The following is a 43,759-nucleotide window of genomic DNA, read 5'->3' on the forward strand; positions in this document are numbered from 1 at the left end:
CCGGAGGCGAAGATCCCGGATCCGCGCACGACGCCGTCGGGGTTGATGCCGTTCACGCGCACGCCGTGTTCGCCGAGTTCGACGGCGAGCAGGCGCACCTGGTGGGCCTGGTCGGCCTTGGTGGCGGAGTAGGCGATGTTGTTGGGGCCGGCGAAGACGCTGTTCTTGGAGGAGATGTAGATGATGTCTCCGCCGAGCTTCTGGTCGATGAGGATGCGTGCTGCGGCCTTGGATACGAGGAAGGATCCCTTCGCCATCACGTCGTGCTGCAGGTCCCAGTCCTTCTCCGTGGTCTCCAGGAGCGGTTTGGACAGTGACAGGCCGGCGTTGTTGACGATCAGGTCGACGCCGCCGAACGCGAGCATGGCGTCGTTCAGCGCGGCCTGCACCTGGGCGGCGTCGGCGACGTTCGCGGCCACGCCGATCGCGACGTCGGTGCCGCCGAGTTCCGCCGCCGCGGCGCGGGCCTTGTCCAGGTCCAGGTCGGCGACCACGACGCACGCCCCTTCGGCGGCGAGCCGGGTGGCGATGGCTTTGCCGATGCCGCTCGCGGCGCCCGTGACGAACGCGATCCGTCCCTGGTGGCTCGCAGGCCGCGGCATCCGCTGCAGCTTGGCTTCCTCGAGTGCCCAGTACTCGATGCGGAACTTTTCGGCGTCGGAGATCGGCGCGTAGGTCGACAGGGCCTCGGCGCCGCGCATCACGTTGATCGCGTTGACGTAGAACTCGCCCGCGACACGCGCGGTCTGCTTGTTCGCACCGTAGGAGAACATGCCGACACCGGGGACGAGCACGATGAGCGGGTCGGCGCCGCGGATTGCGGGGCTGTCGGCGGTCGCGTGCGCGTCGTAGTAGGCCTGGTAGTCGGTCCGATACGAGGAGTGCAGCTCGTGCAGGCGCGCGATCTGCTCCTCGGCGGTGGCGGTCGCGGGCAGGTCGAGGATCAGCGGCTTGACTTTGGTGCGCAGGAAATGGTCGGGGCAGGACGTGCCCAGGGCGGCGAGCGCCGGCGCCTTCGTCGACGCGAGGAAGTCGAGCACGACGTCCGCGTCGGTGAAATGGCCGACCATGGGCCTCTCGGTCGAAGCGATCCCGCGGATCGTGGCCGCGAGGGCGGCTGCGCGCTCCCGCCGCTCGGCCCCGGGGAGCGCCTCGAACCCTGCGCGGACGCCACCGAACGGGTCCGTCTTGCCGTGCTCGGCGATGTGGGCGGCGGCGGTCTCGATGATCCACAGCGAGTTCGCCTCCGCCTCCTCGGACGTGTCGCCCCACGCGGTGATCCCGTGCCCGCCCAGGATGCAGCCCACCGCGTCGGGGTTCTCCGCCTTGATCGCGGCGATGTCGAGACCCAGCTGGAACCCCGGGCGCCGCCACGGCACCCACACGACCTTGCCACCGAAGATCCGGGCCGTGAGCGCCTCGCCGTCGGCGGCGGTCGCGATCGCGATGCCACTGTCGGGGTGCAGGTGATCGACGTGTGCGGCGTCGACGAGGCCGTGCATCGCCGTGTCGATCGACGGGGCGGCCCCGCCCTTGCCGTGCAGGCAGTAGTCGAACGCGGCGACCATCTCGTCCTCGCGGTCGAGACCCGGGTAGACGTCGACGAGCGCGCGCATCCGGTCCAGCCGAAGGACCGCCAGGCCCTGTTCGGTCAGGGTGCCGAGGTCGCCACCGGAGCCCTTGACCCAGAGCAGCTCGACGGGCCCACCCGTGACGGGATCGGTCTCGGTGCCCTTGGCGGATGTGTTGCCGCCCGCATAGTTCGTGTTCTTCGGATCCGCGCCCAGCCGGTTGCTGCGGGCCAGAAGAGAAGCGGCAGTCGGGTTCGTCATCGATGCTCCCAGTGCGTGGACGCGCGGCGTAGCCGGCGCGTGGGTGTGAAATTATGTGAAAGATAACATGATCTGACACGCGTGGGAAGTGAGATCCGTCGCACTACCATGGGCCTCGTGAAGTCCCTAGCCGCCGAGGAGCGCTGGACGTGGCTGCTGGAGCAGCTCAAGGAGTCCAAGGCCATCTCCCTCACCGACGCCGCCGAAGCGCTCGGCGTGAGCGAGATGACCGTGCGCCGCGACCTCAGCGGCATGGAGGAGCGCGGGATCGCCCGACGCGTCCGCGGTGGCGCCGTCTACAGCGGGCCGGTGAGCTTCCAGGGCCGCGAGCGCTCGCACGCCGAGGAGAAGGCCGCGATCGCACAGAAGCTGCTCCCCTTCGTTCCCACCTCCGGCGTGATCGCGATGGACTCCTCCACGACGATCAACCGGCTCGCCCTCGCCCTGCCGCCGGTAAGCGATCTCACCGTCGTCACCAACGGGCTCTCGACCTTCCAGACCTTGCAGGACCGCCCCGGCGTGACAGCGATCCTCACGGGCGGCGCGGGCGACAAGCGCTCCGACTCGCTGATCGGCCCGGTCGCGACCGCGTTCCTCGACAGCATCCGGTTCAGCGCGTTCTTCGCCTCGGCGGCAGCGCTCGACGAGCGCATGCTCTACGAGGACACCCTCGAGGAGGCCGAGGTCAAGAGGGCCTTCGCACGCTCCTCGGTCCGGATCCTGATCGGTGCGCACGCCGAGAAGCTCGACGACGTCGCGACCGCGACCGCGATCCCGCTCGACCGCGTCAGCGTGCTCGCCACGGAGCTCGCGCCGGATCAGCCCGAGCTCGCCCCGTACGCACGGGTCGTCGGCACGATCCTCTGACCCCGGCCGCTCCCCCGCCCCGCTGAGCCGCGGGGGCGTCACCCGTGCCCTGCAGCACCGTCGGCGCCTCCGCTCCTGCGCCACGCCTCAAATTTCGAACATGACTTGACAAGATTGAACATGATCTAACACACTGTGATCCACAGCCGACACGAAGGAGTGCATCCGGATGTCATGTCGACGAGCAGAGCAGCCGCGCACGGAAGGAGTCCCACGGTGAACGCAGCAGCACAGGAGCAGCGCGAGCAGGATCCTCCGATCGCTCCCACCATCGGTTCCGCAGTCACCGGACTCTCCGTCCAGCTGGACGGGATCACCAAGCACTACCCGGGTGTCGCCGCTCTGAAAGATGTCTCCCTCGACCTGCGGCCCGGCGAGGTCCATGCGATCGTCGGGGAGAACGGCGCGGGAAAGTCCACGCTCATCAAGGTCCTCGCCGGGGCCGTCGAGCCCACCGCGGGCGGCATCGTCGTCGACGGCGTCGCGCACGCCCAGCTCACCCCTGCGACCGCCCAGGAGCTCGGCATCGCCGTCATCTACCAGGAGTTCACTCTCGTGCCCACGCTGAACGCGGCCGAGAACGTGTTCCTCGGGCACTACATCCGCCGGGGACCGGTCCTCGACCGCAAGCGCATGTACGCCGAGGCCCGCCGCCTCTTCGCCCGCCTCGGCGTCGACCTCGACCCGCGCGTACTCGTGGGCGAGCTCACCACCGGGTTCCAGCAGATCGTCGAGATCGCCAAGGCTCTGTCCCGCGACGCGCGCCTGCTCATCATGGACGAGCCCTCCGCACCGCTCACGGCCGCCGAGGTCGAGGCCATGTTCCGCGTCGTCGACGCCCTCAAAGCCGAGGGGATGACGATCGTCTACATCTCCCACCGGATGGACGAGATCTTCCGCTTGTCCGACCGGGTCACCACCCTCCGTGACGGGCAGCACATCGCCACCCAGGAGACGTCGTCGACGTCGCGCGGTGAGCTCATCCGCCTCATGGTCGGCCGCGAGCTCACCGAGGGCTATCCGCAGCGCGAGACCGTCCCCGGCGAGGTGTCGCTGCGCGTGGACGGGTTGACCGGCAACGGCGTCTCCGACATCTCCTTCGAGGCCCGCCGCGGCGAGATCGTCGGCTTCGCCGGACTCATCGGAGCCGGTCGCACGGAGCTGATGGAGCTGCTCTTCGGGGCGAAGCGGGTCGAGGCCGGCGAGGTGTCGCTGCACGGCCGCTCGGTCGTGTCCCGCTCCCCGATCCAGGCGATCGGCCACCGGGTCGCACTCGTCCCGGAGGATCGCAAACGGCACGGGCTCGTGCTGGAGTTCTCCATCCTGCAGAACATCACGCTCCCTCTGCTGCGCTCGATGTCTCCTGGCACGGTGGTGAACCGCCGTCAGGAACGCGATCTCGCCGCCGAGTACATGGCGGATCTGCGGATCAAGGCGCCTTCCTCCGCCGAGATCGTCGGGAACCTCTCGGGCGGCAATCAGCAGAAAGTCGTGCTCGCGAAGTGGCTGGCCACGCGGCCCGAGGTGATCATCTTCGACGAGCCGACCCGTGGCATCGACGTCGGCGCCCGCGCCGAGATCTACCAGATCATGAACCGCCTCGCCGCGGAGGGCAGGACCATCCTCATGATCTCCTCCGACATGGAGGAGCTCATCGGCATGGCCGACCGGATCGTCGTGCTGCGTGAGGGGTTGCAGCAGGGGGTCCTGACAAAGAACGAAATCACCCAGGAGGCCGTGATGGCCCTGGCCGCTCAAGGAGAGCTCGAATGAAGTCCACCGTCCTGTCCCGAGTCAGGAACCTCGGGATCCTTCTCGTCTTCATCGTCCTGGTGATCGCCTTCAGCCTGCTCACCCCTCAGTTCCTGGAGCCGGGCAACATCTTCAACATCGCTCGTCAGATCGCCACCCTCGGCATCTGCGCGGTCGGGTTCTCGTTCGTCCTGATCACGGGCGGCATCGACCTTTCCGTCGGGTACCAGATCTCTCTCAACGTCGTCGTGACCGGCATGCTCATGGCCACGTTCGGCGTGCCGTGGTACCTCGCCTGCCTCATCGCGCTCGCACTCGGCACGCTGATCGGCGTCGTCAACGGCCTCATCATCACCTACACCGGGGTGGCGCCGTTGATCGTGACCCTGTCGATTATGATGGTCCTCAACGGCCTCAGCTACCTGATCTCCAAGGGCCTGCCGATCTTCGGCTTCCCCAAGGAGTTCTCGATGCTCGGACAGGGCGCGATCTTCGGGATCATCCCGGTCTCGCTGATCTTCCTCCTCGCGATCTGGGCGATCGGCCTGTTCATCCTGAACAAGACCTACATCGGCCGCTACTTCTACGCGATCGGCAACAACGCCGAGGCAGCCCGCCTCTCCGGCGTGAACACCAAGCGCACGCTGATCCTCGTATACGCGCTCTGCGGCTTCTTCACCTCGATCGGCGCGGTCCTGCTGCTCTCGCGCCTGAACTCGGCGCAGTCCGCGACCGGCGCCGGCTTCGAGTTCAGCGTGCTGACCGCTTGCGTGCTCGGCGGCATCAGCGTCATGGGCGGCCGCGGCAGCCTGTTCGGGGCGTTCATCGGCGTACTCATCGTCGGCGTCCTCGACAACGGCCTCGTCCTGATGAACGTGAGCGCCTACGTGCAGCTCGTCATCAAGGGCTGCATCCTGCTCGCCGCCGTGATCTACGACGCCATGTCGAAGGGATCCCGCGGTAGGGCCAAGCAGATCGGCGGGGTCGCGCTCAAGACCCCGGCCACGGCGTCCGCCTGATCCGTTCCTCGTACCCGCACCACCCCGCATCACCCCCTCCCCGAAAGGAACCATCGTGAAGAAGAGATTCGGCCTCGCCGCTGCGGCCGCCGCGGTCGTCGCGCTGCTGTTGTCCGGCTGCACCACCGTCCCCGATGCCGGAGCAGCCGCGTCCGGCGGCGGAGCGAAGGGCGACGGAAAGACCGTCGGCATCACATTCTCCGATCTGAGCAACCCCGTGTGGTCAGAGCTCGTGCAGGAGGCGCAGACGTACGGCAAGGACAAGGGCCTGTCCGTCAACTACGTGGACGCGCACAACGACGCCGCCACGCAGGTCACCCAGATCGAGAACTTCATCCAGCAAGGCGTCTCCGCGATCATCATCTGCGCGGTCGACGCCAACGCCCTCAAGGACGTCACCGCCAAGGCGCAGAAGGCCGGGATCAAGGTGGTCGGCTACACCCAGGTGCTGACGAACTACGACTCCCAGTACCTCGTCGACGCGTACAAGACCGGATACGCCAACGGCGAGGCCGCCGGCAAGTGGATCCAGAAGAACTACGGCGACAAGGCCGTCGAGTGGGGCCTGATGGACCTGCCGCGCTTCCCGGAGATCATCGAGCGGGCGAAGGGCATCAAGGACGCGGTCGCGAAGGTCGCCCCCAACGCCAAGCTCGTCGCCACCGCCCCTGCCCTCACCAGCGAGGACGGGGTCGCGAACGCGGAGAACTTCCTCCAGGCGCACCCAAACATCAAGATGATCGCCACGATCGGCGGCGGCGGCGCGGTCGGCGGCAACGAGGGCGTCAAGTCCGCGGGCGTCACCGACTTCAAGACGTTCGGTCTGTTCGGGATCGACGCGACCCAGCAGGAGATCCAGAACATCATGAAGGGCGACCCGGAGAAGTCGACCATCAGCCTCGGCGGCGGGAAGGCGCACGGCCGCACGCTGATCGACATCACCAAGGAGCTGCTGGACGGCAAGAAGGTCGAGAAGGACCAGTACATGCCGATCAAGGCCATCGACTCGTCGAACGCGAAGGCGTACTACGACGAGGTGTTCGGCGGCAAGTAAGCAGGTCCCGTCCGGCCGCCGACCACGGCGGCCGGACGACCTCCTCCACGAAGGGAATCCACGCTCATGATCCGAGTGCTCGCCGCAGGCGACCGCTTCATCCGCTCGTCGCTGCTGCGCGACTGCGTCCTCGAGGCCGTCGGAGACGACGTCGAGGTCGACGTCCGCGAGATCGAGTTCGGCTGGCCGGACGTGCCGTTCGGCCGCGTCGGCGACGTCGACGAGGCCTCCGGGACCGAGGACGAGCTCATCGAGGCCCTCGAAGGCGTCGACGCGATCGTCACCCAGCTCGCCCCGCTGACCGCGCGGGTCATGGACGCCCGCCCCGAGCTGCGGCTCATCGCCGTCTCCCGAGGCGGCCCCACGAACGTCGACGTCGAGGCGGCGCGCGAACGAGGCATCCGGGTCGCCAACGTCCCCGGCCGCAACGGCATCGCGACCGCCGAGATGACGATCGGCCTCGCGCTGGCGATGCTGCGCCGGATCCCGCTCGCGCACGGCAGCATGCTCGCCGACGAGTGGCGCGGCGACCTGTACCGCTCCGACGCGGTCGGCCGCGAGGTGTCCGGATCCGTCATCGGCCTGCTCGGCGCAGGAGCCGTCGGCGCGCACGTCGCCCGCGTCTTCGCCGCGATGGGCGCGCAGGTGCTCGTGTTCGACCCGTACCTGCCCGCGGGTGCGCTGGACGGCGTCGTCGAGCTCGTCTCCGACGTCGACGAGCTGTTCCGCCGCAGCGACCTCGTCTCGGTGCACGCGCGGCTGACCGCCGAGACCCGGCACCTCGTCGACGCGGCTAGGATCGCGCTCATGCCCCGCGGATCCCTGCTCGTCAACGCGGCCCGCGGCGGCCTGGTGGACTACGACGCCGTCGCCGCCTCGATCGCCGACGGCCACCTCGGCGGTGCGGCGTTCGACGTGTACCCCGAGGAGCCGGTCGACTTCGCACACCCCCTGTTCACCCTGGCCCGCGAGGGCGAGGACGTCGTGGTCACCCCGCACATCGCCGGGGCCAGCCGCGAGACCGCGTTGCGCGCCGCGCGCGGTGTCGCCGAGGAGCTGCGCCGCTTCATCACCGGCGAGCCCGCGTTGAACCCCCTCGTCGAGGGCACGGCGGTGGCTCCCGCGTGAGCGGCGAGACGCGCGTGCACGATGCCGAGCGGCGCGGAGACGCGCTGCTCGGCATCGACGTGGGGACGAGCTCGGCGAAGGTCGTGGCGACGGATCTGCGCGGCAACCGCCTCGCGGACAAGTCGGTCCCCTACCCGACCCGGACCGACGGATCCGGCGCCGAGCAGGACGCCCGGGACTGGTGGCGCGCCGTCGCCGAAGCCACGACCGCCGTCACCCTGGGCCTCACCGTGCGCGCCGTCGCCGTCACATCCCAGGCCCCGACGTTCGTGCCGGTCGACGCTCTGGGCGAACCGACCGGACCGGCGCTGACCTGGCTCGATCGTCGCGCCGCCGTCGAGGCGCAGGAGATCCTCGCTCTCGCGCCCGGTTCCCGCAACGGCGCCGACCCCTTCTTCGGCACCGCCAAGTTCGCGTGGCTCTCGCGCCACCGCCCTGCCGAGCTCGAGGCCGCAGAGAGCGTCCTCGCGACGAACGGCTACATCGTCCGCCGGCTCACCGGCGTCTCGGTGCTCGACGACACCACCGCCTCGCTCATGCAGGGCTTCGACGAGGCCGTCGGCGACTTCTCCGCCCCCATCCGCGCCGCCGTGCCCGCGCTCGCACTGCTCCCCACGATCGTGCCCGCCGGCGCGATCGTGGGCGCCGTCAGCGCTGAAGCCTCCGCCGCGACAGGGATCCCCGCCGGTACGCCCGTCGCCGCCGGCGGCATCGACGCCATCGGATCCGCCCTCGAGGCCGGCGCACTCGCGCCCGGAGATCCGCTCGTCGACATGACCGGCTTCTCCAGCGTGACCATGCTCGCCGTCCCGCGCGGCACGGCGATCCCCGGCTTCATCCACTCCCGGCACTGTCTGCCCGACGTCGACCTGCTGATCACCGCGCAGGTCACCGCGGGCGCGACGATCGATTGGGTGAACTCCCTCGACCACGGACGCGACCTGCGCCAGGCGGATCAGATCCTCGCCCGCCCGCGTCCCGGACGGCTCACCATGGTGCCGAGCCTTGCCGGCGAGCGCACCCCCACCTGGAATGCAGCCGCACGCGGCATCGTCTCCGGAATCGATCTCACCGTCGACGGTATCGACCTCATGCTCGCCGCGATGGAGGGCAACGCCCTCGCACTCGCCCGCGACGTCGACGCGATGCGTGCGGCGGGGTTCGGGATCGACCGGCTGATCTCGACCGGTGGCGGGGCGTCTTCCGACGCTTGGCTGCAGATCAAGGCGGACGTGCTCGGCATCCCCGTGCTGCGTCCCGCGAGCGGACACGGCGCGGCCCAGGGTGCTGCGGGGCTCGCCGGCCTTGCGACGGGGCTCGTCGCGTCGATCGAAGGGCTCACCGGACTCGCCACCGAGATCGAAGCGGAGTTCGTCCCTGATCAGACCCGGCACACCGCCTACGCCGGGGCACGGAAGCGCTTCGAGGCCCTCGCCGCGTTCGAGGGCTGAGCCCGCCGATCCTCGCAGCAGGCTGATTCAAACCCAAGCCCGGGGTCTCCTCTGCGGCGAGTCGTCGCGCTCGCCTCTCCGAGCGGTCGCACAGAGCCAGGGTATACGCTTTCCCACATGCGGGAGAAGGGATCGCGGACCGATCTGCCGCCCGGATCCGCTGCGCTGTCAGCGCCGCGACGCCCACGGGGTCGCGGCGGGAGCGGCGGCCGACTCGCGCACGACGACCCGGGTGCCGATGATGATCTCGCCGTCCGCGTGCCGGCCGAACGCGTCGTCGTCCTGGCTGAGCGCGAGGCGCACGCTCTCCCGGCCCATCTCCTCGAGCGGCACGTGCACGGTGGTCAGCTTGGGCGTGAGCTCGCTGGACTGCGGGATGTCGTCGTAGCCGACGAGGGAGATGTCCTCCGGCACGCGCACGCCCGCCGCGGTCATCGCGTCCAGCGCACCGGCGGCGACCAGATCGTTCGCGGCGAACACCGCGGTGACATCGAGCTTCGAGGCGAGGATCTCGCTCATCTCGGCGTGACCGAACCGGCGGCCGAACGCGCCCTGCCGGACGAGCTCCGTCGGCACGTCGAGGCCGCGCGACTGCATGGCGCGGCGGTAGCCGGCCAGGCGCGCGACGCTCGTGGACAGACCGACCGGGCCGCCGAGGTACAGGATCCGCCGGTGCCCCAGCGAGATGAGGTGCTCGGTGACCGCGAACGCGCCGCCCTCGTTGTCGTATCCGACGATCTTGGTCGGCGCCTTGTCCCCCACCGAGGGCCGGCCGCAGAGCACGAGGGTGGATCCGATCCCGGCCAGGGCACGGGCGCGCTCGGCCATCCGGCGGCGGGCCCCGGCGTCGTCGTAGGCGCCACCGACCACGATCACCGCGTCGGTGCGCTGGCTGATCATCCGGTCGATGAGCTCGATCTCGCGATCGACGTCGCCCTGCGAGGCGGCCACGATGCAGAGCCGGCCGGTCGTGGACGCCTCCTGCTCGACGCCGCGAACGATGTAGGAGAAGAACGGATCCACGAGGTCGTTGACGATGATCCCCACGCTGTGCGTGGCCGAGCTGGCCAGCGCCCTGGCGTGCGCGTTGGCCGTGTAGCCGAGGTCGTCGATGGCCCGCTTCACGGCGTCCTTGGTCGCCTGCGCGACGGGGTAGTTGCCGTTCAGCACGCGGGACACGGTGGCGGTGGACACCCCGGCGCGCTCGGCGACGTCGGTCATCGTCACGCTGTGACCGCCGCGCATCGTCGCACGCTCGCTCTGCGTCGTCATCGGGTCCTCCCCTTCCTCGGCTCGCAGCCCCGGCCGCGACTGCGCGTCATGCCCGGCTCGGGCGGTGTGATCAGGCGGTGTACGCCAGCTCGTCGGCGAGCAGTTCGTGCACCAGCATCCCTCGACCAACGTAGTGCTCCACCTCGCGCACGGCCGAGTCGCCCAGCCGGTGGATCTCGTTGCCGAGGGCGCCGGCGATGTGCGGGGTCAGCACCACGTTCGGCAGCGAGTACAGCGGCGAGTCGGCCGGCAGCGGCTCCGGATCCGTCACGTCGAGGTAGGCGTCCAGTCGCCCCGTCACGAGTTCCGCCGCAAGCGCGTCGGTGTCGATGAGGGCGCCGCGTGCCGTGTTGATCACCACCGCGCCGTCGTGCAGCAGGGCGAGCTCGCGGGCCGAGACGATGTGCCGGGTGTCGGGCGTGCTCGGGGCGTGCAGGCTGAGCACGTCGCTGCGCCGGCAGAGCTCCTCGAGCGACACGTGCTCGACGCCGAGGGCCGCGGCCTGGGCCGACGTGAGATACGGATCGGCGACGAGGATCCGCGCCTGCAGCAGGGAGATCATCCGGATCACCTCGCGGCCGACCTTGGACGCGCCGAGGATGCCGATCGTGATGCCGTTCGTGCCGAGCGGCGGGAGACCGGCGACCGTGCGGTGGCGGCGGGTGGTGCGCAGCTGGTCGGCGAAGCGGCTGGCCCGCTTGAGGCCGAACACGATCGCGGCGAACGTGAACTCGGCGACCGGGGTCGCGTTCGCGGCGGCGGCGGTGCTGACCCGGATGCCGCGGCGGAACGCCTCCGCGTCGAGGAAGGTCTTCACCGTGCCCGCGGTGTGCACGAGCGCCTTCAGCTGCGGGGCGAGATCGAGCACGTCGGCGTCGATGCGCGGCGCCCCCCAGCCGGTCACCATGACTGCGGCCTCGCGCAGGGCCTCGCGGGCCCCCGGCGCGTCGAAACCCGTGATCGGCACAGGACCGACGATGTCGACCACGCGGTGCAGACGGGCCAGCCCCTCCTCGGTGAACACCTCGGCGAACGACTCGTCCGACATCACGACCACTGCGCGCGGGCGGGGCGAAGGCAGCTCCATGTTCACGGCGATCCTTTCAGTTCTCACATCGCATAGTAAGCGCATACTACGACCGGTGTCCAGCGACAAACATCCGACCTCCAAGGAAATATGGCGTGAAATCAAGGGATGATGAGAATGGGATCGAGCGTTGACAGCCCTGGAGACGTGTTGTACGGTCGGACGAGTAGCAAGCGCTTACTAGCACTTGCCCCCCACGAACCGATGACGCTTCCCTCTCGCGTCGCATGCCGAGGTCAACGATGAGCAGCTACAGCGAAGCCACCGCGCACCGCGCGCCGACACGGGTCGACGACGCCCCGAGCGCCGAAGCGCCGTCGAAGCCGCTGGCGGACGTCACCGTGCCGAGCGCCGATCCCGTACCCGCGAAGAGGAAGCGCAGCCTCTGGGCGCGGATCAAGCGCGACCGCATGATGCTGCTGCTGATCGCTCCGGGCTTCCTCTACTTCGTGGTCTTCCACTGGCTGCCGCTGCCCGGCAACATCGTCGCCTTCGAGGACTACCAGCCCTATCTCGGCTTCATCGACAGCGCGTGGGTCGGCCTCGACAACTTCGTGAAGATCTTCGGGGATCCCACGTTCTGGCAGGCGCTGCGCAACACGCTCGTGATCACGGGCCTGCAGCTGGTGCTCTTCTTCCCGATCCCGATCGTCCTCGCGCTGCTGCTGAACAGCATCATGTCGGGCCGGATCCGCAAGTTCGTGCAGAGCGTCGTCTACCTGCCGCACTTCCTCGGCTGGGTCATCATCGTCTCGATCTTCGGGCAGGTGCTCGGCGCGACCGGCGTCGTGCCGCACCTCATGCAGGCGCTCGGGATGCAGCCGTTCCAGGCGATGACCACCCCGTGGTTCTTCCCGTTCCTGGTCTCGATCCAGTCCGCCTGGAAGGACGCGGGCTGGGGGACGATCATCTTCCTCGCGGCCCTGATGAACATCGACCAGGAGCTGTACGAGGCCGCCGCCGTCGACGGCGCAGGGCCGTGGCAGCGCATGCGGAAGATCACGATCCCCGGCATCATGCCCGTGATCATCCTGCTGCTGATCCTGAACCTCGGCAGCATCCTCTCCGTCGGGTTCGAGCAGATCGTCCTGCAGCGCGACAACGTCGGCGCCGGCGCGGGCGAGGTGCTCGACACCTGGGTCTACTTCAACGGCATCCAGAACGGACAGTGGGGCCCCGCCGCCGCGGTCGGCCTGGTCAAGGGCGTCGTCGGGCTCGCGCTCGTCCTCGGCGCCAACAAGGTCGCTCATCTGTTCGGCCAGGAAGGCGTGTACTCCAGTGACAACAACAAGTGACCTCGAGCTGACCACCCGCGCGGTGAGCATGCCCAGGAGCAGGCGTCAGGCGCGCCGGGTCGAGTCCCTCCGCCCCGCCTGGATGGAGAAGCCCACCCCGCTCAGCCGGGCCGGCAAGGCGATCGTGATCACGATCATCTGCATCCTGACGATCTATCCGTTCCTCACGGTGCTCTCCACGAGCCTGTCCGACAGCACCGACATCGCCAACGCGAACGGCCTGGTGCTGTTCCCCCTGCACCCGACCTTCGCCGCCTACGAGACGATCTTCGCGGGCGGGGTGGTCACCGCCGCCCTGGTCCGCAGCATCCTGATCACCGCGATCGGCACGCTGTGCTCCCTCGCCGCGACCGTGGGCATGGCGTACGGGCTCTCCCGCCGCGACCTCGCCTTCGGCAAGTTCATCCTGCTCACCGCGCTGTTCACGATGCTGTTCACCCCCGGCATCATCCCGAGCTTCCTCATGGTCAAGCAGCTCGGCCTGCTCGGCAGCTACGCGGCTCTGGTGCTGCCCACCCTCATCTCGGCGTTCAACCTGGTCGTGGTCCGCTCGTTCTTCATGGGCCTGCCGCAGGAGCTCTTCGAGGCGGCCAGGATCGACGGGGCCGGCGACTTCCGGATCCTCGTGAAGATCGTGCTCCCGCTCTCCAAGGGCGTGCTCGCCGTCGTCGGGCTCTTCTACGCCGTCGCGTACTGGAACGCGTTCTTCAACGCGATGCTCTACCTCAAGGCCGAGCAGTGGCCGCTGTCGATGATCCTGCGCCAGTACGTGCTGCTCGGGTCGCCCCTCGACACCGCCTCGGCCGGAGAGATCTCGGCACCGTCGCAGGCCATCCAGATGGCGGTCGTCGTGATCAGCGTCGTGCCGATCCTGCTCGTCTACCCGTTCCTGCAGAAGTACTTCACCAAGGGCGTCCTCACCGGCGCCGTCAAGGGCTGACCGCCCGCTCCCCCGCACCACCAATCCACCCACAGAAAGGAGCCCATCGTGGCTCTTGAGACGAACCGGCGGACCTTCCTGTCCTACGCCGCCCTCAGCGCACTGGCCGTCGTGGCCACCGGCACCCTGGCCGGCTGCGGCACGCAGACCAAGCTGACGGCGTCGGCGGCCTCCACCTCGGTGCTGCCGAAGTTCACCGCGATCAAGGGGGTCGCCGCCGACCTCCCCGGCACCGCCGACGGCGTGCCCGCGGCGTTCTTCAACTACCCGGCCAAGCCGTTCCGCTCGGTGCCGTCCCCGTTCATGAACGGGAAGAAGGTCACCGCGATCACCAACATCTTCGGCCCGCCGCCCACCGCGGCCGACTCCAACCCGGCCACCCAGGCGATCTTCAAGCGCCTCGGCGGCACGGTCGACATCACCGCCGTGTCCAGCGACGACTTCGACACCAAGCTGAACACCGTGATCGCGGGCGGCGACCTGCCCGACCTCATGCTCAACGACGGTGCGGCGATCGCCGACATCATCGGCTTCCTGCAGTCCTCCTGCCAGGACCTCACGCCCTTCCTCGCCGGCGACAAGGTCAAGGACTACCCGAACCTCGCGAACATCCCGCAGGCGTTCTGGAAGCCGGCCGTGCAGAACGGCAAGCTCTACGGCATCCCGATCCCGCGCGGCATGACCGGCGGATCCGGCTTCATCAACCAGACGTTCTTCGAGGCCGCGGGCGTCAAGGACACGTCGACGATCAAGAGCTCCGACGATTACCTCGCCCTCGCCAAGCAGCTCACCGGCGGCAACCGCTGGGCCCTCGGCAGCACCAAGTTCGGCCTCATCCCGTTCCACCACATCTTCCACGTGCCGTACAACTGGACCCAGAAGAACGGCAAGCTGGTCAAGGACATCGAGACCCCCGAGTACCTCGAGGCGATCAGCTTCGTGCAGAAGCTGTACGCCGCCGGCTGCTACGCGCCGGGCAGCGAGGGCTGGACCAAGTCCCAGATGTCGAACGCGTTCATCTCCGGCCAGGTCGCGCAGATCTACGACGGGCTGCCGGCCTTCGGCAAGCCGGGCGGCTACCAGCAGACGGTTCCCGCGGCGAACCCCGCCAACAAGGTGACGCCGTTCATCCCGTTCAGCGCCACGGGCGGCAAGGCGTCGGTGTGGCTCGACAACATCGACTTCGCGTGGACCATGGTGAAGAAGGGCAGCGCCGACCACATCAAGCTCGTGCTGCAGGTCGCCAACTTCATGGCCGCCCCGTTCGGCAGCGAGGAGTACCTGCTGATGAACTACGGTGCCGCCGACGCCGACTACAAGCTCGACGGCAAGGGCAACCCGATCCCGACGCCGCAGGCCGCGCTCGACACCGCGACGCCGTGGAAGTACCTGGCCGCCGGCCCCAACACGCTCTACTCGCCGCAGTTCCCGGACGCGATCAAGGTGCTGCACGACGCGTATCTGAAGCTCGTCCCGCTCGGCGTGGCCGATCCGACGCAGGGCATGTTCAGCCCGACGAACGCGAAGCAGGGCCTCACGATCATGAAGCCCGTGAGCGATGCGGTGACCAACTTCATCGCCGGACGCGGTTCGCTGAACGACGTGAGGAGCGCGATCACCAACTGGAAGAGCGCGGGCGGCGACGCCATCCGTGCCGAGTACCAGAAGGCGCTCAGCGGCGCGACGCCGAGCCCATCCCCGTCCGCCTGACGACACCGGAGAACAAGAACGTGGGAGAGCTCATGACGACTGCCGTCGCCCCGGATCCGGTCCTCTCCCCGTTCACCGGGTGGGGCAGGGCGCACTGGGAGGCCGTGGCGGACGACTGGCTCGGCCAGATCCGCCGCTACGACAGCCCCGGTGGCGGCCTGCCCCGCCTCCCCGGCCGGGTCACCGGCGACGGCGAGCGCCGCGAGAGCATGGAGACGGTCGGCCGGTCCTTCCTGCTCGGCTCCGCGCGCATCGCCGGAGCGGCGGACCCTGGCGCACCGGAGGTGCAGGCCCACCTGGACTGGTACTCGCGGGCGCTGCTCGCGGGCACCCGTCCGGGTGGCGCCGAGGAGTGGCCGCGCGGCGTCACCTGCCGGCTCCCCCTCACCGGCATCACGAACTCGATCGTGGAGTCGGCGAACATCGGGTTCAGCCTGTACGTCTGCCGCGACCGGCTGTGGGCCGGGCTCACCCGCCCCGAGCAGCAGCAGATCGCGGACTGGCTGCGCCACCACGCCCGCTGCGAGGTGTGGCAGAACAACTGGCAGCTCTTCCCGGCGATGGCCGAGGGCTTCCTCCGCTCCGTCGGCGAGGAGGTCACCGGCACCACCTCGCACCGCAACGTCGCCCGGGTCGAGTCCTGGTACCTCGGCGACGGCTGGTACACCGACGGCCCCGAGCACGCGATCGACTACTACAACGCGTGGGCGATCCACCCGTACCTCTGGGCCTGGTACCGGATGACCGACACCGTGCAGACGCCGGAGGGGCAGCGCCACCTCGAACGGCTGCGCGATTTCACCGCGTCGCAGGCGCACATGTTCGCGTCGGACGGATCCGTGCTGCACCAGGGCCGTTCGCTCACGTATCGCACCGCCCTGCTCGCCGCGCTGTGGTGCGCGGACGAGTCCGGCGTCAGCGCGCTCACGCCCGGCCAGACCCGCCGGATCGCCTCGGGCGTGCTCTCCCGCTTCACCGCGCAGGGCGTCGGCGTCGGCGGCCCGCTCTCGCTCGGCTGGTACCACGAGTTCGAGCCGGTGCTGCAGGACTACAGCGGCTTCGGCTCCCCCTATCTGGCCGGGATCGGGTTCCTCGGGCTCGCCCAGCCGGCCTCGGCGCCGGTGTGGACCGCGCCCGAGGAGGCGCAGCCGTCCGACGGCGGCCCGTTCGTGCGGCCGATCGAGCCGGCAGGGTGGGTGCTCCGGGCCGCATCCGACGGCATCGTCCGGATGGCGAACCACGGCTCGGACCACGCGACGCTCCCCGTCGGCGAGGACGTCGACCGGGACGACCCGCACTACGCCAAGTTCGGCTACACGACCCACACCGCGCCCGGCACCGGGCCGGCCTGGGCGGACGCGATCGACGCGCACTTCGCGCTGGTCGACGCCGAGGGCAACGGCAGCCGCCGCAGCGCGCTGAGGGCGACCCGCGTGGAGGGCGCGCTGTCCGGATCCGTGCACGTGCCGCAGTTCGACCGGCGTGCGCTGCCCGGCTGCGCGGTGACGACCGTGACCGCCTCCGACGACGTGTACGAGGTGCGCGCGCACCTCGTCGAGACGGACCGGCCGTGGACCATGCGCGAGGGCGGCTACGCCGTCGCCGACGACGTGGAGCCCACCGGCGGGACGTTCGACGGCGGCGCGTGGGTGCGCGGCCGGGACGGTTTGCTATCGGCGGTCGTCGGCCTGCACGGCTGGGACACGGTCCCGGTCCCCGAGTCCGCCCCGTCCCCGGTCCCTGAGCCCGTCGAAGGGTCGTCGGCCCGCATCTTCGCCTACCGCGACGCGAACGCGATGGGCCCTCACTCCGCCACCCCGGCCGTGTTCGGCACGACGGGCACCGGCCGGACCGTGGTGGTCACGCTGCACGTGCTCGAGCGCGGCGGCCCGGCGGATCCGCGGCATTGGCGTGACCAGGTCGCGCTGCGCGTCGACGGGACCCGGATCCACCTCACCTGGGCGTCGGGCGGAGTCGACGAGTTCGATCTCGCGACGTTCCTGCCCTGGGACGGGCACGCGGGGCTCACCGGCCCGCGCGGGGAAGCCCGATGATCGCGCTGCGGTACGGCGCAGGCCCGCAGGAGCTCCGCCAGGATCCGGCCATGCGCGCCTTCCGCGCCGACCGGTTCGGGCAGTTCGTGCACTGGGGCCTCTACGCCCTCCCCGCGGGCACCTGGCACGGGCGGACCATCGAGTTCGCCGCCGAGTTCCTCATGCATTCGGCGAAGGTCAGCCGGGAGGACTGGGCCGCCCTCGCCCGCGACTTCACGCTCGACGGGTTCGACCCCGCGGCCTGGGCGCGCACCGCGAAGGCGATGGGCGCCCGCTACGTGACCGTGACGACCAAGCACCACGACGGGTTCTGCCTGTGGCCGAGCGCGCACAGCGACTTCACCGTCGCGGCGACGCCCTCGGGCCGGGACGTGCTCGGCGAGATCCTCGCCGCCTATCAGGCCGAGGGGCTGGCGACGCACCTGTACTACTCGGTGCTGGACTGGCACCATCCCGATTGGCGGTACCGGCTCGACACCGACGAGGACCGCGCCGCGTTCGACCGCTACCTCGACTTCGCCGCGAACCAGCTCGTCGAGCTCGCCGAGCGCTACCCGCAGGTGCGCGGGTTCTGGTTCGACGGCACCTGGGACGAGTCGGTCAAGGCGAACGGCCGCTGGACGCACGAGATCGAGCGGATCCTCAAGGAGCGGATCCCCGGGGCGATCGTGAACAGCCGGCTCCGCGCCGACGACCTCGGCGCGCGGCATTTCGACTCCAACGGCGATCTCATGGGCGACTACGAGAGCGGCTACGAGCGGCGCCTGCCCGCGCCGTGGGACCGGTCGGTGACGGCCCACGACTGGGAGGCGTGCGCGACGATCACGCAGGCCACCTGGGGCTTCCACGACTCCGCGTGGGCGGACCGTGGCCGCAAGACCCCCGCGCAGATCATCGAGCAGCTCGCGCAGACGGTGAGCCTCGGCGGCAACCTGCTGCTGAACTTCGGGCCGCGCGGCGACGGATCCCTCGTCCCGGCCGAGGTCGACCTCGCCCGCGAGGTCGGCGCATGGATGCACGCGAACGGCGCCGCCGTGCACGGCTCCGGCCCGGCCGAAAGGTGGGAGTACCCGGGCTGGGGCTTCTACACGGCGCCGCTCGACGCGGCGGGCGCCGAGACCGGGCTCGTGCACGCGATCGTCACCCGGATCCCGGTGTCCGGGATCCTCACGGTCGAGGTCCCCGCGGGCCTCGAGGTACGGGCGATCCGCGCCCTCGCCGACGGCGCGAATGTGCCGTTCACCGTCCTGGACGGGCATTCCCTCCGCTTCCCGGCCCCCGCCTCCACGGGCATGCCGGTCGTGTTCGCCCTCGAGACGGGGCCGGCCGGAGAGGATCCGGCCCTGCGCGAACCGAACCCCGACGTCGCGCTCGTGTGACAGATGCATGAGCGGGCGCCTTCCCGTTCCGCGCTTGCGACGGAGGAACGGGAAGGACAGCACCCCATCCCACCGCTTCGAAGACGAACAGGAAAGGGCATCACCATGAAACAACACCGCACCGCGCACCGCAACGTGCGCGCAGTCCGATGGCGGCGGCTGACGCCGGCGCTCGCGATCGGGGCCGTCGCGGCCCTCACCGTGCCGGCCGCCGCGAACGCCGACACGACCATCGCGCCGCCGCAGTACACGGCCGCCGCGACCGGGAAGATCAGCGGCTCGCTGCTGAGCGACATCGCCGGCTCCGCCTTCGTCGACAAGGACGGCCAGTTCCACTGGACCAACGCTGACGCCCCGTACGACTCGAACCCCGCGCACCACTGGGCGCGCACGTTCACGAACTCCGACATGGGCGCGGTCACCGCCGGCGTCGGAACGTCGACGCAGCTGAACCAGGCGCCCGCGTACTACGCGGACCCGAACACCATCTGCTATCAGCTCGACAAGGATCCGACCTTCCCGATCCCGTCGCCGCAGCAGGACGACCACTGCGACGTCATCGGCGTGTGGGTGGACCCGCAGGGCGTCTGGCACGCTCTGCTCAACGACGAGTTCCAGTTCGACCCGTGGCAGACCAAGGGGCCCGACGCAACGGTCGCGCAGAAGATCGCCAGCGCGCACCACAACAACCGGATCCTGCTCGCGACGTCCCAGGACAAGGGCGCCTCGTGGCAGTACAGGGGACCGGCGCTCACCTCGGCCTGGGATGACGACCAGGTCATCGACAGCGCCGCCTCCCCCGGCAAGTCCTACCCGTTCGGCAACTCGGGCTGCCGGCTCTTCATCGATTACTCGACCGGCTACTTCTACATCACGTACAACGTGAAGATCTACAAGAAGCCCGCATCGTCCACCCTCGCCAGCTGGACCGAGATGGCCCGCTCGCCCATCAGCGAAGGCATGGCCAGCGGCACCTGGCAGAAGTGGTACAACGGCTCCTGGTCGCAGCCGGGCATCGGCGGCATCGACGGCAACGTCAACTCCGTCGGCGGCCTGAACGTGTCCTACGACCCGGCCACGGACCGGATCGCGTGGAACGGATCCGGGGCGAACGCCTCGGCCTCGTACCAGGGCAACACCGTCAAGGCCGACCACCTGATCAGCCTCGCCGACGGCACCGGCGCCACGTACACCGCCAACACGCTCGCGCACACGATCATCGACGACGCGACCGGCACGAGCGCGCCGAACCGCACGATCGGCTACACCGATCCCGTGACCGGCATGAACGTGACGATCAAGGCCGTCGACGACAAGTACGAGAACGGCGTCAAGGTCGTCACCGGCGGGATCTACGTCACCCAGACCGACCCGAAAACGGGCGTCTCCGCGACGGTCGACCTGATCACCAACAGCGCGTTCTACCAGGACCCGATGTCGAAGTTCATCTACCAGCCAGCCGTGAACAACGAGTCCGCGATCTCGTACAACGCATTCGCGGGCCAGTACCGGATCGTCGGCTACGACGGCAACGTGTACGAGACGGCCGACCTCGGCGACCCGAACTCGTGGAAGGTCGTCGGGCTCATGCCCGCGGGATCCAACGGCGGCTACCTGACGTCGCTCGACAACGGCAGCCTGACGAACCAGAACGTCACCGGCCGCTCGTTCCTGACGATCTCCGACCTGAACGGCAAGGTGGTCGACATCGCGCAGACGCCGGGCTCCGGCAATGCGATCGTCAGCTCCGAGTACGTGCCGCAGGACACCGCGGGCAACCCGGTGAGCCAGGACGCGTCGTACATCCTCCGCGTCGGCGGCAAGGCCGTCACCTCGAACCACGGCCCCGGCCTGGACGGCGGAGACGGCAAGGCCACGAGCGCCTCGACGTGGAAGCTCGTCCCGGTGAAGGACCCGCGTTCGACCACCGGCGAGAACAGCGGCTTCTACCGCCTCGTCGACCCGTCGACGAACAAGACCCTGCAGGTCTCCGGCAGCACTCCCGAGGGGAAGCGCGCGGTCGATGCGGTCGTCACCGTCGGCGCCCAGGAGGCCGACGCCACACCGATGACCTCGACGAGCCTGGGCACCCCGGGCGGGAGCGACCAGTGGTACCTGCAGCGCGTCGCCACGAGCGGCACCTCGCTGGACGGCTCCACGACGTACCGCCTCGTCAACCGCAACAGCGGGCTGGCTCTGCAGTACGTGAACGACCGGATGCGGCTCGAGCAGCAGGCACCGGGCGACGCCTCGCAGTACGTCACCGCGACGGTGCGCTGAGCGGCACGTGAGGACAGCGGAGCCGGGTCGATGGCCATCCCCTCGGCCCGGCTTCGTCGTGTCCGGCGCTTCTCCTGCATCGGGCCCTGGACGCGCGCCGCCGACCGGCGCAAGCTGGACGCATGACGGCATTCCAGACCACCCACGCGTTCAGCGGCTTCAGCGTCGACGACATCGACGCCGCCCGCACCTTCTACGGCGACACCCTCGGCTTGGAGGTCTCCACCAATCCGATGGGCTTCCTCGACATCCGCCTGCCGCAGGGCGGATCCGTCCTCGTCTACGCGAAGCCGAACCACGTCCCGGCGAGCTTCACGATCATGAACTTCCCGGTCGACGACGTCGAGGCGGCGGTGGACGACCTCAACGCCCGCGGCGTCGTCACCAAGATCTACACCGACCCGGACTTCGGCACCGACGCGAAGGGCATCGCGCACGGCGGACCCGGCCGCGGCCCGACGATCGCCTGGTTCACGGATCCCGCGGGCAACGTGCTGGCCGTGCTGTCGGCGGGCTGATCCGATGGAGCTCGCCACCCTCGGCGCCCTGTCCGTCGGGCGCCTCGGTCTCGGCTGCATGGGGATGTCGGCGTACTACTCCGGCGCGAACTCCGACGAGGCGGAGTCGATCCGCACCATCCACCGCGCGCTCGAGCTCGGCGTCACGATGCTCGACACGGCCGAGACGTACGGGCCGCACACGAACGAGGAGCTCGTCGGACGCGCCCTGGCCGGCCGGCGCGACGGCGTCGTGATCGCCACGAAGTTCGGCGTCCACCCGCGGAGCGAGGGCGGCCGGACGCTCGACGGCACTCCGGAGAACGTGCGGCGCTCGGTCGAGGGATCGCTGCAGCGCCTGGGCACGGACCGGATCGACCTCTACTACCAGCACCGGATGGATCCGGCGACGCCGATCGAGGACACCGTCGGCGCCCTGGCCGAGCTCATCGCGGAGGGGAAGATCCTGCACTACGGGCTCTCCGAGGCCGGCGAGGAGACGCTCCGCCGCGCGCACGCCGTGCATCCGGTCACCGCGCTGCAGACCGAGTACTCGTTGTGGACACGGGAGCCCGCCGAGCGGATGCTGCCCGTGCTGCGCGAGCTCGGCATCGGTCTCGTGCCCTACTCGCCGCTCGGGCGCGGGTTCCTCACCGGCGCGATCCGGTCCGCCGACGCGCTCGACCCCGGCGACTTCCGCCGCAGCAACCCGCGCTTCGCAGACGACAATCTCGCCGCGAACCTGCGGATCCTCGACGCCGTCGAGATCGTCGCCGCCGACCTCGACGCGATGCCCGCGCAGGTCGCGCTCGCGTGGGTGCTCGCGCAGGGCGACGACATCGCGCCGATCCCGGGAACGAAGCGGGTCGTGCGCCTCGAGGAGAACATCGGCGCCGACACGCTCCGGCTCACCCCCGACCAGCTCGCGGCTCTCGACGCGCTCCCGCCGGCGGCCGGCGACCGGTACGCCGACATGTCGGGCGTCGGGCGCTGACGAGCGTCCGCTCGCGCCCGCCCGTGCGGCGCCGGTTCGCGTTCAGTCCGAGAACCGGCGCTGCACCTCGGCGTACGGGATCGCGCCGTCGAGGAACCCCAGTGTGCCGGTCTCGAGCAGCTCGCGCCCGGCCCGCTCCAGGGCGGTCAGGGCCGCCCTGGCCAGGCTGCCGCCGAGGCTGATCCGCTTCACGCCGAGCTCGAACAGCCGCGGCGCCGGAATGATGTTCGACGCCAGCCCCGCGACGATGTTGAGCGGGGCCGGGATCTCATCGGCCAGCCGGCGGATCGTGTCCTCGTCGTTCACGCCGGGCACGAACACGCAGTCCGCACCGGCGTCGACATAGCGATGCGCGCGGGCGACGGTCTCGGCGAACGGATCCGCCACCCCGCCGAAGAAGTACGCATCGGTGCGGGCGTTCAGCACGAAGGATCCGCGCGGAGCGGCATCCCGCGCGGCGGCGATCCGATCCGTCGCCTCGTCGACGCCGAAGAGTTCACCGTGCGCGGTGTCCTCCAGGTTGCCGCCGACCACGCCGCGCTCGACCGCACGCGCGATCGTGCGTCCGACGCCCTCCGCCGTGTCGGAGTAGCCCGCCTCGAGGTCGGCCGTCACCGGCACGTCGACCACGGCGACGATCCGCTCGATGTGGTCGAGCATCGTGTCCGCGTCCACCCCGCCGCCGTCGGGCACGCCGAGGGCCCAGGCGATCCCCGCGCTGGTCGTCGCGACGGCCGGGAATCCGAGCTGGGCGAGGATGCGCGCGGATCCCGGATCCCACGCGTTGGGCAGCACGAACCCGCTGCCGTGGTGCAGGGCCAGGAACGCGGCGGCGGATTCGGTCGACACGGGTTCACCTCCGGGGCGGGATCTGATCCGTGCCTACTCCGCCCGGCATGGCCGGTCAAGGGCGCGCCGGTCGCCGAGGAGGATCCTGCTCGGCCGGATGCCGATGTATCAGGGCGGCGACAGGCGCCTCCTCCCGTGCACCAGCGAAAGGAGTCCGGACATGGACATCGTCGTCAACACCGTCAACAAATACTGGCTCGGGCTGCAACGGGCCTCGACGCAGCTCATCTCGATCCCGCGCAGTCGCGTGCTCGGCGAGGCCGCGCTCACTGCCGTGTGGGGATCGCCCGCGTGGGTGCGGATCGCCGACGCGCGTGGCTCGGCCTGGTTGACCGAGGCGCCGTTCGGCGGGCAGACAGTGCTGCGCGCGACGACGGATCTGGTCGTGCTGCAGGTCTGGGCCGATCAGGATGTGAAGGCCGCTGCAGTCGGAACACTGTTCCTCTCATCGCCCTATCTCGCCCAGATCGACGGACGCGAGGTGCTGACGCAGGCCAGCGCTGCGCACGCCGTCGGCCTTCATCCTGTGGAGGAGACGACCTGGGTCGGGTACGCGCCCGACGGCGAGGTGAGCGGCGCGCACTCGGTCGTCCGATACGACGGCGCCGCGCCCCTGGGAGACGAAGAGATCCGACGCCTTCTCACGGCCACGTCGGACGCGCCCGAGGAGACCGAGTTCACGCCGGTCGACACGACCGGTCTGCTCGCCACCAGGCGGATCCGGATCGACACCCGTACCCGCAGACTCCTCGCCGACTGACCCAAGCCGGAACCGTACGAGCGCAGCCGGTCGGGCCTCGCCCCCTCCGGGCCCGATGCACGGCAGCTCCGCGGAGAGATCATGCCGCTGCCTGCGCGACACCGGTGTCGACGAACATCACGCGCGGCGGTGGGGTGTCGGTGTACTCGATCCCGGCCGGCGTCGTCCAGGTGATCACGCCGCCGGGGCCCTGCCGGGCCGTCCATCGCCATCGCGGATCGACGTCGGGGTGCTTGATCGCGTGATGCGTCGCGCAGAAGCAGCTCAGGTTGCCCACGTCGGTCGGCCCGCCTCGGGCATGGTCGTGGTTGTGGTCGATCTGGCACCGTCTCGCGGGTTGCCGGCATCCGGGGAATCGGCAGGTACGGTCCCTCGCCCGGAGGAACCGCCGCATCCCCTCAGTCGGCTGGTAGGCGCTGGTGCGGGTGAGCATCCCGGTCTCATCGATGAAGAGCCGTTCCCAGGCCGTCGCGGACGCGGCGAACAGCCGGGCGACGTCGGGATCGATCGGCCCGCGCCCGTCGAGTTCCGCCATCCGTCCGTCGGCGCCGATGAGCGTGCCGGCGGCGATCGTGACCTGAACCGTGGCGCGGATCCCGGCCACGATGTCGGCGTCCGCGTCGACGGTCCCGGTGAGCAGGCGCAGCAGGGCGCGGTCGAACCGCACCTGATCCTGCCTGCGCTCGTCCACGACGCCGTCAGGATCCGCACCGGCGCGCTTCGCCGAGGCGAGGATCGCCCGCCCCTCCTGCGTCAGCAGGTCGAACGCCGCATGGATGAGCACGGACGGACCGGTCAGGTGCAGCGTCGAGCACCCCGAGCCCTCGTCGGTGACCGTCACCGTGCGATCGTCGTGCGCCTTCTGCTGCTTCTCGGTCAGCGGCACCGGCGCGACCGCCGCCACCACGGATTCCGCGAAGGTCTTCGTCCGGGTTCGGGTCTCGCGGACCGCGTAGGGCACGACCAGCGCCTCGAACGCCTGGAGAGCGTCGGCGTCGTCCACGGGAATGTCCCGCGCGACCTCCGCGATCACATCCACGTGCGCGACCGTGAGATCGCCCGCGTCGAACGCCTCCCGCGTCAGCGGCAGCCGGTCGTGCACGGTGTGGGCGTTGGCGAGAGCCCTCGCCGCCGCGAACCGCGTCTCGTTCAGCCCGGCCGAGACCTCGCAGATCATCGACCGCTCCGCCTGATCGAACCCGGCCGCACCGGGGGTCACCTCGCCGAGCAGCAGCTCCACCCTCTCGGCGAGCAGCGCCGCCTTCTCGGCCTGCAGCCGGGCGATCGCGCGATCCCGATCGGCGCACAGCTCCACGATCTCCGCACTGCGGCGGAGGTAGTGATCGGGAGAGGTGCTCATGCTCCGAGTCTAGAACAGATCACCGACATTCAACCGCGAGGACGGCGGCTTGTTGATGGATTGATTCGAATCTTTGGACGAGAAGAGCCGGCCGCCTACCCGCAGGGCCGGTAGAGCGCCAGCAGCGCGCCGAGCGACGCGTAGTCCTGCCCGGCGCTCGAGGTCGAGCCCGGCCTGCTCTGCCGGCATCCGGCCAGGTCCTTCGCGGCCAGGCTCAGTCGGGAGTCGGTGAAACCGGACAGAGTCCAGCCGAGCGGCAGCGACACTGCGGGCGAGGTGGCGATCGACGCGAGCGCGATCCCGCCTGGAACCCTGGCCTGCACCGATGCGACCCCCTTCGCGCACCCGTCCGCACCGGGGGGAGTCGAGGACGCCGCGGGCGGGCAGATGTCGCCCGCCCCCAGCTGGCCGCTCAACCGGCTCAGCCAGGCCGCCGGCGCCATCTGCGCCCCTTTCACCTGCTGCAGGGTGACGAGCGGCGCCACCCACTCCGGCCGCGCGTTGCCGCTCACCGCGAGGACATCGGCCGCCGTCCCGTTCGAGATCCACAGCACGACCGGAACCACCACGGCGGCACTCGCCTCCGCGTTGTGCGCCCGGGTCCAGGCCAGGATCGTCGGCAGCAGGTCGGAGAGCGTCCCCAGCGCGCTGTTGTCGAGCAGCCCCCCGTCGAGGAGCTGCATGTTCCACCCGGTCGCGCAGCGCGGGTCGGAGAACAGCTCGTCGTCGACCCGTCCGGACGGGCTCACGAACGGGAACCGCGCCGACAGGAAGGATGCGGTCGACCAGCGCAGGCCCAGGGGGCAGTCGCTCCCGAACTGGCTGAGCAGATCGACGGAATGGCTCAGGGTTGCGTCCGGTCCGGTGCACCGGGGGGCGTCCTGCCCATCCCCGCCCGGAAGCCGCATCTGGCTCACGACCACCTTGCAGTTGGACACCGAGTCGGTCGAGTTGAACATGGCGTAGCCGGTTCCCGGGCGGTACGTGCTGTCGAACCTCGTGCCGAGCGCACTGCTCGCGTCCGCCTCCCAGGCGATCTCCTGCAGCCGGGCCCGATCCCGCGCCTGGAGCCCTTCTCGGCCGTCGACACTGGGGAGACGGATCCCGGTGAAGCCGGCGACGAGGTCGCTCGAGACCATCGCGGAGAGGTCGGTGCCGAGGGCGCCCGGACGACTGAGCGTGGAGATGTCCACGGCGGCCTTGTCCGCCGTGGTCGCGTTCGCGAACATCGCGAGCCCCATGCTCCCGCCGCTCGCCCCGCTCGACGCGAAGACCGATGTCGACGGCGAACAGCCGGATCCCGACGGGAACAGCTTGCCGAGGACGTCGACGGTCCAGGTCGCGGCGCGGATCCCTCCGCCCTCCGCGGCGACCATCACGAGCGGCTTGATGCGCGTCCCGTCGACCTCGATCTCGCAGGCTTGAGCGTTCCAGTGATCGAGCGCCGTCGCGACCGACGGTCTGTTCAGATGCCCGGCCTCGGGAACGAAGGTGACGGCATGCGGGAAGGGCAGGGGGTTGATCGTCGCGAGGATCATCGGCAGGACGAGCGCGAGCGAGATCACCGGCGTGGAGCGCAGCCGGAGGAACGCGAACAGCTCGGGCGGCCGACGCCGCCCCAACTCGAGCACCACCCAGCCGATGCCGCCCGTGATCACGCCGAGCATGCCCACGGTCACCGCGAGGGGGCCGATCCACTGGCCGATCCAGAGCGGGACGATCGCGAGGATGAGGAACAGCAGGAGCGCTCCGGCGACGGAGACGCGCTCCACGATCCGGAGCCGCCGCGCCGCCTCCGGGCTGGGGGATCCGATGGCGAGCGCCGCGCGCAGGTAACCCGAGACCCGATCGGAATCCGCCTCGACGGTCGGCCGCAACGGGCCCCGCAGCATCGACCAGGTCGCGGCGGCGGCGGCGATCCCCAGCCCGAGCAGGAGGATCGCGGCGCCCGCGAGGAACCCGCCGTCGCCTTCGAACACGGTGCCGCGGAACTCGCCGAGCGGGTAGAGCACGAGGACCGGGATCAACGCGGCGAAAGGGCCGAGGAAGGTGACGGCGACCCACGCGCTCGACACGATGTCGCCCACCAGGAAGACCGGTTCGACGGGTTCCTCGGCCGGCAGCACGGGCTCGCCGACCAGATCGCGGTGGCGCCGCAGCCACAGGGAGCCGCCCGCGATCACGAGCAGCGCCAGCACCAGCCAGAGGGTGGTGGGCGGGTGGAAGCCGTTGCGGAACCAGAGCGCCGGAGGCGAGTCGAGGGCGCCGAAGCCCGCCGCCACCCCACCGCAGACGGCGATCACGATCGCGGCGAGAACCCAGGGCCAGAGCCGGGCGCTCTCGGTCGGGGATCCTTCCCGGCGGGTGCGGCCGCGTTGGCGCCCGAAGTAGACCAGCAGGACCGCGACGACCCCGCCGGCGACGAGAACGCTGGCGAACTGCACGATCGCCGCCCCGAGCTGCCCGCCCGAGAGGTCGCGGGGCGCACTGAGCAGCCCGCGGTAGATGTCCGGCACCTGCGCTGCGAGCTCACCCGACCCGAACAGAGTGAGGAACGCCATTGCGACGACGACGAGAACCCCGAGCCGTTGGGCGTAGACACCGATCCAGGCCCGGCGCAGTCCCGGCCTCAGCATGTCCCCGATCGCACGGCCGAGCAGCGCGGAGACGAGCAGTCCCACGGCGAGCAGCACCTTCACGGATGTCGCGAGCATCTCGATCCAGAGCATGGACGGCCCGATGAGGCGCCCGGCCGCCAGCAGCAGGGTGACGTCCTCCAGGACGGCGGCACCCAGGAGGACGCCGATCCAGACCAGCCACTTGCGCCGGTTGGAGGAGGTGAGCGAGGAGATCGAGCGCAGAGCGAGGACGAGCACGGTCGTGCCGCAGGCGATGAAGACGAGGTCGATGACCGTGTACACGCCGACGAAGAGCGGCGCCCGGCCCTTGTCGTCGGACCACCAGGCCGCCCACGCGGCGTCGGTGGAGAACGGGGCGAGGCCGAGCACATCGGCGAGACGATGCACGTCGCGCTTCGGCCCGAGGACGTCGCCGAGCAGGCCGTCGACCTGCGACATCGCGACCAGGCACGCGAAGGCGAGCGCGACGAGGGACGCGATCCATGGCCGCCGACGCCGGGCCACGGCTTCGGCGGAGACGACTTCTTCAGCACCGTTCACGGCCGCCCCCACGAGAAGAGTTGGCCACACATTAGCGCTCCGGCACCGCGGCGGCTACTGGTTTCGAGCAGAGGCGCCCGGTCGCGCTCGTCAGCGCGTCGCGCGCCCCGCCGACCGCGGATGCACGAGCCCCGATGCCGCACCCAGCACCGCCCCGATCAGGGTGTCGACGACGCGCTCGAGGATCAGCCCCAGCGGCAGCCCGCCGCCGGGCCCGGCGGCGCTCGAGATGATGAACAGCACGAGCGGGGTGATGAACACGAGCGCCAGCGCGTAGTTGCGGACGACGAAGATCTCGATCGCGAACTGCAGCCCGCCGAGCAGGAACGGCAGCACCAGGACCGGGATCGGGATGAACGCGAGCAGCGCGAACAGGCCCGCCCCGACGACCGTGCCGACGAACCGCTGACTCCCCCGGATGAACGCGACCCGTCGCCCGACGTTCACGCCGATCACGGCGAGGCCCGCGCACACGGTCCAGTACGCGCGCTGCGGATCGACGAACAGCATGCTGAGCAGGGTGCCGACGACGGCGACCAGGGCCACCCGGAGCAGCAGCGCCCGCGCATCCCGGTCCAGCCGCGGGATCCGCGCGATCTGGGTGGCGCCGCCCGACGTCCCGCGCCCGCGCATCCGCCGGATCAGGAACGCGGCGACCGCGACGGCGTAGGCGATGACGACGCCCGCGGCGAGCGCGCCGAGGAAGACGAGCGGATCCACGAGCCGGTGTCCGCCGACCAGCCCGGTCAGATGCGTGGACAGCCCGTAGACGAGCACGAAGAAGACCGGTCCGGGCGGACCGAGCCGGAAGCCGTAGTGCAGCGCGGCAGCCAGGATCGCGATCACGACCAGTCCGATCGCGGCGGAGACGGGGAACGGCGCGAGGAGCGCTCCGATCCCCGCGCAGGCCAGGATCGCGAGGCCGATGACCGGCAGCAGCCGGATCCGCAGCGCCGGCGTCACGCCCACGAGGTAGATCGCGGTGAAGGCTCCGCTCGCGGCCATCATGCCGGCGCCCGGCTGTCCGAGCAGGGTGAACAGCGCGAGCGGGAGGAACATCGACAGTGCCGCCTGCAGGGCGATCGGCCAGCGGGGCACCCCCGCCGGGGCGAGCAGGAAGTGGCTGCGCACCCACACCCGGGTGAGCGCGGTCTGCGGGCGGGCCGGGTCCGGCTCGCTCCGGCTCATGGGTGCGCCGGGGCCGAGGTCATGCGTCAACGCTACCCCCGCCGCGATGCCGGTCCCGCCCTGGAATATCGGCATTGTCCCCTGCCGCGCGGAAGGTCGATACTGATCCTCGAACCAGGAGGAGCGCATGGCTGAATCCCCTGCAGCACCGCACCACCCGGCCGACGCGACACCCTCGGGCGTCCTCACGCCGACCGGATCCGCGATCCGCCTCGGATGGCAGCTGGCGACGGTCTACCTGGATCCCCCGCCGGCGCAGCCGGGCGACCCCGCACCGGCGCCGCCGCACCTGCCCGGCACCAGCGAGATCGGCGCCTACAGGCGAGGGAAGATGCTCGTCGGCGAGATCGAGCACGACCTCCAGGCCCTCACGACGTCCCTCGGGCTCGACCCGCAGAACCTCGCCACGGTCACCGCGCTCAAGGAGGAGGGCGTCGATCCGGCGACCACGCGCAGCGACGTCCTGACCGTGTACCAGAGCCTGCTCGTGGAACTGGCGGCGGTCGCGCCGCACCTGCAGGTGGCGCTCGGACTCGGGCGGATGCTCGCCGACACCACGCTGATGCCCGACCCCGCGCAGCCGGGCACGTACGAGGAGCACTTCGACCCCGCCCGCCTCGAGAACGCCTACGGCTGGCTGGGCGACCTGCACGAGGATCTGCCCGAGCACGCTGCGGGCGCGGTGTCCGGATCCTTGAAGGCGTGGGCGGGCTGGGTCGGGGATCCGGCGCATGCGACGGCGCTCACCGACAAGGCGACCCGGAGCGCCCTGCGCACCCAGGGCAAGCTCTGGCGGCAGCTCCTCTGCGGCGACAAGCAGGCGGCGGATCTGCTCCAGTCGGACGACTACGCCGAGGCCAGCTCGCGGATGATCGAGCAGTTCCGCGGCGTGCTGTTCCGGTTCTTCCGGCGCTGGTGGGCGCCGATCGCCGGCGTGGTCCTCGTCGCGGTGCTGGTGACGGTCCTCGGCATCTGGCTCCTCCCCGACGCCGCGCTCAAGGTCACGACCGTGCTCGTCGCGGCGGCGGGCGCGCTGGGCATCACGTGGAAGACGGTCTCGTCGACCGTCGGCCGCGCCCTGGCGACGTCGAGGGAGGAGCTGTGGAACGCCGAGGTCACGCGGGCGATCGTCGCCGCGGCGACCATCGGGCCGCCCGCGGCCGCGCCGACGGGGCGGCCGGCCGCCTGACCGTCCCGGGCACGCGACAGAGCGGGCGTCCCTGTGCTGCGCCCGCTCTGCGCGTCATGGATCCGGATTCAGCCCGCCATGCCGGCGCGCATCTTCCTCGCCATCTCCATCATCTCGGGTGCCGGCTCGCTGATCCCGATGATGTTGCCCTCGCTGTCGCTGAACCACGCGCCGCGTTCGCCTCCGAGATCGGCGACCCCGTCGACGGTCTTCAGCCCGGGGAGGTCGTAGTCGTGGAAGACGACCCCGTGGGTGCGCAGTCCCGTCATGTCGCGATCGAGGTGGTCGGTCATGAGGCTGAAGGCGGTGTTCTTCGCAGTGCCGGCGAAGTCGGTCCTGTACACGAGCACGACGCAGCCGCCGATGTCGTAGAACAGGTTGCCGCCCTCTGCGTCGGTGTACACCGGGTCGCGGCCCAGGACGTCGTGCCACCACTGCTGAGCGCGGTCGAGGTCCGTTGCCGGAAGAACGGCCGTTGCCATGAGATTCTCGAACATAATCATCCCAGTCCGGGGGCGTTGTCATCCGCGCACCGGCCCAGCGCATCGCCGGGGCGATTCGGGTGCGCTGATGTGGTCCCCGAGCGGAGTCTAATCCGGCGCCCGAGCCGGCGGAAGGGCACCGGCCGAGCCTGCATGCCGGCTGGGTGCGCGGGAAGATCCGGTCAGAGGCCGAGCCGGCTGCGCACGGCCGCGCGGGCGCGCGCGATGACGCCGAAGTCCTCGTGCAGGACGCTGAGGATGTTCGTGCCGGCGACGATCGCGCCGAGCTCGAAGGCGACCTGCGCGGGTTCGGATCCGTCCGGCAGCTCGCCCTGCTCGGCGGCGCGCTCCGCCTCGCGCAGGAGCAGATCCCGCCACTCCTGCTGCACGACGGCGACGCGATCGTGCAGGCGACCCGGCCGCGCGCCGACCTCCGCGGCGGCGCCGACGAAGAAGCAGCCGCCGGGGAACACCCGGTTCTCGACGTAGTCGAGGTAGCCGTCGCACAGCGCGAGGAGCCGGGGAGCGCCGGGATCGGCGGAGACGCGGGCGGGCAGCACGACCTCCGCGGTGAAGGTCGCCCGGGCGGCCTCGACCGTCGCGAGCTGGATCTCCTCCTTGGATCCGAACAGCTGGTAGACGCTGCTCTTGGGCATGCCGCTCGCCTCGGCGAGCCGTCCGACCGACAGGCCCTCGAGACCCTCCACCGTGGCGAGCTGCGCCGCGTGGTGGAGCACGCGACGCCGGGACCGCTCGCCGGGCGCCCGGGTGCGCCGCGGCCGCTCTTCTTCACTGTTCGACACGTTGACATCTTAAGCGCACGAGCGTACGTTCAAGCGTGAACGAACGATCGTCCGTTCAACGGGAAGGAGTCAGCGATGTCGACGAACTCCGAGGTCCGCGATCGCCAGCGCCCCCTGCGGATCCTCTACCGCGAGCATCCGGCCGAGGCGATCTCACGGAAATGGGCGGGCACGACGACGGCCGGCGCGCCCGCCGAGGATCCCTTCCACGGCGTGGTGCGGATCGGCCGCGGATACGGCATCAGCTTCCGCTACGGACTCGACCGCGGCGTGGGCGGCCTGCACGACCGCCCGAATCCGGGCGATATGCTGTGCGCCGCCCTCGCCGCCTGTCTCGACAGCTCGGTGCGGATGATCGCGAACTCGCTCGGGATCGAGCTGGCGGAACTGGCCGTCGAGGTGGACGGCGACGTCGACCTGCGCGGAACGCTCATGGTCGATCCGGACGTACCCGTCGGATTCCAGCACCTGGCCTGCACGATCCGCCTCCGGCCGGCCGCAGACCCGGACGAACGGAGGCTCGCCCGGCTGATCGAGCTCGCCGAGCAGTGCTGCGTCAACCTCAGCACGCTCCGCGCGGGCGTGGACGTCCAGACGCGCGTCGCCGGCGGATCCGATCTCGCCGCCGCACCGCGTTCAGCCTGACTGCATCCCATCGTCGCGGGGTCCTGGATTCGTTGGAACAGCCCTCTGACCGGGGCAATGAGGCGGAGACGGCGGGAGTTGGACTCAGGGTGTTTACAGCTTCGCGGCGGAGTTCTAACGTATGGGATACCAAATGCGCCCAATGGAGGTCGCCATGAGAAAGCGTCTGCAATGGATCCTGCCGCTCATTCCGGTGGTCATCGTGATCGCCGGAGTCCCGTTCTTCACCGGGCCGGGGCGCATCTGGATCCTTCCGGAGCTCGCGTTCTGGTTCGCGCTCTGGACGCTCATCACCCCCTTCTTCCTGCTCGCGGCTGACACCCTGCGCCGCCGTGACGCCGCCGCGACGGGGGCGGAGCAGTGAACGCCGCATCCGGCGTCATCATCGTCGTCATCCTCGCGGCGGTCGCCCTCGGGCTCTACGGGCGGCGGCGCACGAAGCGCGGCGATCTGGCCAGCTGGACGGTCGGCGGACGCTCCTACGGCGTCCTCCTGTTCTGGCTGCTGGCCGCCGGCGAGACCTACTCGACCGCGACCTTCCTGGGCGCCTCCGGCGGCGTCTACAGTCTCGGCGACGCCGCCCTGTGGACGCTCGGCTACGGCACGCTCGCGTACGCGTTCGGCTACCTGTACCTGCCCCGGCTGTGGGCGTACGCGAAGGACCACGACCTCGTCACGCAGGCGGACTACTTCGCGCACCGGTTCGGGAGCCGCTGGTTCGGGGCGCTGTTCGGGATCGTCGGCGTGGCGTTCATGATCCCGTACATCGAGGTGCAGCTGCTCGGCTTCGGGCAGATCGTGCAGGTCACGTCGGGCGGCGCCCTGCCGCGTGACGTCAGCATGCTGATCGCCTTCGCCATCGTCGCCCTGTTCGTGTCACTGGCCGGCATGAACGCGACCGCCATGGTGTCGATCCTCAAGGACATCCTGATGATCATCGGCATCGGCATCGTCGGCATCTACCTGCCGCTGCACTTCTTCGGGTCGTACACCAAGGTCGTGGACACCGTGATCGGCAAGTACCCCGACCTCTTCTCCTTGGCCGGCCATTCCCCGCAGCACACGCCGCTGTGGATGATGTCGACGCTCCTGGTCTCGAGCCTCGCGTTCTTCATGTTCCCGCACGCGACCGCGGCCATCTTCTCCGCCAAGTCGGCCGAGACGGTGCGACGCAACATGGTGTTCCTGCCGTTCTACGGCATCCTGCTGGCTCTTCCCGTCCTGGTCGGGATGACGGCCATGCTCGTGACGCCGGGTCTCACCGGCAGCGACACCAACGCCGCGCTGCTCGATCTGTCGGTCAAGGCGCTTCCCGGGTGGCTCGCCGGGGTCGTGGGGGCGGCAGGCGCGCTGTCGGCCATCGTGCCGGTGAGCCTTCTCGTGCTGATGTCGGCGACGCAGCTATCGAAGAACGTGTACCAGAACGCCTTCCGGCCGGACGCGAGCGAGCGCTCGGTGCTGTCCCTGTCGAAGATCATGGTGTTCGCGGTGATGGCGGTCTCGCTCGCCCTGGCTCTCACGGCGCCGACGCTGCTGGTCAACCTGCTGCAGGTCGGTCAGCAGGGCGTCTCGCAATTCGTGCCCGCGATCATCCTGGGCCTGTTCTGGAAGCGCCTCAACCGCGTGCCGATGCTGATCGGGATGCTGGTGGGCGTCGCCCTCGTCACGTGGGCCGTGATCACGGCGCACCCTGTCGTGCTCGGCATGAACGTGGGGCTCGTCGCGCTGGTGCTGAACGTCGTGATCACCGTCGGCGGGTCGCTGATCCGGCCGGGGACCGCCCCGGCCGTGGACGCCCGCACCAGGGCCGCCGAGGCCGCGGCATGACGCTCGTCGTCGACGACGTGCGCCTCGCCCACGCGCCCGACCGGCGCGTGAGCGTGGTGTGCGACGGCGGACGGATCGTCGCGATCGAGGCCGCCGGAACGGTGCCGGACGGCGGCGCCGACACGGAGCATCTCGACGGCCGGGGCGCGCTCGCGCTGCCGGGCCTCGTCGACGCGCACGCGCATGTCGACAAGACCCTGTACTCCGGGCCGTGGGTGCCGACCCCGAGCCTCGGCACCGTCTCCGAGCGCATCGCACGCGAACGGCGCGAACGGGAGAGGTTCGGCCTGCCCCGCGAGGAGTACATCTCCGCGCTGGTCGAGCGCATGGTCGCGAACGGCACGACGCGCATCCGCACGCACACGGATGTGGATCCGGGCGTGGGGCTGCGCGGCATCGAGACCGTCGCCCGGGTCGCGGAGCGCTACCGCGACGTCGTCACGATCGAGCAGGTCGCCTTCCCGCAGGGCGGGCTGATCTCGAACCCGGGCACTCTCGAGCTGCTCGAGCAGGCCGTCGCGCTCGGGGTGCCGACGATCGGCGGCATCGACCCCGCGGTCGTGGACCGCGCGCCGACCGTGCAGCTGGACGCCCTGTTCGACCTCGCCGCCCGCACCGGCTGCGGCATCGACATCCACCTGCACGAGGACGGATCGCTGGGGGCGTGGGAGTTCGAGGAGATCGCGACCCGCACGATCGCGTACGGGATGGCCGGTCGCGTCGTCATCAGCCACGCGTTCGGGATCGCGCATCCGCCGACGCAGGAGCGCCTCATCGCCCGGCTCGCCGAGGCCGGCGTGGCGCTGGCGACCGCGGCCGTCTACGACGTGCCCGTGCCGCCCCTGCTCGCGCTGGATGCCGCGGGTGTGCCGCTGGCGTGCGGGAGCGACGGCATCCGGGACCTGTGGGGACCGTTCGGCGACGGCGACATGCTGCGCCGCGCCATGCTCGTCGCCTACCGCAACTCGGTGCGCACCGATGAGGGCCTCGAGCTCGCCCTGCGGGCAGCGACGACGGGCGGCGCCGGGGTGCTCGGAGTGCAGGACCACGGCCTGGACGTCGGCTGCGTCGCCGACCTGGTGCTCGTGGATGCCCGCAACGCGGCCGAGGCGGTGGCGTCCGTGCCACCGCGCCGGGTGGTGGTCTCGCGCGGCCGCGTGGTCGCGATGGACGGCACGCTCACCGCGAAGGTGTGACCCGCACCCGTGGGGTCGGCGGACTCAGGCGATGCGCACGAACCGCGGGCCGCTGTAGCCGTCGCGCTCGACGTGCTCCTCGAACATCGCCAGCGGCCGCGCCCAGAAACTGTAGTCGTCGTAGAGCTTGCGGTAGAAGACCAGCTGCTCCTCGGTCTCGCTGTGCCGGCCGACCGCGACGACCTCGTACCGCGCGCCCTTGAAGTGCTGGTAGATACCCGGACTCACCGACATCCTGCGATCCTTCCGTCGTGGCAGCAAGAGGGACCGGATCCTCAGGAAGCAGGCTCCGATCAGGGATTCGTTGGGGGAACCCACCCTAGCAGGGTCGTGCCGCCTGAGTTCCGACGAAGCGGCGCCCCCCCGTTCGGAGTACCTTCGTGGAGGACGAGCACAACCCTGCGACGCCGGATTGGACGATGAGGTTCATGGGCAAGACGACCGGATCCGAAGCGATCGACGAGGCGATCGACGCACTGGACGCCGACCTGGGAGAGGGACTGCGTCGCATCATCGGCGGGCTCGACCCCGACGATGTCGCGGAGCGCGAACCCCGCGACATCGTGGGCGCCGCGGTCTCGCTGCGCTCCCTCGCGGAGCGTCGGGAGCGCGGGCAGACCCGGATCGCCGTGTTCACGCCCACGCTGAGCGAGCACGGCTGGACCTCGCGACGCACGATCGTGGACATCTGCACCGACGACGCGCCCTTCCTTGTCGACTCGGCGATCGCGGCGGTCGCCCGACAGGGCCTTGCGGTGCACCTGCTCGTGCACCCGATCGTCGAGGTGCGGCGGGGCTCCGACGGCGAGCTGCTCTCGGCCGTCGCGCACGGCGGCGAGCTCGAGTCGTGGATCCACCTCGAGGTGGACCGGGTGCCGACGAGCGAGGGCCGCGCCCAGCTCGAGGAGCGCCTGCAGTCGGTCATCGGCGACGTACACGCGGCCGTGGACGACTGGCCGGCCATGCGCCGCGCCTGCCTCGACGTGGTCACCGACCTGCGAACCGCACCCCCGGCGACCGCCGACCCGGCCACGATCCGTCCGGCCGTCGACTTCTTCAGCTGGCTCGCCGACGACAACTTCACCTTCCTCGGCTACCGCGAATACCGGCTCGAGACGGCGGAGGACGGCGAGGACGTGCTCGTCCCGCTGGCGCACACCGGCCTCGGCATCCTCCGCAAGGCCGCGGCCGAGGTCGCGCATCTGCGGCCGGAGGCGCAGCGGACCGCGCGCGAGCCACGGCTGCTCACGATCACCAAGGCCAACTCCCGGGCCACGGTGCATCGCGACGTCTATCTCGACTACATCGGCGCGCGCACGTTCGACGATGCCGGAAACGTCACGGGCGAGCGCCGCTTCCTCGGCATGTTCACGTCCGCCGCGTACGCCGCCTCCGTTTCGACGCTGCCGATCGCCTCCACCAAGGTGCGCAGCGTGCTCGAGGCCTCCGGCTTCCCGCCGATGTCGCATTCCGGGAAGGATCTGCTGCAGATCCTCGAGCAGTACCCGCGGGACGAGCTGTTCCAGGACACCCCCGAGCACCTGCTCGAGGTCGCCACCGAGGTCGGTCGGCTGCGGGATCGCCGCCGTGCCCGCGCGTTCCTCCGCAGCGACGAGTTCGGCCGGTTCGTGTCGGCCCTCGTGTATCTGCCGAAGGACCGGTACAACACCGCCGTGCGGCTGCGCATCGAGACCGTGCTGCGCGACGTGTTCCAGGCCGAGAGCGTCGATCATGCCACGTGGGTCGGGGATGCGCCGCTCGCGCAGCTGCACTTCGTGGTGCGCATGCCCCGAGGATCCTCCCTGCCCGACGTCGACGAGGCCACGTTGCAGGCGCGGCTCGCCGAGGCCGTGCGCGGCTGGGACGAGGGGCTCGTCGACGCGCTGCACCAGGCCTACGGCGAGGACGAGACCGCCCGGCTGCTGGGCCGCTACGGGGACGTGTTCCCGCTCGGGTACAAGGATTCGGTCACGCCCGAGGAGGCCATCGACGATATCGCCCTGCTCGAGAGCCTCGAGTCCGCGGAGTTCGCGGTCCGCCTCAACGTCCCGGAGCGGGACGATCCGGCCAAACGGGTGCTCACCGTCGTCTCGCACCGCGAGTATCCGCTCACGCAGGTGCTGCCGATCCTCACCGACCTCGGCACCGACGTCGTCGACGAGCGCCCGTACACGATCACGCTCCCCGGCGGCGAGGTGCGGTACATCTCCGACTTCGGGCTCACGGCTCCCGCGCCGGAGAGCGCCGCGCGCTGGAGCGACCCCGCCTGGGGCGCCGACTTCGAGGCGGCGTTCACGGCGGCCTGGACCGGCGCGGCCGAGAGCGACCGGCTCAACTCCCTCGTGCTGCTCGGCGGCGTCGAATGGCGCCGCATCGTCGTCCTCCGCGCGATCGCGATGTACCTGCGGCAGATCGGATCCGCGTTCTCGGTCGAGTACATCGAACGTGCGCTGGTCTCGCACCCGGGCCTCTCCGGCGACCTGGTCCGGCTGTTCGAGCTGCGCTTCGACCCGGCACTCGAGGGCGACCGGACCGCGCAGACGACGACCGCCGAGGCCGCGCTGCTCCAGGCGCTCGACGGCGTCTCGAGCCTCGACGACGACCGGATCCTGCGCTCCTTCATCGGGGTGATCGGGGCGACCTGGCGCACGAACTTCTACCAGCCGGCTGCCGACGGATCCCCGAAGCCGTGGGTGTCGATGAAGCTCGACTGCGCCCGCGTGCCCGGCCTGCCCAAGCCGCATCCGATGGCGGAGATCTGGGTCTACTCGCCCGAGGTCGAGGGCGTGCACCTGCGCTTCGGCAAGGTCGCCCGCGGCGGCCTGCGCTGGAGCGACCGCCGCGAGGACTTCCGCACCGAGGTGCTCGGCCTCGTCAAGGCGCAGATGGTCAAGAACGCCGTCATCGTGCCGACCGGATCCAAGGGCGGGTTCTTCGCGAAGCGCCTGCCCGCGCCGAGCGATCGGGCCGCATGGCTCGAGGGCGGCAAGGCCGCGTACCGCACGTTCATCCGGGCACTTCTCGACATCACCGACAACCGCGTCGGCAGCGAGATCGTGCCGCCCGCGCACGTGGTGCGCCACGACGGCGATGACTCCTATCTCGTGGTCGCGGCGGACAAGGGCACCGCCTCGTTCTCCGACATCGCGAACGGCATCTCCGAGGAGTACGGCTTCTGGCTCGCCGACGCCTTCGCATCGGGCGGATCGGCGGGCTACGACCACAAGGGCATGGGCATCACCGCCCGCGGCGCCTGGGAGTCGGTCAGGCGGCACTTCCGCGAGCTCGGCGTCGACACCCAGACCGAGGACTTCACCGTGGTCGGCGTCGGCGACATGTCGGGCGACGTGTTCGGCAACGGCATGCTGCGCTCCGAGCACATCAAGCTGATCGCGGCCTTCGACCACCGGCACGTGTTCGCGGATCCGGATCCGGATCCCGCCGCGTCGTTCACCGAGCGTCGGCGCCTGTTCGATCTGCCCGGATCCTCCTGGGACGACTACGACCGCGGCCTGCTCTCGGCGGGCGGCGGGGTGTTCCCGCTCTCGCTGAAGTCGATCCCGATCACTCCCGAGATGACCCGGGCCCTCGGCCTGGACCCCGCGGTGCAGACCCTGACCCCGCTCGAGCTCAAGCGCGCCGTGCTGCTCGCACCCGTCGACCTGTTCTGGAACGGCGGCATCGGCACCTACATCAAGGCGAGCGACGAGACGGATGCGGAGATCGGCGATCGCGGCAACGACGCGATCCGAGTGAACGGCGATCAGCTGCGCCTCCGCGTGGTCGGCGAGGGCGGCAACCTGGGTGTGAGCCAGCGCGGCCGGATCGAGGCCGCGCTGGCGGGGGTCAGCATCAACACCGACGCGATCGACAACTCGGCCGGCGTCGGCACCTCGGACCGGGAGGTGAACATCAAGATCCTGCTCGGGGCCGTGGAACGCGCCGGCCGGCTCGACCGGCCCGCGCGCGACGCCCTGCTGCGTTCGATGACCGACGAAGTCGCGGTGCAGGTGCTGCGCGACAACTACGAGCAGAACGTGCTGCTCGGCAACTCGCGCGCCAACGCCGCCGTCATGCTGCCCGTGCAGGAGCGTCTGATGGAGTTGCTCGAGGAGCGCGACGAGCTCGACCGCGAGCTGGAGTTCCTGCCGAGCGCCGCCGAGGTGACGACGCGCGCGTCCGACGGCCGCGGCCTCACCCGGCCCGAGTTCGCCGTGCTGGTCGCCTACGCGAAGCTCGCACTGAAGACCGACCTCACGGCGAGCGGACTGGCGCAGGATCCGTGGTTCCGGACGACCCTCGCCGAGTACTTCCCGGAGCCGATCCGGCACGCGTACGCGGGCGATCTCGACGCGCATCCGCTGCGCACCGAGATCATCGTCAACTCGGTCGCGAACTCCATGGTCAACCGGGGCGGGATCACGTTCGCCTCCCGCGCCGCGGACGAGACCGGGGCGTCGAGCGAGCACATCGCCCGCGCCTATGTCGCGGTACGAGAGATCTTCGACCTGCGCGGCTTCGTGATCGCGGTCGAGGCGACCGACAACCTCGTGCCGACCGCGGTGCAGACCGACCTGTACCTCACCTTCCGGCGACTGCTCGACCGGGCCACCCGGTGGTTCGTGCAGCATCGCGCGGACGGGCTCGACATCGGCCGGCAGATCGAGGACTTCCGCCCGCCGATCGCCCGGCTCTGGGCGGAGCTCGAGCAGGTGCTGCAGGGCGAGGATCTGGACCGGTTCCAGAGGCGCGTGACCGAGCTGGACGACGCCGGCGTCCCCACCGAGCTCGCCCGGCACGGCGCAGGGGTGCTGGACGCGTTCCCCCTGCTCGACATCGCCGAGTCCTCCCGGCTGCACGGCTGGGATCTGCGCGAACTCGCCGGCGTGTACTTCGCCCTGTCGGCGCAGCTGCGATTCGACGAGATGCTGTCCAAGGCGACGGCGCTGCCGCAGAGTGACCGCTGGGGCTCCATGGCCAGGGCGACGATGCGCGACGACCTCTACGCGGTGCTGATCGAACTCACCGCGTCGATCGCCCAGCACACCGCGCCCATGGACCCTGCCGCACGCATCGAGGCCTGGCTCGAGCAGGGCGGCCACTCGGCCCGCCGCCTTCTGGACGAGGCGATGGCCGCCGCCCACGCCCAAGACGGCTCGGGCCTCGCCACGCTGTCGGTGGCGGTGCGGAGGCTGCGCTCGCTCGTGCGGTGAGATCCCCCATCCGACGCGTTCATCCCTATGCAGTCACGTGCCGGCGAATCGCGTCCGCGGGAGCTTCGCATCTCAACGCGAACGCGCCATTGTAGGCGCGGACGATGTTGCGTCCTCGCCGTAGTCCCCTGCTACGTCTGCATTTCCGACGCTGCGACCGTGGGTCCGGACAGGCTGCCTTCACCCAGCCTTGGACTGGCAGCCTGCCCGGAGCTTGTCGCGAACCGATCAGGGTGCGTGGCTCGCGGGTCGAAATGGCCGGTGTCGACGTGGGCGCGGGGCATGCCGTCGAGGGCGAGTATGCGGCTGAGAGTCGCCGGTGTGATCTTCCGCGTCGATGATGCGCCGCCGGTGATGAGGTCCGCGATGGTGGTGCGGCCGCATCCCGTGAGGGCCGCTATGCGTCGCAGCGATAGGCCGCCCGCGGACAGCTCCCGCACTTTGGCTGCGGCGACCCGTGCGTCGACGCTCTCAACGCGGGGGGCGATTCCAGCGGCCCGTGCGCGTCCCTCACGGTAGCGCGCTCGTGCTTCCGAACAGGTGGTTCCGTCACCGTCGCCGGGGCAGGTCAGACGGTCGCGGCATCCGAGGAGGTAGCCGTTGGAGGTGCCGTGCTCGATAGGGGTGCCGCTGCCGGTGGCGCGTCGCGACGCGTATGCCTGCGTGTAGCGGCGGCGTGCTTCGGCGCAGGTCATCGCTCCTCGACGCCAGTGTGGGCACGCCCGCGCGTCGCGGCATCCCCTCGCGTAGCCCCACCGGGTGCCGTGGACCTCGCGGGTGGTCGGGGTCGGTGCCGGCTCTGCGATCGGCGCGTGCCGGGGTAGAGGCTGTTCGGCGGGGAGCCGGGAGAGCTGGTAGTCGCCGCGTCGTCGGACGACTGCTTCGGCGCAGGAGAGCAGCCAGGAGTCCGCGCTGCCGTGGGGGCACATCGCGCGGGTGCGGCAGCCGTGCTCGTATCCGGCGGGGCTGCCGTGCGGGGGTGTTCTCGCGGTCGTGTTCACGTTCATGCGTCGGCGCCGCCGTTCAGTGCGTGTCTTCGGCTTCGATCTCGGTGCGGTCGCCGGACCACTGGGTGTGGAAGGTGCCGGGCTTGTCGATGCGCTTGTAGGTGTGCGCGCCGAAGAAGTCGCGCTGGCCCTGCACGAGCGCGGCGGGCAGGCGGTCGGCACGGATCCCGTCGTAGTACGACAGCGAGGACGAGAACGCGGGGGAGGGGATCCCGGCCTGCGCGGCGGCGACGACGACGCGGCGCCACGCGGCCTGGGCGCGGGTGAACGCCTCGGCGAAGTACGGGGCCGTCATCAGCACCGGCAGATCCGGGGTCTCGGCGTAGGCGTCCGCGATCCGGTTCAGGAACTGGGCGCGGATGATGCAGCCGCCGCGCCAGATCTTGCTGATCGCGCCGAGGTCGATGTTCCAGCCGTACTCGGCCGCGCCCGCGCGGATCTCGTCGAAGCCCTGCGAGTACGCGACGATCTTCGACGCGTACAGCGCCAGGCGCACGTCCTCGATGAACGCGGCCTCATCCGCCACGACGAACTCCTCCGCCGGGCCGGGGAGGGACCCGGCGACCGCGCGCTGCTCCGGGTGCGAGCTCAGCGAGCGGGCGAAGGTGGCCTCGGCGATGCCGGAGACCGGCACGCCCAGGGACAGCGCGGTCTGCACGGTCCAGGCGCCGGTGCCCTTGGCGCCGGCCTGGTCCAGGATGACGTCGACGAGGGGCTTGCCGGTGGAAGCGTCGACCTGACGGAGCACCTCGGCGGTGATCTCGATCAGGTACGACTCCAGCTCGCCGCGGTTCCACTCCGCGAAGATCTCCGCGATCTCGGCCGGGCTCTTGCCCGTGCCGCGGCGGATCAGGTCGTACGCCTCGGCGATGAGCTGCATGTCGGCGTACTCGATGCCGTTGTGCACCATCTTCACGAAGTGCCCGGCGCCGTCGTGGCCGACGTGCGTGACGCACGGCTCGCCCTCGGCGATCGCTGCGATGGAGCGCAGGATCGGGCCGAGCGTGACCCAGGACTCGTCGGACCCGCCCGGCATGATCGACGGACCGGTCAGCGCGCCCTCCTCGCCGCCGGAGATCCCCGCGCCGACGAAGTTGATCCCGGTGGAGCGCACCGCCTTCTCGCGGCGGATCGTGTCCGGGAAGAACGCGTTGCCGCCGTCGACGATGATGTCGCCCGGCTCGAACACCTTGACGAGCTCGTCGATCACCGCGTCGGTGCCCGCACCGGCCTTGACCATGATGATCGCCGTGCGCGGCTTCGACAGGCTCGCCGCGAACTCCTCGTACGTCGCCGCGGGGATGAAACCGGCCTCCGGGTGCGCGTCGAGCACGCCCTGCGTCTTCTCGTAGGTGCGGTTGAAGATCGCCACGGTATTGCCCTCGCGGCTCGCGAGGTTGCGGGCGAGATTCGAACCCATGACAGCGAGTCCGACGACTCCGATATTGGC

Annotated in this window: 33 protein-coding genes; 21 read left to right on the forward strand and 12 right to left on the reverse strand. The window is 70.4% G+C overall.

Annotation, left to right across the window (positions count from 1 at the left end):
* Nucleotides 1–1,832, reverse strand: a 1,832-nt coding sequence (locus tag RBR11_RS18040; RefSeq protein ID WP_308490773.1) for a bifunctional aldolase/short-chain dehydrogenase, incomplete at its 3' end; no start/stop codon positions are given.
* A gap of 117 nt (nt 1,833–1,949) precedes the next feature.
* Between RBR11_RS18040 and RBR11_RS18045 the strand changes: the two genes are divergently transcribed.
* The 6 genes from RBR11_RS18045 to RBR11_RS18070 all read left to right on the forward strand — a co-directional run bounded on the left by RBR11_RS18045 (nt 1,950) and on the right by RBR11_RS18070 (nt 9,103).
* Complete coding sequence (locus tag RBR11_RS18045; RefSeq protein ID WP_308490774.1) at nt 1,950–2,699, forward strand: DeoR/GlpR family DNA-binding transcription regulator; 750 nt, start codon at nt 1,950–1,952, stop codon at nt 2,697–2,699.
* A gap of 216 nt (nt 2,700–2,915) precedes the next feature.
* Complete coding sequence (locus tag RBR11_RS18050) at nt 2,916–4,472, forward strand: sugar ABC transporter ATP-binding protein (RefSeq protein WP_308490775.1); 1,557 nt, start codon at nt 2,916–2,918, stop codon at nt 4,470–4,472.
* Nucleotides 4,469–5,470, forward strand: a complete 1,002-nt coding sequence (locus RBR11_RS18055; RefSeq protein WP_308490776.1) for an ABC transporter permease — start codon at nt 4,469–4,471, stop codon at nt 5,468–5,470. The genes RBR11_RS18050 and RBR11_RS18055 overlap by 4 nt, the downstream gene beginning before the upstream one ends.
* Nucleotides 5,471–5,525: 55 nt before the next feature.
* The gene (locus tag RBR11_RS18060; RefSeq protein WP_308490777.1) at nt 5,526–6,524 is read left to right on the forward strand and encodes a sugar ABC transporter substrate-binding protein; all 999 of its coding nucleotides are present in this window, start codon (nt 5,526–5,528) and stop codon (nt 6,522–6,524) included.
* 66 nt (nt 6,525–6,590) lie between these two features.
* Entirely contained in the window at nt 6,591–7,652 is a 1,062-nt protein-coding gene (locus tag RBR11_RS18065; RefSeq protein ID WP_308490778.1) for an NAD(P)-dependent oxidoreductase, read from the forward strand.
* The gene (locus RBR11_RS18070) at nt 7,649–9,103 is read left to right on the forward strand and encodes a xylulokinase (RefSeq protein ID WP_308490779.1); all 1,455 of its coding nucleotides are present in this window, start codon (nt 7,649–7,651) and stop codon (nt 9,101–9,103) included. The genes RBR11_RS18065 and RBR11_RS18070 overlap by 4 nt, the downstream gene beginning before the upstream one ends.
* Before the next feature lie 168 nt (nt 9,104–9,271).
* Here RBR11_RS18070 and RBR11_RS18075 read toward each other — a convergent pair whose 3' ends face one another.
* Together RBR11_RS18075 and RBR11_RS18080 are read right to left on the reverse strand one after the other, a co-directional pair.
* The gene (locus tag RBR11_RS18075; protein ID WP_308490780.1) at nt 9,272–10,375 is read right to left on the reverse strand and encodes a LacI family DNA-binding transcriptional regulator; all 1,104 of its coding nucleotides are present in this window, start codon (nt 10,373–10,375) and stop codon (nt 9,272–9,274) included.
* A 70-nt stretch (nt 10,376–10,445) separates the two neighbouring features.
* The gene (locus tag RBR11_RS18080) at nt 10,446–11,462 is read right to left on the reverse strand and encodes a hydroxyacid dehydrogenase (RefSeq protein ID WP_308490804.1); all 1,017 of its coding nucleotides are present in this window, start codon (nt 11,460–11,462) and stop codon (nt 10,446–10,448) included.
* A gap of 242 nt (nt 11,463–11,704) precedes the next feature.
* Between RBR11_RS18080 and RBR11_RS18085 the strand changes: the two genes are divergently transcribed.
* From RBR11_RS18085 to RBR11_RS18120, 8 genes are all read left to right on the forward strand, one after another.
* The gene (locus tag RBR11_RS18085) at nt 11,705–12,757 is read left to right on the forward strand and encodes an ABC transporter permease (protein ID WP_308490781.1); all 1,053 of its coding nucleotides are present in this window, start codon (nt 11,705–11,707) and stop codon (nt 12,755–12,757) included.
* A gap of 28 nt (nt 12,758–12,785) precedes the next feature.
* Nucleotides 12,786–13,697: a carbohydrate ABC transporter permease gene (locus RBR11_RS18090; protein WP_373889816.1), complete on the forward strand. Its 912-nt coding sequence runs from the start codon at nt 12,786–12,788 to the stop codon at nt 13,695–13,697.
* 48 nt (nt 13,698–13,745) lie between these two features.
* Nucleotides 13,746–15,407 (forward strand): type 2 periplasmic-binding domain-containing protein, encoded by a 1,662-nt coding sequence (locus tag RBR11_RS18095; RefSeq protein ID WP_308490783.1) that lies wholly within the window; start codon nt 13,746–13,748, stop codon nt 15,405–15,407.
* A gap of 32 nt (nt 15,408–15,439) precedes the next feature.
* Complete coding sequence (locus RBR11_RS18100; RefSeq protein WP_308490784.1) at nt 15,440–17,461, forward strand: DUF2264 domain-containing protein; 2,022 nt, start codon at nt 15,440–15,442, stop codon at nt 17,459–17,461.
* Entirely contained in the window at nt 17,458–18,840 is a 1,383-nt protein-coding gene (locus RBR11_RS18105) for an alpha-L-fucosidase (RefSeq protein WP_308490785.1), read from the forward strand. The genes RBR11_RS18100 and RBR11_RS18105 overlap by 4 nt, the downstream gene beginning before the upstream one ends.
* A gap of 105 nt (nt 18,841–18,945) precedes the next feature.
* Nucleotides 18,946–21,120: a hypothetical protein gene (locus tag RBR11_RS18110; protein ID WP_308490786.1), complete on the forward strand. Its 2,175-nt coding sequence runs from the start codon at nt 18,946–18,948 to the stop codon at nt 21,118–21,120.
* 122 nt (nt 21,121–21,242) lie between these two features.
* Nucleotides 21,243–21,638 (forward strand): VOC family protein, encoded by a 396-nt coding sequence (locus tag RBR11_RS18115; protein ID WP_308490787.1) that lies wholly within the window; start codon nt 21,243–21,245, stop codon nt 21,636–21,638.
* Between the two features lie 4 nt (nt 21,639–21,642).
* Nucleotides 21,643–22,611: an aldo/keto reductase gene (locus tag RBR11_RS18120; RefSeq protein ID WP_308490788.1), complete on the forward strand. Its 969-nt coding sequence runs from the start codon at nt 21,643–21,645 to the stop codon at nt 22,609–22,611.
* Nucleotides 22,612–22,653: 42 nt separating this feature from the next.
* Here RBR11_RS18120 and RBR11_RS18125 read toward each other — a convergent pair whose 3' ends face one another.
* Nucleotides 22,654–23,460 carry an isocitrate lyase/PEP mutase family protein gene (locus RBR11_RS18125; RefSeq protein WP_308490789.1) on the reverse strand — a complete coding sequence of 269 codons (807 nt, stop codon included), beginning with the start codon at nt 23,458–23,460 and terminating at the stop codon, nt 22,654–22,656.
* Between the two features lie 160 nt (nt 23,461–23,620).
* Here RBR11_RS18125 and RBR11_RS18130 point away from each other — a divergent pair, with 160 nt between their 5' ends.
* Entirely contained in the window at nt 23,621–24,220 is a 600-nt protein-coding gene (locus RBR11_RS18130; protein ID WP_308490790.1) for a hypothetical protein, read from the forward strand.
* Between the two features lie 79 nt (nt 24,221–24,299).
* On the opposite strand, the gene RBR11_RS18135 is transcribed toward RBR11_RS18130, so the two are convergent.
* The 3 genes from RBR11_RS18135 to RBR11_RS18145 all read right to left on the reverse strand — a co-directional run bounded on the left by RBR11_RS18135 (nt 24,300) and on the right by RBR11_RS18145 (nt 29,947).
* Nucleotides 24,300–25,580: an HNH endonuclease signature motif containing protein gene (locus RBR11_RS18135; RefSeq protein ID WP_308490791.1), complete on the reverse strand. Its 1,281-nt coding sequence runs from the start codon at nt 25,578–25,580 to the stop codon at nt 24,300–24,302.
* A gap of 95 nt (nt 25,581–25,675) precedes the next feature.
* Nucleotides 25,676–28,759 carry a hypothetical protein gene (locus tag RBR11_RS18140; protein ID WP_308490792.1) on the reverse strand — a complete coding sequence of 1,028 codons (3,084 nt, stop codon included), beginning with the start codon at nt 28,757–28,759 and terminating at the stop codon, nt 25,676–25,678.
* Between the two features lie 90 nt (nt 28,760–28,849).
* On the reverse strand, nt 28,850–29,947 hold the full coding sequence (locus RBR11_RS18145) for an FUSC family protein (RefSeq protein WP_308490793.1): 1,098 nt from the start codon (nt 29,945–29,947) through the stop codon (nt 28,850–28,852).
* A gap of 127 nt (nt 29,948–30,074) precedes the next feature.
* Between RBR11_RS18145 and RBR11_RS18150 the strand changes: the two genes are divergently transcribed.
* Nucleotides 30,075–31,136, forward strand: a complete 1,062-nt coding sequence (locus RBR11_RS18150; RefSeq protein ID WP_308490794.1) for a hypothetical protein — start codon at nt 30,075–30,077, stop codon at nt 31,134–31,136.
* A 68-nt stretch (nt 31,137–31,204) separates the two neighbouring features.
* On the opposite strand, the gene RBR11_RS18155 is transcribed toward RBR11_RS18150, so the two are convergent.
* Together RBR11_RS18155 and RBR11_RS18160 are read right to left on the reverse strand one after the other, a co-directional pair.
* Complete coding sequence (locus tag RBR11_RS18155) at nt 31,205–31,618, reverse strand: VOC family protein (protein WP_308490795.1); 414 nt, start codon at nt 31,616–31,618, stop codon at nt 31,205–31,207.
* Between the two features lie 182 nt (nt 31,619–31,800).
* On the reverse strand, nt 31,801–32,421 hold the full coding sequence (locus RBR11_RS18160; RefSeq protein WP_308490796.1) for a TetR/AcrR family transcriptional regulator: 621 nt from the start codon (nt 32,419–32,421) through the stop codon (nt 31,801–31,803).
* 75 nt (nt 32,422–32,496) lie between these two features.
* Between RBR11_RS18160 and RBR11_RS18165 the strand changes: the two genes are divergently transcribed.
* From RBR11_RS18165 to RBR11_RS18180, 4 genes are all read left to right on the forward strand, one after another.
* A complete protein-coding gene (locus RBR11_RS18165; RefSeq protein ID WP_308490797.1) occupies nt 32,497–33,066 on the forward strand; it encodes an OsmC family protein in 570 nt (189 codons plus the stop codon).
* 154 nt (nt 33,067–33,220) lie between these two features.
* A complete protein-coding gene (locus tag RBR11_RS18170; RefSeq protein ID WP_308490798.1) occupies nt 33,221–33,430 on the forward strand; it encodes a hypothetical protein in 210 nt (69 codons plus the stop codon).
* Nucleotides 33,427–34,893, forward strand: coding sequence for a sodium:solute symporter family protein (locus tag RBR11_RS18175; RefSeq protein ID WP_308490799.1), 1,467 nt, complete (start codon nt 33,427–33,429; stop codon nt 34,891–34,893). Before RBR11_RS18170 ends, RBR11_RS18175 begins: the two co-directional genes overlap by 4 nt.
* Nucleotides 34,890–36,089: an amidohydrolase gene (locus RBR11_RS18180; RefSeq protein ID WP_308490800.1), complete on the forward strand. Its 1,200-nt coding sequence runs from the start codon at nt 34,890–34,892 to the stop codon at nt 36,087–36,089. Before RBR11_RS18175 ends, RBR11_RS18180 begins: the two co-directional genes overlap by 4 nt.
* 24 nt (nt 36,090–36,113) lie before the next feature.
* Here the strand turns inward: RBR11_RS18180 and RBR11_RS18185 are convergent, their stop codons facing one another.
* A complete protein-coding gene (locus tag RBR11_RS18185) occupies nt 36,114–36,323 on the reverse strand; it encodes a DUF1653 domain-containing protein (protein WP_308490801.1) in 210 nt (69 codons plus the stop codon).
* Nucleotides 36,324–36,517: 194 nt separating this feature from the next.
* On the opposite strand from RBR11_RS18185, the gene RBR11_RS18190 reads away from it, so the two are divergent.
* Nucleotides 36,518–41,302, forward strand: a complete 4,785-nt coding sequence (locus tag RBR11_RS18190; RefSeq protein WP_308490802.1) for an NAD-glutamate dehydrogenase — start codon at nt 36,518–36,520, stop codon at nt 41,300–41,302.
* 131 nt (nt 41,303–41,433) lie between these two features.
* On the opposite strand, the gene RBR11_RS18195 is transcribed toward RBR11_RS18190, so the two are convergent.
* Entirely contained in the window at nt 41,434–41,997 is a 564-nt protein-coding gene (locus tag RBR11_RS18195; RefSeq protein ID WP_308490803.1) for a hypothetical protein, read from the reverse strand.
* A gap of 328 nt (nt 41,998–42,325) precedes the next feature.
* On the reverse strand, nt 42,326–43,759 hold a 1,434-nt coding region (gene gndA, locus RBR11_RS18200; RefSeq protein WP_308489410.1), incomplete at its 5' end, for an NADP-dependent phosphogluconate dehydrogenase.

The sequence above is a fragment of the Microbacterium capsulatum genome (genome assembly GCF_030865425.1).
GTDB lineage: Bacteria > Actinomycetota > Actinomycetes > Actinomycetales > Microbacteriaceae > Microbacterium > Microbacterium capsulatum.

Excerpts from the sequence above, each read along its gene's own strand:
- RBR11_RS18055 (WP_308490776.1), top strand. The coding sequence starts at position 4,469 with ATGAAGTCCACCGTCCTGTCCCGAGTCAGGAACCTCGGGATCCTTCTC.
- RBR11_RS18065 (WP_308490778.1), top strand. The coding sequence starts at position 6,591 with ATGATCCGAGTGCTCGCCGCAGGCGACCGCTTCATCCGCTCGTCGCTG.
- RBR11_RS18075 (WP_308490780.1), bottom strand. The coding sequence starts at position 10,375 with ATGACGACGCAGAGCGAGCGTGCGACGATGCGCGGCGGTCACAGCGTG.
- RBR11_RS18080 (WP_308490804.1), bottom strand. The coding sequence starts at position 11,462 with ATGGAGCTGCCTTCGCCCCGCCCGCGCGCAGTGGTCGTGATGTCGGAC.
- RBR11_RS18085 (WP_308490781.1), top strand. The coding sequence starts at position 11,705 with ATGAGCAGCTACAGCGAAGCCACCGCGCACCGCGCGCCGACACGGGTC.
- RBR11_RS18090 (WP_373889816.1), top strand. The coding sequence starts at position 12,786 with ATGCCCAGGAGCAGGCGTCAGGCGCGCCGGGTCGAGTCCCTCCGCCCC.
- RBR11_RS18100 (WP_308490784.1), top strand. The coding sequence starts at position 15,440 with ATGACGACTGCCGTCGCCCCGGATCCGGTCCTCTCCCCGTTCACCGGG.
- RBR11_RS18105 (WP_308490785.1), top strand. The coding sequence starts at position 17,458 with ATGATCGCGCTGCGGTACGGCGCAGGCCCGCAGGAGCTCCGCCAGGAT.
- RBR11_RS18110 (WP_308490786.1), top strand. The coding sequence starts at position 18,946 with ATGAAACAACACCGCACCGCGCACCGCAACGTGCGCGCAGTCCGATGG.
- RBR11_RS18115 (WP_308490787.1), top strand. The coding sequence starts at position 21,243 with ATGACGGCATTCCAGACCACCCACGCGTTCAGCGGCTTCAGCGTCGAC.
- RBR11_RS18120 (WP_308490788.1), top strand. The coding sequence starts at position 21,643 with ATGGAGCTCGCCACCCTCGGCGCCCTGTCCGTCGGGCGCCTCGGTCTC.
- RBR11_RS18130 (WP_308490790.1), top strand. The coding sequence starts at position 23,621 with ATGGACATCGTCGTCAACACCGTCAACAAATACTGGCTCGGGCTGCAA.
- RBR11_RS18135 (WP_308490791.1), bottom strand. The coding sequence starts at position 25,580 with ATGAGCACCTCTCCCGATCACTACCTCCGCCGCAGTGCGGAGATCGTG.
- RBR11_RS18145 (WP_308490793.1), bottom strand. The coding sequence starts at position 29,947 with ATGAGCCGGAGCGAGCCGGACCCGGCCCGCCCGCAGACCGCGCTCACC.
- RBR11_RS18150 (WP_308490794.1), top strand. The coding sequence starts at position 30,075 with ATGGCTGAATCCCCTGCAGCACCGCACCACCCGGCCGACGCGACACCC.
- RBR11_RS18155 (WP_308490795.1), bottom strand. The coding sequence starts at position 31,618 with ATGGCAACGGCCGTTCTTCCGGCAACGGACCTCGACCGCGCTCAGCAG.
- RBR11_RS18165 (WP_308490797.1), top strand. The coding sequence starts at position 32,497 with ATGTCGACGAACTCCGAGGTCCGCGATCGCCAGCGCCCCCTGCGGATC.
- RBR11_RS18170 (WP_308490798.1), top strand. The coding sequence starts at position 33,221 with ATGAGAAAGCGTCTGCAATGGATCCTGCCGCTCATTCCGGTGGTCATC.
- RBR11_RS18180 (WP_308490800.1), top strand. The coding sequence starts at position 34,890 with ATGACGCTCGTCGTCGACGACGTGCGCCTCGCCCACGCGCCCGACCGG.
- RBR11_RS18185 (WP_308490801.1), bottom strand. The coding sequence starts at position 36,323 with ATGTCGGTGAGTCCGGGTATCTACCAGCACTTCAAGGGCGCGCGGTAC.
- RBR11_RS18190 (WP_308490802.1), top strand. The coding sequence starts at position 36,518 with ATGGGCAAGACGACCGGATCCGAAGCGATCGACGAGGCGATCGACGCA.
- RBR11_RS18195 (WP_308490803.1), bottom strand. The coding sequence starts at position 41,997 with ATGACCTGCGCCGAAGCACGCCGCCGCTACACGCAGGCATACGCGTCG.